The organism is Methylobacterium sp. 142-1Y, from assembly GCF_057747795.1.
Map to the genome: position 1 here is coordinate 6,315,881 of NZ_CM173224.1, position 56,655 is coordinate 6,372,535.

The window sequence follows — 56,655 nt, forward strand, 5'->3', positions numbered from 1 at the left end:
CGAGGGCCGGTTCCTGCTGCGCCGCTGCGCCGCCTGCGGCAAGGCGCATTGGTATCCGCGCGCGCTCTGCCCGTTCTGCTTCGGTGAGACCGCCTGGGAGGAGGCCTCGGGCGAGGGCACGATCTACAGCTACACCGTGCTCGCCCGCGAGGACCCGCCCCGCACGGTCGCCTACGTCACCCTGGCGGAAGGCCCGACGATGCTGACGAGCCTGGTCGATTGCGATCCGCAAGCCCTGGCGATCGGCCTGCCGGTGCAGCTGGTCTTCGCGTCGTCGCGCGACGGGACGCCGGTGCCGTGCTTCCGGCCGGCCGGGGCGGGCGATCCGCCGGAGCCGGCCCCGGCGGCGTGACGCGCGCGGGTCTTCGACGTCCGGTGACGGGCCCGGCACCGGACCCTCCATGCGCGCGGCCCGACATGAACGCAGCCTGGGTGCACGCTGCGGCATCTTTCTACCACAGGGTCAGTTTGTAACTGATCATTAATGGCGCCGATCCATAGTGAGTAAACAACGTCTTACTGGATTCTCGGCATGTTGCGCAGGTTGACCGTCCGCACCCGCCTCTACGTCGGCTTCGGGTCGTTGGTGATGATCGCTGCCGGCCTGGGCGGCTTCTCGATCTACCAGCAGGCCGGTCTCGTCGAGCAATACGAGAAGCGGGCGCTGCTCGACGATCTGTCCCGCTCCGCGCTGTCCGTGATCGTGTCGACGAAGTCGATGTCGGGCCAGGCGGAGCAGTACCGGATCCTGCCGCGGCCCGAGCTGATCGCCGGGATCGAGGAGGAGCGCCGGTCGATCGAGGAATCGGGCGACATGATGGCCAAGCGGTCGATCGCCGAGGACCGCCGCAAGCTCTACGCGGAGATCCGCGACCAGGCCCGCGATCTGAAGCCCGACCTTCAGCGCCTGGCGGCGGCGGGACGCGGCATGGCGGAGGCCAAGGACAAGCTGTTCAAGGGCGGCGACGAGCTGACCCGCGCGACCAACGCCCTCGTGGCCGAGATGCGGGCCCGCGCCAGCGACGCGCAGGTGCTCCAGGCCGCCGCGACCGAGAGCGCCATGCTGCTGGTCCGGGTCGCCAACTGGCGCTTCCTGGCGACGCAGGACCCGAACGGCCCGGCGACCTTCGCGACCAATGCCGGCAAGGCGGACGCCGCCCTCAAGCTCCTGCGCGGGCTCGATTCCGCCGGCTCCTTCGCCCAGCCGATGCGCGCGACCGAGCAGGCGCTCGCCGCCTACGTCGCCGCCTTCCAGGCCTACGGCACGGCGTCGGGCGAGAGCCGGCAGATCTACGATACCGGCATCAGGCCGCACCTCACCGCCATCGACGAGGCCACCAAGACCGTTCGGGCTAAGGTGGAGACCGTGGTCCGCGAGATCGCCGCCGCAACGGAAGCGATGACGGCGCGGACGAAGGTGATCCAGTTCGCCCTGATCGCCTTCGCCCTCTCCCTCGGCGCCGGCCTCGCCGTCCTGATCGCCCGCAGCATCGTCGGGCCGATCGGCGGGATGACCGCGGCGATGAAGCGGCTGGCGCAAGGAGAGACCGACCTCGCCGTGCCCTCCCGCGACTCCCGCGACGAGATGGGCGAGATGGCGCAAGCCGTCGAGGTCTTCCGCCAGAACGCCCTCGCCCGGATCGAACTGGAGGCGCAGCAGCGCGACGAGCAATCCGCCCGCCAGCGCCGCGCCGACCGGGTCGACCAGCTGGTGCGGGGCTTCCAGCACCGGGTCGCGGGCTCGCTCGAGATCGTCACCTCGGCCGCGACCGAGCTCGACGCCACGGCCCGCACCATGACGAGCGTCGCCGACACCACCAGCGCCCAGGCGCAGGCCTCGAGCGGCACCGCCGAGCAGACCTCCGCCAGCGTCCAGATGGTCGCGGCGGCGGCCGAGGAGATGGTGTCCTCGCTCCAGGAGATCGAGCGGCAGGTGCTGCGCTCGAACGAGGTCGCCGGCAACGCCACCCGCGAGGCCGCGGCGACCGACGCCGCCATGACGAGCCTCAGCGCCGCCGCCACGCAGATCGGCGCCGCCGTCGCGACGATCACCGCCATCGCCGACCAGACCAACCTGCTCGCGCTCAACGCCACGATCGAGGCGGCGCGGGCCGGCGCGGCGGGCCGCGGCTTCGCGGTGGTCGCGGCGGAGGTGAAGGAGCTCGCCGCCCAGACCTCCCGGGCGACCGTGGAGATCGGCGGTCAGATCACGGCGATCCAGGCCGCCACCGGCCAGGCGGCCGGCGCCATCGGGCAGATCGGCCAGACCATCGCGACCATCAACGAGATCAGCGGCATGATCGCCGCGACGGTGACGGAGCAGACCGCCGCGACGACCGAGATCTCGCGCAACGCCTCGCAGGCCGCCCGGGGCACACAGGACGTCACCGCCGCGATGGCCGGCGTCCTCGGCTCGGCCGGTGAGACCGGCAGCGCCGCCTCCCAGGTGCTGATGGCGGCGGCCGAACTCGCCACCCAGTCGCTCACCGTCAAGCAGGAGGTCGACGGCTTCCTGCGCGACATCCAGGCGGCCTGACGCGCGACCCTCCCGGCGGGATCGTCTCGGGTTCCGCCGGTCCTTCGACGAACAAAGGCCCCGGCGCGGCTCACGCGGCGGGGCCTTTGGTTTTCTCCCCTCGGTCCCCGGGACGACCGACCGGTGCCGGGGCTCCTCCTCACGCCGCCCGGATTTCGCCCAGGAACGCCCCGACCGCCGCGTTCATCGCCTCCGCCTGCCGGCCGAGGTCGCGGGTGGTGTCGGTGACGTGGGCGGCGGCCTCGGCGGTGCCGCCGGCATCCTCGCGCACGCGGTCGATCAGGCGGGCGACCTCGTCGGTGCCGGCGCTGACGTCGCGGGTGCTGCGGGCGATCTCGGCGGTGGCGGCGCTCTGCTCCTCGACCGCGGCGCTGATCATCGCGCTGCTTTCGCTGACCTGGCCGATCGTCCGGCGGATGCGGGCGATGGCCTCGACCGAGCCGTCCGCCGCCGCCCGCACGGTGTCGATCTGCCCGGTGATCGTCCCGGTGGCGCGGGCGGTCTGCTGGGCCAGGGCCTTCACCTCCGCGGCGACCACCGCGAAGCCGCGGCCGGCCGCACCGGCGCGGGACGCCTCGATGGTGGCGTTGAGCGCCAGCAGGTTGGTCTGGTCGGCGATGCCGGTGATCAGCGTCACCACCTCGCCGATCTGCGCCACCGCCCCGGCGAGCGACGCGACCTGCGCCGCCACCGCGTCGGATTGCGCCACCGCATCCGCCGCCATATTGTGGGAGCGGCCGACCTCGCCGGCGATCTCCGCGATCGCCGCGCGCAGCTGCTCGGCGGAGCGCGCCACCTGCTCGGTCCCGGCCGAGGCCTGGGTCACCGCCGCCGCGACGGAGGTCGCCGCCTGCGACGAGCGCGAGGCGTTGCGCGACAGCGCCCCGACGGTACCGTCGAGGGCCCGGGCCCGGTCGGCGACCGCGCCGATCGCCGCGAGCACGCGCTCCTCGAAGGCCTGGGCCAGGGCGGCGGTGGTGCGGCGCCGGGTCGCCTGCTCGGCTTGCGCATAGGTCTCGAGCAGCACTTCGAGGTCGAGCCAGGCCGCCCGGGTGAGCGCACCCTGGAGCGCCGCCTCGGCCTTGCCTCCGAGCAGGCGCCGCGGCCCGGCGAGGCCGAGCGCCTCGGTGAGCCCCGCCGTCACCGTGGCGTGGCAGATCGCGACCGCGTAGGCCGGCACCCGCCGGGCGTAGAAGACCGAGGCCAGGCGCTCGGCCGAGGCGGTGAAGTCCGGGCCGAAATCGCCGCTCACCACCCGCACCCAATGGGCGACCCGGGCCGCGTGCACCTCCGGATCGCGCAAGGTCTCCTGGATCTCCGGCCAGTCCGCGAAGCGGGCGTTCCAGTCGGCCAGCAGCCCCGGCAGGCGCTCCCGCGCGAAGCCTTCGAGGCCGCGCAGGCGGACGAGATCGTCGTCCGTCAGGCCGAAGGTGGCGAAGCGCCGGGCTTGCGCGGCGGAGACGACGGTCTGATCCATGGCTCGGTTGCACCTATTCAGGTCTACAACTGATGCGAGCGACCGCGATAATTTTCGGTTACCGGCGATCCATTCGACGACTAGGGACCTGGAACCGGGCCGTCCCCGAGGCTGCGGGCGCAATCGGCGATCTGCCGGCGCAGCCAAGCATGGTCGGGATGGCGCTCGACCCGCCGGGCCCAGACCAGGGCCGAGCGGGTGACCGGCAGGTCCGGATCCACCGGCAGCGGCTCGCAGGCGACCGGATGTACCGTCGCCAGGGTACGGGCGATCCGCTCAGCCATCACCGCCACCAAGTCGGAGCGGGCGAGGATCGGCGCCGCCGACAGGAACGGGGCCGCCATCGCGACCCGGCGCGGCGGCAGGCCCCGTCTCGCCAGGATGCCGTCGAGGAAGCCGACATCGTCGCCGGTGGAGGAGACGACGAGGTGCGAGAGGTCGGCGAGGCGCTCGTAGGTGAGGGGCGCGGCGAGGCCTGGATGCCCGCGCCGGGCGACGACCGCGAACCCGTCCCGGATCAGCGTGGCGGTGCCGAAGCGCTCGCCCTCGACCCGCCCGGTCCCGACGATCGCAAGATCCACATCGCCGCGATCCAAGAGGTCGTCGACCCGCACGGTGCCGCTCGGGCTCATGTGCAGGCTCAAACGAGGGGCCCGGCTCGCGATCCATTCGGCGATCGGCGCGGCCAGCACCACGGCGGCGGTATTGTTGAGCACCAGGCGAAACCGCGCGGTCGAGGTGGCCGGGTCGAACCGGTCCTGGTGCAGGGCGCCCTCGATCTCGGCCAGCGCCCGGCGCACCGGCTCGGCCAGGTCGAGGGCCCGGGGCGTCGGGCTCATGCCCTCGGGCCCGCGCACGAACAATTCGTCGCCGAGCGCCCGGCGCAGCCGCTGCAGCGCGTGGCTCACCGCCGACTGGCTCAGGCCCAGCCGCTCGCCCGCGCGCGTCACGTGGCGCTCGCGCATGATCGCGTCGAACACGATGAGGAGCTTGAAGTCGAACGCGTCCCAGTTCACGGGCGCGGGTTGTAGCGGAGCGGCGCGGCGGGGGATAGGCGGTGGGGGGAGGCTGTGCATCGCGAACCCTCCCCCCCTTCTGCGGCGGGCTGTCCGGGGAAACGAGGGTCGCGGGTTTCCCCTCTCCCCGCGGGCGGGGAGAGGGCTGTGCTTCCGTTCAGGAAGCGCAGCGAGCCCACAGGGCGAGGGTGAGGGGTGATGCCGGAGGAGGCACATCCTGAAACACCCCCTCACCCTCGCTTCGGCTTTCGCCTCCGCTTGCCGCGTCCCCTGGACGGGGACACGGCCCTCTCCCCGCCCGCGGGGAGAGGAGAGTAACCCGCGCCATGTCTTTCCCCGGACGGCCTTGCGCAGAGGGGGAGATTTCGCGCGCGTCGCGATGGGCTTCGCCTTACCCCTGCTTCATCTTCGTCAGCGTCTCGCCCGGCACCCCCGAAAAGTTGTTCGACAGGAGGTAGCGCGGGCTCGACTTGATCCAGGTGTCGAGGTCGATCTCCTCGAACTTGCCGTTGTCCCAGGTCTGGACGATCTCCAGGTCCTCGTCGCCGGTGTTCTTGATCGCGTGGCCGAAGCCCATCGGGATGTAGGCGACGTCGCCGGGCTTGAACTCGGCCACCTTGCCGCGCCCGCCCGAGCCGAACAGGGCCACCTGGCCCTTGCCCTTCAGGTAATAGTGCCACTCGTTGGCGTTGACGTTCCAGTGCAGCTTGCGCATCTGCCCCGGCCGGATCGTCATCACGCCGCCCGACATCGTCTTCTGGATCGGCCACTCGTCGACCGTGGCGAGGCGGAAGGTGCCGCCCTCGAACTCGCGGACCGCCCGCGGGTCCTTGAGCAGGCGGAACTTGTGGGTCGATTCCTTCGGCCAGGGCGCGTCGAGGGCGTCCGACACCGGGACCACCGGGCCGGCCTGGATATAGGCCTCGCCCTTCGGGAAGGCGTCGAAGGCGTTCGCCGGCAGACCGAAATCGAGGGCCAGCATGTCCTTCGGGGTCACGTCGATCCAGTCGGTGATCGAGAAGGTGCCGTGCTCCGAGAAGGCGCCGTTGTCGAAGGACAGGATGAAGTGGCAGGGCTTGTCGCCGATGGTCTGGATCGAGTGGCCGTGGCCCTTCGGGAAGTACCAGAGGTCGCCGGGCTCGTAGTTGTTGATCTCGCTGGCGCCGCTCGGATCGAGCACCACGGTCTGGCAGCGGCCGTCGATGACGTAGGCCCATTCGGCCGCGATGGCGTGCCAGTGCAATTCGCGCGAGGCGCCGGGCTCGAGGAACATGTGCACGCCCGCGATCCCCTTGCTGATGGGGAACTGGTGGACGGTCGCTTCCTTGGCCCAGCCGCCGGAGGTCACCTTCGGGCGGTTGCCGTCGAGCGAGAAGCGGAACTCGGGCATCGCCCCGACATCCTGCGGATCGTGGTAGGCGACCTTGGCGCCCGGCGGCAGCGACACCGACTGCCGGCCGTAGCCGCCGTCGCCCGGGTTGCCGTGGTCGTGCTCGAGGGCCTTCGCGCCCGTCGCCACCATGCCGGCGCCGAGCGCCGCGCTCCCCAGAAACAGCCGCCGCGTCTGGTCCATGATGCGTTCCCCCATGCGTGCCGGCCTCGGGCCGTCGGGCTCCGTCGGGCCTTGGCGCGGCAAGCTGGAGCAGGGCGGTGCGCCAGTGAAACGCATTGTCGGCATCCGCGCATGCCGGCCATTCATGATGCCGCCCGAGATGGGCAAAAGCGGGAAAGAGGGGTCGCGGGATGTCCTGGCAGATCTGGGCGCTGGTCTCGGCCGTGTTCACCGCCATCACGGCCGTGCTGGCCCGGGCCGGCAGCGCCGGGGCGGAGTCGGACGCCGCCGCCTTCATGCGATCCGTGGTGATCCTGGCGGCGCTCGGGGCACTCTGCCTCGCCACCGGCCAGTGGCAGGCCCTGCGGGCGCTCACCGGGCGCAATCTCGGCCTACTTAGCCTGTCGGGGCTCGCCACCGCCGGCTCCTGGGCCTGCTACTTCCGCGCCCTCAAGGTCGGCGGGGCGGCGCAGGTCGCGACCCTCAACAAGCTGTCGATCGTGCTGGTGGCCGTGTTGGGCGCGACGCTGCTCGGCGAGCGGTTGTCGGGGGTGAACTGGCTCGGGGTCGGGCTGGTGGTGGTTGGCGCCTACCTGCTCACCTGGCGGGGGTGAGCCGTCGCGCCCGTCATCGGCCCGAGGCTCGCCACGCTCTCCTGACGATCCCGTCGAAGAAGCCGATCACGGCGCCTGCAGGCTCGTGGCGATCCCGAGGGTCAGGGCGGTGCTGCCCGACGGGCGGTAGAGGCTGTCGAACGCGGCCTTGTCGACCAGCGTCGCGGCGCCGGGCTGGCCCATCTCGCCGTAGAACCGGCGCATGTTGTCGGTGCCGCGCTGGTTGAGCGTGTTCGCCTCGACCCGGTTGCCCGGACGGTGCGCCGTGTGGAAGCCGAGGCCGGAGCGGCCCGACATCCCCTCGTACACGTCCTCGCCGTGGATGTAGTGGCGCCGCACGCCCCCGGCGAAGATCAGCGTGCAGGCGCTGTCGCACCGCGCCGCCTGCGCATCCACCGCCGTGACGAGGCCGGCGCGGCGGATCGCCCGGCCGATGGCGATGCCCTCCAGCACCTTGCCGCCGCCGCTGTTGAGGTAGACGACCCGCAGCGGACGGGCGTGCGGCCCGGCGAGGAAGCGGGCGAAGGCCTCGCCGTCGCCGGGCACGATCGCACCGGCGAGGGTGGCCTGATCGCCGCTCTCCGAGAGGCTCATCGCCCGGGACGGGCCGACGCCCGCGATCGAGACGGCCGCCACGCATGCCAGGATCCGCCACCGCATCGCCGTTCCTCCGAGCGCTTCCCCGCCGGCATCATGACGCAGCGTGAGGCGGAGGGCCAGTGGTCTCGTAGTCTGTTCGACTTGCCCATATCTCGTCAGATCTTGTCGACGTGTTGACTGTGTCTTTATTTCTCTCTCTCGTCTCTTGTCCGTATCCGCTCACGGCCAGACCTTGATCGAGACCGGCCGCCGCACGAGGTCGCGCTCCGAGGTGACCTCGCAGCCCTTGGTCTTGAGCGTGACGTAGAACAGCGTCGCCGTGTCACCCACCGTGTCGAAGTTGCGGCCGGGGGCGGCGGGATCGATCAGCGAGGGGTAGCTGACGAGCTCGCCGCCGGACGTGCACGGATCGTCGTAGAGGGTGGATCCGGCGATCAGCAGGCGCGGCGCGTCCCAGGCGAGGAGATCGCGCGACGTGCTCCAGTAGATCCCGGAGCGGGGGAAGACGCCGCCGGCGGCGGCCTGGAACACGGCGATCCAGGCGCCGGTGCCGCGGTGGCGGCTCACCGAGCCGACCGGGGCCGGGAACGGCGCCACCGGGGCGCAGGGGCCCGTCGCCTTGGCGCCCTTCAGGTACGGGTTGGGGAAGCGGGCGGTGAACGCCTTGCCGTCGAAGGCACGCCAGCGGGCGGGATCGGCCACGTCGTCGCTGCGGAACAGGCAGACGCCGAAGGGCTGGCCGGTCCAGCCGGTGGTGGACGCATAGAAGTAGCGGAAGCGGCCGTCGGAAAAGATGTTCGACGGGTTGAAGAAGCCGCGGTGGCGGCCCTGCTCGACCTCCTGGCGGAAGGGGGCCGCCGCCACCACCGTCGGCGGCGTGGTGCGGCTGAAGCTGTGCCCGCCATCGCTCGAGCGGGCGGCGAGCACCGCGTTGTACCAGCAGGCCAAGGTCCCCGTGGTGCGGCAGCGTTTGTGCTCGTCGGCGTGGTACTCCTCGTGCAGCAGCGCCTCGACCCGCCTGCCGTCCTCGGTCCAGGTGGCGGTGATCCAGGTGCGGTCGTCGAAGGCCTCGGGCTCCGGCTTGAAGGCGGAATCGAGCACCACCGTGCAGTCCAGCTTCAAGGCGTCGAAGTCGCGGCCGCGCAAGGCGCGATTGCGATAATGCATCCCGAACAGCACGATCCCGCCCTCGGCCTCGCGGAACGCCCGGGCGGGGGCGTCCGGCACGTCGTGCCCGTCGCAGGCGTCGCGCTTGGGCGTGAAGACGAGGCGGGGCGCGCCGACAAGGGTCAGGGCCGAGAGGGGAGGCTCGGCGGCGGCAGGCTTCAGCGTGACCGCGACGCAGAGACACGCGAGGAGGAGGCGGAGGAGCATGCGGCGACCCTGGACTTCGCTTTCGAGCCTGCCCAAGAGTGCTTGAGGCTTGCTTTCGGTCTTCGCCGAGTCCGGCCGTTCTCGTGAGGGTTTTCCCCCGATGCTCCTCCTGATCGCCGGCCTCGTGCTGTTCCTCGGCACCCACGCCTTCACGATGGCGCGCAGCCCCCGCGCCGCCCTGATCGCCCGGGTGGGGGAGGGCCCCTACAAGATCGGCTACTCGGTCCTGGCGCTCGCCGGCCTCGTGCTGCTGGGCTACGGCTACGGCCAGTACCGGGCGCACGGCATGATCGAGGTGTGGTCGCCCCCGGTCTGGACCCGGCACCTCGCCCTGCTGCTGGTGCTCTTCGCCTTCATCAGCTTCGTCGCCGCCTACCTGCCGGGGCGGATCAAGACGAAGGCGAAGCACCCGATGCTGCTCGGCGTGAAGATCTGGGCCACCGCGCATCTTCTCGCCAACGGCGATCTCGGCTCGATGATCCTGTTCGGGACGATCCTGGCCTGGGCGGTGATGGCGCGGATCAGTGCCAAGCGTCGCGACAAGATTGAGCGCCGGGACGAGGTGAAGCCGCATGGCGGTCCCGTCGTCGCGCAGGCGGGCTGGCGCAACGACGCGCTCGCAGTGGTGATCGGCATTGCCGCCTGGTTCGTCTTCGCGCGGGTGCTGCACCCCTGGCTCATCGGCGTCGCGGTGTGGCCGGGCCAGGCCTGAGCAATTCCCGACCGGGCCTGACTTCCCGCCGGGACTGTGCTACGCGACCGGCCCTGTCGCACGGTCGCGGCGAAGAGCCCACCGGTTCCTCAGGTGGCGGCGAGCCATAGAAGATCATGAGCGAGAACGAGTTCATCCGCGAGGTCAACGACGAGTACCGGCGCGACCGCCTGACCCAGATCTGGTCGCGCTACAGCGGCGTGTTCATCGGTCTCGCGGTGCTGGTGGTGCTGGGCGTCGGCGGCTGGCGCTACTGGCAGCACGCGCAAGGACAGCAGGCGGAGGCCGCGAGCCAGCGCTTCGAGGAGGCGCTTCGCCGCGCCAAGGACGGCACGCCGGAGGATGCCGAGAAGGCCTTCGCGGGCGTCGCCGCCGAGGCGCCGTTCGGCTACCGCCTGCTGGCGCGCCTGCGCGCCGCGGCCGAGGCCGGCAAGGCCGATCCGGCGGCCGGCGCCAAGGCCTATGCGGCGATCGCCGACGACACCTCGGTCGGCCAGTCCCTGCGCGACCTCGCCCGCCTGCGCGGGGCGCTGCTCCTCGTCGACAAGGACGATGCGACCGCGCTCAACACGCTCCAGAGCCTCGCCGCGCCGGCGAACGCCTTCCGCCACACCGCCCGCGAGATGCTGGGCCTCGTGGCGCTCAAGAAGGGCGACTTCGAGGGGGCCGGCCGCTGGTTCGACCAGATCGCCGCCGACCGCGAGACCCCGGCGGGCCTGCGCCAGCGGCTCGAGATCTATGTCGGCCTGGTGGCCGGCGGTCCCGTGCAGGTGACCGCAGCGGCAGCCCCGGCCCCGGCGGCGCCCCCGCCGCCGGTCGTCACCGACGCGCCCGCTCCCGCCCAAGAGGCACCCGCCCAAGAGGCACCCGCCCAAGAGGCACCTGCCCAAGAGGCCCCCGCCCAAGAGGCCCCTGCACCCGCGGCGACGCGCTAAAAACCCCATAGCGCGGGGCGTTTGCGTCCCGCATCATCATCTCGACAGGGCGGCGCGCCTCGCGGCGTGCCCGCCCGCTGCTATTTTTTAGGAAGACCTCCATGTCGATGCCCATCGTCGCGATCGTCGGGCGTCCCAACGTCGGCAAGTCGACGCTGTTCAACCGTCTGGTGGGCCGCAAGCTCGCCCTCGTCGACGACCGGCCGGGCGTGACCCGCGACCGGCGCGAGGGCGAGGTGCGCCTCGGCCACCTGCGCTTCCGCATCCTCGACACCGCGGGGCTCGAGGAGGCCGAGGCCGATTCGCTCGCCGGCCGGATGCGCGCCCAGACCGAGGCCGCCATCGCCGAGGCCGACGCGGTCCTGTTCGTGATCGATGCCCGCGCGGGTCTCCTGCCCGCCGACCAGCCCTTCGCCGAACTGGTCCGCCGGGCCGACAAGCCCGTCATCCTGCTCGCCAACAAGGCCGAGGGCGGGGCCGGCATGGCCGGCGCCTACGAGGCCTTCGCGCTCGGCCTCGGTGATCCCGTCCCGCTCTCGGCCGAGCACGGCGAGGGCATGGGCGACCTCCTCGACGCGCTGGAAGCCGTGCTGCCGGAGCAGGACGACGACGATGACGAGGAAGGGGGCGAGGGCAAGCCGCTTAAGGTCGCGATCGTCGGCCGCCCGAATGCCGGCAAGTCGACGCTGATCAACCGGATGCTCGGCGAGGACCGGCTGCTCGTCGGCCCCGAGGCCGGCATCACCCGCGATTCGATCTCGCTCGACTGGGAGTGGCGCGGCCGGCGGATCAAGCTGCACGACACCGCCGGCATGCGCCGCCGCGCCCGGATCGACGACAAGCTGGAGAAGCTCGCGGTCTCGGACGGGTTGCGCGCCGTGCGCTTCGCCGAGGTCGTGGTGGTGCTCCTCGACGCCACGATCCCGTTCGAGAAGCAGGACCTGACCATCGTCGATCTCGTCGAGTCGGAGGGGCGCGCCCTCGTGATGGGTCTCAACAAGTGGGACCTCGTCGCCGACCAGCCGGGCCTCCTGAAGGACCTCAAGGAGAAGGCGACCCGCCTGCTGCCGCAGGTGCGCGGTGCCCCGGTGGTGCCGCTCTCGGGGCTGGCCGGCGAGGGCATCGACCGGCTGATGCACGCGGTCACCTCCACCGCCGAGGTGTGGAACCGCCGGATCTCGACCGCCAAGATCAACCAGTGGCTGAGCGAGGCGACGCAGGCCAATCCGCCCCCGGCCGTGTCCGGCCGGCGGGTCAAGATCCGCTACGCCACCCAGGTGAAGTCGCGCCCGCCGCACTTCGCCTTGTTCGGCAACCAGCTCGACGCGCTGCCGAAATCCTACACCCGCTACCTCGTCAACAGCCTGCGCGAGGCCTTCGAGCTGCCGGGCGTGCCGATCCGCCTGTCGCTCCGGACCTCGAAGAACCCGTTCGACAAGAGCGAGTAGGGCGCGCGGGTCAGCGCGGTCTCTGGTCGGCGGGGAGGTTGCGGGCGTAGGCCTCGCGCTCCTCCTTCTCGCGGATCAGCTTCTCGTAGGCCGCCTTGGCCTCCGGCGACACCGTGAGGGTGCGCGCCTGCGCGGCCTTGCGCTTGGGCGCGCGCTTGAACCGGTCGGTGGAATCGCTCATCGCCTGAAGACCCCCGTCTTGACTGGTTGCCGACGGATCTACCGCGTTCCGTCCGCCTTGGCGACCGCCAATGACCGGGCGGCAGGCCGATTTTCGCAGGCACGGGAGAGCTTTGCCGGCTGGGGCTTGGGATGGGGCGCTCTCTCCTCTCCCCGCCCGCACGGGGCTGTCCGGTCTTCCCCGGATTGCCGGGCCGCCCGCGGATGAGAGGATGGCACCCGCGCCTCTTCTTTGTCTCGAGCGGATATCCGCGGCCCATCGGTCGCGAGAGCGCCTCCGCTCGCGGAGGCCCCGCCCGGCGGACCGGTATCCTGCCGCCTGCACCATTTTTCCTAAAGTAGAATTATCGTACACGAGTCGTATGATCTGACGAATAATCGGGAAATTATTGCACGACGGATTGCGATGATCAGCGTCAAGGCGATATGACATAGCAATATTATGTTAAACCGACGACGACTACCTGGCGTCATCATTGTCCGATGGGACGGTGCGGCCGTGCGGGCCCGGGCCTCCCCATGCCGGAGATCGCCCATGCGCGCCTTCAACGATCTCAAGCTCATCGCCAAGCTGGCCCTGCCGGCGGGGCTGGTCCTCATCGTGGCCCTCGGGCTGGTCGGGCTCGCCCGGGACGGGCTCGACGCCATGGGGCGGACCACGCGCGAGATCGTCGACATCCGCACCAGCCGGGCGGTGGCGGCCCTGCGGGTGGCGAATGCCGTCGAGGAAGCGGCGATCGCCCAGAAGAGCGTCATCATCGAGGGCGACGACGCGGTGCGCCAGGCCCTCGCCAAGCAGCACGGGGCGGCGGAGGCGCTGGCCGGCGCGGAGGCCGAGCGGCTCGTCGCCCTCGCCGAGGGGGACGACGAGCGCCGGCAGGACGAGGCGGCCCGCGCCGGCATCGCCGACTACCTCGCCTTCTCGGCCAAGGTGGTGGCGAACGCCCAGCAGGGCATGACCGACGTCGCCTTCGCGCTCTCGACCCAGGAGGATGCCGGGCGGCGCGCCAAGGCGACCGCCGCCATCGATGCGCGGGTGCAGCGCACGCTCGCCGCGCTGGCGGCGGCCCGGGACGCGGCGGAGGCTGCCGCCGCCGCGACCAAGACGCGCCTGACGCTGCTGGCCGGGCTCGGCCTCGTCCTCGCCTTCTCGGCCCTCGCGGCCATCGCGGTCCTGGGCATCGCCCGGCCGCTCGCCCGGATGGCGCGGGCGATGAACGCGCTGGCGGCGGGCGACCTCGCGGTCGCGGTGGAGGGCACGGGGCGGCGGGACGAGATCGGCGCGCTCGCCCGGGCGCTTCAGGTCTTCAAGGATTCCGCCGGCGAGATGCGGCGCCTGACCGAGCGGGAGAGCGAGCGCAACGCGGCGGCCGCCCGGCGCGCCGCCCTGGTCGACGGCCTCGCGCAGGATTTCGAGGCCAAGGTCGGGGACCTCTCCCGCGACCTCGCCGGGGCCGCCGACACCATGGAGGCCGCCGCCCGGGCGATGGCGGCGGGAGCCGAGGCCGGGGCCGGGCGCACCGACGCGGCGGCCGGCGTGGCGCAGCGGACCTCCGGCCACGTCCAGGCCGTCGCGGCGGCGAGCGGGCAGATGACGGCCGCGATCCAGGAGATCGTGCAGCAGGTCGCCCGGACCTCGCGCATGGCCGGGCAGGCGGTGGAGGATGCCCGCCGCACCGACGCCACGGTGGGTGCGCTGGCGCAGGCCGCCGAGCGCATCGACCGGGTGGTCGCGGTCATCGCCGGCATCGCCGGCCAGACGAACCTCCTGGCGCTCAACGCCACCATCGAGGCGATCCAGGCCGCGACCCGGGCGGCCGTCGCCGACATCCAGCGCATCGGCCGGGTGATCGGCGAGATGTCGGCCTCCGCGGCGTCCGTCGCCGTCGCGATGGAGGAGCAGGGCGCGGCCACCCGGGAGATCGCCCGCAGCGTCGGCGAGGCGGCCGAAGGGACCGGCCACGTCACCGAGACCCTGGGCGCGCTGCGCCGGGAGGCCGGCGAAACCGGCGAGACCGCTGGCCAGGTCCTCGACGCCGCGCTCGTCCTCGCGCGCCACTCCGACGGCCTGACCCGCGAGGTCGGCGGGTTCCTGGCGGCGGTGAAGGCGGCGTGAGCCGGCGTTACCGGAGGATCGAAACCGAAACAGCTTGGCTGTGCGGGGGGCTGCTTTCGACCCGTTGCGGCCCCCGGGAAGGTCCGCTTCCAGGCCGTTGACGCGGCAGGGGTCAACGACTGCGTTGGGTGGTTTCCTGCCTGTCGGCTTTCGGCTCACTCTATGTGCGAGCCGACGTTCAGCAGTTGCAGGGCGACGCTGCATCAAGCACGATGCCTCGTCTGAAACAGGTTAGGTCGGTGCGGTTGGCCCGGCCCCCGCGCAAGCGGGTCCTTCCGTCGCTCCGTCGACGGCCCAAGACCTTAAATGCTCTGAGCGCTATTGCTCAAGCAAACGAGAGGGCTTGGCTATGCAGCAGCAGATTTCGGTGATCACGCTCGGCGTGTCGTCACTCAACCGATCCCGCGATTTCTATGTCGGAGGTTTCGGTTGGGCGCCGATCTTCGAGAACGAGGAGATCATCTTTTACCAGATGAACGGGTTCGTGCTCGGAACGTGGCTAAATCCCGGGCTGGATGGCGACATGCGGCGGGTGAGCGGACCAACCCCGAGCGCCTTCGCCCTTGCTCATAACGTCGAGAACCAAAGCGAAGTTGAGCCCACTATTCAACGGCTCATTGCGGCGGGTGGAAAGCTGCTGCGAGAAGCTGATGAGCCGCCACATAGTGGGTTCCGCGGATATCTGAGCGATCCTGATGGCCATGCCTGGGAGATAGCTTGGAACCCAGCATGGGTGATCGATGAGCGCGGACTAGTGACCTTTGGCGTCTGAGTAGCCGCTTTCGAGCAGCGCCGAGTGCGGCCCGAGCGTCCGACTTGGGTCGGACGCGAAACGTCCGCTCTTGGGCAGATGGGTAGGGTCCACTCCCCACCCTCAGTGGTCTTTCGCACGATCGAGCTGACTGGATTTTCGGCCCAAAGCCCCGATCGAAGGAGAGGTGCCTCCCGCTTCATCCGGCATCGTCGGCGGCTATGGATCCGGGGCTCCGTCGCGGCTCCGGGATGACCATGAATGGTGTGAAGCCCGCCGGACACCGCCGGCGGACTTCACAAGTGTCTCAGCCCTTCTTCTTCAGCTGGGCGCGCGCCGCCTCCAGCACCTTCTCCGGCGTGAAGCCAAACTTGGTCTGCAGATCCTTGATCGGCGCCGAGGAGCCGAAGGTGTGCATGCCCAGGATCGTGCCGGCGCTGCCGGTGTAGCGGTCCCAGCCGATCACCGAGCCCTGCTCGACCGCGACGCGGGCCGTCACCTCGGGCGGCAGCACGCTGTTGCGGTAGGCCTCGTCCTGCTGCTCGAACAGATCCCAGGACGGCATCGACACCACCCGGGCCTTCACGCCCTCGGCCTTGAGGGTCTCGTAGGCACCGAGGCAGAGCTGCACCTCGGAGCCGGTGCCGATCAGGATCACGTCGGGCTTCGCCTCGTCGGCCCCGGCGAGCACGTAGGCGCCCTTGGCGGTGCCCGAGGCCGGCGCATACTTCTCGCGGTCGACGGTCGGCAGCGGCTGGCGGCTGAGCGCCAGCACCGCCGGCTGGTGCTTGAGCTGCATGATGACGCGGTAGGCCTCCGCCACCTCGTTGGCGTCGGCCGGGCGGAAGGTGACGAGGCCGGGAATCGCGCGGAGCGCCAGCAGGTGCTCGACCGGCTGGTGGGTCGGCCCGTCCTCGCCCACCCCGATCGAATCGTGGGTGAAGACGTGGAAGACCGGCAGCTCCATCAGGGCGGCGAGCCGGATCGGCGGGCGCATGTAGTCGGAGAAGACCAGGAAGGTCGCCCCGTAGGCGCGCAGGCCGACCAGCCCTAAGCCGTTGACGATCGAGCCCATCGCGTGCTCGCGCACGCCGAAATGGATGTTGCGGCCGCCGGGCGTGAAGGGTCCGAGGGTGCCGGCCTCCGGGCTCTCGAGCTTGGTCTTATTCGACGGCGCGAGGTCGGCCGAGCCGCCGAGCAGCCACGGCACCCGGTTGGCGATGGCGTTGAGCACCTTGCCCGACGATTCGCGGGTGGCAAGGCCCTTGGCATCCGCCGGGAAGACCGGGATGTCGGCGTCCCAGTCCTCCGGCAGGCCGCCGGCGAGATAGGTGGCGAGGTCCTTGGCGAGGCCCGCATCCCCGGCCTTCACCTCCTCGACCAGCGCCAGCCACTCCTCGCGCAGGGCCTTGCCGCGGGCGCCTAGCCCCTTGCGGAAATTGTCGTAGACGCCGTCCGGCACCAGGAACTGCTCGTCCTCCGGCCAGCCATAGGCGCGCTTGGCGCCCTTGACCTCGTCGGGGCCGAGCGCGTCCGAATGGGCCTTCGGCGTGCCCTGCTTCGTCGGCGCGCCGTAGCCGATCACCGAGTTGACGATGATGAGCGTCGGACGGTCGCCCGATTGCAGGAAGGTCTCAATGGCGTGCGACACCGCCACGGTGTCGTTGGCGTCGGCGACGCGCAGCACCTGCCAGCCATAGGCCAGGAAGCGGGCGGCGACCTCCTCGCTGAAGGCGAGGTCGGTATGGCCCTCGATGGTGATGGTGTTGTTGTCGTAGATCCAGCACAGGTTCGACAGGCGCAGGTGCCCGGCGATCGAGGCGGCCTCGGCCGAGACGCCCTCCATCAGGTCGCCGTCGCTGCACATCGCGTAGACGTTGTAGTCGAAGAGCGGCCGGTCGCCGTAGGCCAGGCGCTCGCCGAGGAAGCGGCCGCCCATCGCCATGCCGACCGAGTTCGCCACGCCCTGGCCGAGCGGCCCGGTGGTGACCTCGACGCCGGTGGTGAAGTGGTATTCCGGATGGCCCGGGGTGCGGCTGTCGAGCTGGCGGAACTTCTTGAGGTCCTCAAGGCTCACGGCCGGGGCGTTGGCCCCGTCCTTCTCCGCCACCTCGGCGAGGTGGAGGAGGCTGTAGAGCAGCATCGAGGCGTGGCCGACCGAGAGCACGAAGCGGTCGCGGTTCGGCCAGTGCGGGTTCGCCGGGTCGTAGCGGAGATAGTGGTTCCACAGGGTGAAGGCGACGGGAGCCAGGCCCATCGGCGCGCCGGCATGGCCCGAATTGGCCTTCTGCACGGCATCGATCGTCAGCGTGCGGATCGTGTCGATGCTGCGCTGGTCGATCTCGCTGGTGCCGGCCTTCGGCTTGGTGTCGGCTGCGCTCATGTCAGGGCCTCGTCGGTCGAGAAAAGGGGCGGTGCTCCGCGATGGTTCTACGTCGCAGGGCTTTCGGCCGCCTGCGGGTGCATCACGGGCCGCTCGCCCGGATGGCCCGCCGCGTCCGGGTCTCCGCCGCGCTCCTTAGCGGGTCCGGTCGCCCGACTGAAGTTCAGAAGCGTGTTGACGAGCGCGACATGGCTGAACGCCTGCGGAAAATTGCCGACCTGGCGCTTGCGCACCGGGTCGTACTCCTCGGCGAGCAGCCCGACATCGTTGCAGAGCGCGAGCAGGCGCTCGATCAGGGCGCGAGCCTCGTCGCAGCGGCCGAGCCCGATCAGGTTGTCGGCGTACCAGAAGCTGCACGGCAGGAACGCGCCCTCGCCGGCGGGCAAGCCGTCGGTAGAACCGCCGTCGGTGGTCTGGCCGCTGGTGTCGTAGCGCAGGATGAAGCCCTCGTGCATCAGGTCGCGGCCGATCGCCTCGACGGTGCCGACGACGCGCGGGTCGTCCTGGGGCAGGAAGCCCATATGGGCGATGAGCAACAGGCTCGCGTCGAGGTCCTTCGCGCCGTAATACTGCACGAAGCTGTTGAGGTCCCGGTCGAAGCCCTTCTCGCAGACCTCGCGGTGGATCTCGTCGCGCACGCCGCGCCAGCGCGCGACCGCCTCGGCGTCGCCCGCCGTCGGCTCGTCGTCGGGGCGGGCCTGGGAGACCTGGTCCTCGTAGAACCGGATCGCCCGGTCGAAGGCGACCCAGGCCATCACCTTCGAGTGGACGAAGTGCTTGCGCCCGCCGCGCACCTCCCAGATGCCCTCGTCGGGCTCGCGCCAGACCCGCTCCAGGTGATCGAGGAGCGCACGGCCGACCCGGACGCCGGATTCGTCGGCCAGCATGCCGCGCTGATGGGCCTGGAACAGGGCGTCGAACAACTCGCCGTAGACGTCGAGCTGGAATTGCTGGGCCGCCGCGTTGCCGACCCGCACCGGCCGCGACCCCTCGTAGCCGGGCAGCCAGTCGAGCTCGATCTCGGGCAGCAGGCGCTCGCCGGCGATGCCGTAGAGGATGTGGGCCTGGGCCGGGCTGCCGGCCACCGCCCTGGTGAGCCAGTCGCGCCAGGCCCGGGCCTCGTCGATATAGCCCGCATCCATCAGGGCCAGCAGCGTGAAGGTGGAATCGCGCAGCCAGCAGAACCGGTAATCCCAGTTGCGCACGCCGCCGATCTGCTCGGGGAGCGAGGTGGTGGGGGCGGCCACGATGCCGCCGGTCGGCCGGTAGATCAGCGCCTTGAGCGTCAGGAGCGAGCGGGTCAGCACCGCGTCCCAGGGCGTGCCGCCGCGGCAGCGCTGGCACCAGGAGCGCCACCAGGCGGTGGTGCCGGCGAGCATCCGGCGCGGCTCGATCGGCGGCGGATCCTCCTCGTGCGAGAGGCCGTAGCTCAGCACGAAGGCCACGCTCTGCCCGGCCTCGACGGTGAAGTCCGACACCGTGGTCTGGCCGACGCCCTTGAGGGGGGCACGGGTGCGCAGCACCAGCTTGTTCGGCCCGGCGATGGCCCGCAGGTCGTCGTTCTCGCTGCGCGACACCCAGGGGACGGCGGAGCCGTAATCGAAGCGCACCACCAGGTCCATGCGCATCGCCACCCGGCCGCGCACGCCCTCGACGAGGCGCACGAGATGGGTGCCGTCCTCGACCGGCATGAAATCGACCACCCGCACCGCGCCCTCGGCAGTCTCGTGGGTGGTCTCGAGCACCAGCGTGTTCTCGCGGTAGCAGCGGGTGGTCGTCGCCTCGGCGGCGGGCGCGATGCGCCAGTGGCCGTGATCCGCGCGGGTGCCGAGCAGGGCCGCGAAACAGGCCGACGCGTCGAAGCGCGGCCAGCACAGCCAGTCGACGCTGCCGTCGCGCCCGATCAGCGCCGCGCTGCGCCCGTCGCCGACGAGCGCGTAATCCTCGATGAGCAACGCCATGATGCGTCCCGAACGAAAGCCGTGACGCCGTTAGCTAGAGCGGCCTTCCCTTCGGCCAACCCGGCCTTGCTCGACCGGAGCCCTCGCCGATCCGGGCTCAGCGTCGGCTGTCGATGAGGTCGATCATCGCGGCGCCCGCGTTGGTCACGCCGTCGCCGAGCGCCACCATGGTCTGCGTCACCATCCGGCCGGTCGGCGCGAAGGGCAGCCAAGGCGCCGAGCGCTCCGGCTCCGCCCCGCTGCTCGCCGTGCGGGTCGCCGGCTCCGGACTTGCCGCATTGGCCTTGCGGGGCTTGAGGTCGTCGGGCCGGGGCGGCGGGCGCAAGTCTGCGAGCGCCGGCACCGCCAACGCCGGCATCACCTTGGAGCGATGCGCGGCCGTGCGGCGCGGGGCCTTGCCGTCGGGCTTGGTCTCGGGGGTCGGCAGCACCGGCGCGGCGACCTCGGCCGGCAGGCCGGCGATCAGCGGGAATTGCTGCTCGAACTCGAGCGGGTAGGGCGCGCGCGCGCGTCCGTCCCCCTCCGTGCCGATGCGGAAGAGGTCGCTTCCCGGCGGCAGCGGCTGCATCGCGGCGACGTGGCCCTCGGGCGCCCGCGGCGGCGCCTCGCGCCAGTACAGCGAGCCGGCCGCGAGGCAGATCGCGATGCAGGCGGTGGGCAGGAGCGGCAGGTAGCCCCGCGATGCGCCGGGCAGGCTTCCGATCGCGCTCGCCTCCGCCGGCTTGCGCATCCGCCCGTTCTGCCGCATCCGAACCTCCCCGCCGATCGATGCCGGAGTGAAGCGCGGCTTTCGGGCCGAAGCGGGGCCGTTTCTTTGCGGTTTCGTGTCGAGGGGCGGAATGCCGGGCGGGGGCGTGGCGCCGATACTCCCCACAATCGGGCCCTCCCGCCTGCGCTCTCCCTGGGGTAAGGGCAACCGGGCCGGGCGGCACCGCCGCCCGCGAAGGCCCAACATTTGCGTGATCCGACGCCGCCATGCCCGACCGCGCAACACCGTCTCCGGCCTCCTCCGCCCCCTCCCCGGGCGAGAGCCTCACCATCGCCGTCGTCGACCCGAGCCGCGCCCGGGCCGCGATCCTGGAAGAGGGCCTGCGCGCCGTCGAGGGCGCCCGGGTCGTGGTCATCCCCGACACCGCCGACCTCCTCGACCGGCTCTCCGCCGTCTCGCCGGACGTGGTGGTGATCCACCTCGAGAGCCCGAGCCGCGACGTATTGGAGCAGATGTTCGGGGTCTCGCGCCTGGTCGAGCGGCCGGTGGCGATGTTCGTCGACCGCACCGACACGCCGATGATGCAGGCGGCGGTCGATGCCGGCATCTCGGCCTATATCGTCGACGGTCTGCGGGCCGAGCGGATCAAGCCCATCATCGAGATCGCGATCCTGCGCTTCAACGCCTTCGCGCGGCTGCAGCGGGAGCTCAGCGAGGCGAAGGGCGAGCTGGCCGACCGCAAGCTGATCGAGCGCGCCAAGGGCATCCTGATGAGCGCCAAGGGGCTGACCGAGGACGAGGCCTACAAGCAGCTCCGGCGCAAGGCCATGAACGAGAAGCGCAAGATCGTCGACATCGCCCGCGCGATCGTCACCGCCGCGGACCTGCTCGGATGAGGCTGCAGCTCGGCTACGTTCCGCTCACCGACGCCGCGGTGCTGATCGCCGCGGTGGAGCGCGGCTTCACCGACGAGGAGGGGCTCGCCGTCGACCTGGTGGCGGAACCCTCCTGGGCGACCTTACGCGACCGCCTGGCGCTCGGCCTCCTCGACGGCGCCCACATGCTGGCGCCGCTGGCGCTCGCCTGCCATTTAGGCTTGAGCGGGCCGCAGGCGCGCCTGATCGCGCCGGCGGCGCTCGCCCGCAACGGCAACGCCGTGACCCTGTCGCTGCCGCTCTGGCAGGCACTCGCTGCCGCATCCGACGCCGTGGCGGATGTGGCGCGCGCGCTCGCCCGGGTGGCCGAGGCCCGCGCCGCCGGGGGGCGCCCGCTGACGCTCGCCACCGTCCATCCCTATTCCAGCCACACCTATCAGTGGCGGCGCCTGCTGGCGCTCGGCGGCAGCTCGCTCGCTTCGGTCCGCCTCGTCGTGGTCCCGCCGCCCCGCACCGTCGCGGCGTTGCAAGGCGGCGCGATCGACGGCTTCTGCGTCGGCGCCCCCTGGAGCAGCGTCGCCGTCGAGGCCGGGGTCGGCCGCATCGCGGCCCTGGGCAGCGCGATCGCGCCGGGCTGCCCGGAGAAGGTCCTGGCGCTTCCCGCCGAGATGGAGGACCGTGCCGCCCCGCTCCTGCGCGCCCTGAAGCGCAGCGCCCGCTGGTGCGGCGATCCGGACAACCGCGAGGCTTTGGCCGGCCTGCTCGGCGCCCCGCGCCATCTCGGGATCGATCCGGCGCTGATCGTGCGGGGCCTGGCCGGGGCGTTGCGCCTCGCGCCGGGCGGGCCGATGGTCGAGGCCTCGGACTATCTCGTGCTCGGCGAGCCGGAACTCACCCCCGATCCTCGCGCCCTCGGCTGGATGATCGACGAGATGGCGGCGGCGGGGCAGATCGAGGGCGGGGCGGTGCCGGCGGAGGCGGTGGGTCTGTACAGGCCGGACCTGCTGGCGCCGGCGTGAGAACCGTGTTTGGTGCAATCCAACGGAATTGACACCCTCCTGGTCATTCCGGGGCCGCGCTGCGGAACCCGGAACCCGGAACCGCTGAGTTGTAAGAACGAAGCGCGACGCCGTCCGCATTGTCCGGAAACTCCGGCGTATCTGGATTCCAGGCTCCGTTGCGCGGCCCCGGAACGACGCAGTGAGCTTGAAGACTGTCGCGCGGATCAAACAGGCTCCCAGGACCACATCCATGGGCCCGCCGGCCATGGAGCCGGCTGCGATCTTCTGGCCGAAGGAGTCACGGGGCAGGCTCGCGCGTATCACAGGCCGCATGAGCGGACAGGAGCGCTTCCATCGTTCGTTCGCGGAAGCGTCGCATCGGAGCCGTGTTTCCCTCCGCGCGCATCCGCACGGCGGCGCCCTCGTAAGCGTCGATGATGGCGTCGGCGAGCGCGACGGTATCGGTCGCGGGCGCCAACTCGCCGGCGGCCTTCGCCGTGTCGAGGAGGTCCGCCAGATGGGACCGCCAGTTCGCGAAGGCCGCCTTGAGCCGTGAGCGAAGCGCCTCGCTGTGCGGCGCGCTAGTCTGCGCCAGCACGCCGTAGAGGCATCCTGCCGTCTCGCCGGCCCCCTCCATCTCGGCCTCCAGAGCCTCGAAGTAGCCCCGCATCCGCTGCAGCGGTGAGCCGTCCGCCGCGAAGCAGGCGAGCCGGAAAGCCTCGTATCGTGCCGCATAGGCGTCGACGATCTCCAGCGCGTAGGCCTCCTTGCTCGGGAAGAAGTTGTAGAAGGACCCTTTCGGAACGCCCGCGCCGGACAGGATGGGCTGGATGCCGATCCCCTCGTAGCCGCGGGCCAGGAAGGCCTTGAGGCCTTCCGCGATGAGGATCTCGCGCGTGTCTCGTCGTGCCATGGCGCAAAAATTAGACTGGTCGTCTCAAAGCGTCAACGTTATGAGTAGACCGGTCGTCTCAAGCGATGGCGCGCCAGGGGAGATGCGGGCATGGATGATCGACGCCGAGACGGGCTCGTCCTCGTGACGGCCGCTGCATTCCTCTGGAGCCTCGCCGGGCTGTTCGTGCGCCTGATCGATCTGCCGGTCTGGGACCTGATCCTGTGGCGCTCCGCGTTCGCCGGCCTCGCCCTCCTGGCGATCGCGATCCTCCGTCCCGCCCGGGGCATGAGGTTCGGGTGGACCGGTCTCGGCGCGTCGGTGCTGGCCGCCGTCACGATGGCCGCCTACGCTGCGTCGCTCACCCTGACGAGCGTGGCCAACGTCCTGGTCGTCTACGCGACGCTCCCCTTCGCCGCCGCAGGGCTGGCTTGGTGGCTGCTGGGCGAACGCGCATCGCGGCGGATGCTGATCGCGAGTGCGGCGTCCCTGATCGGGGTCCTGATGGTCGCCGGTCGGTCGGCGCGTCTCGACGACGCGGCAGGGAACGGGTTCGCCGTCCTGATGACCGTCGCCTTTGCCGGGCTGCTGATCGTGGCGCGCCGCTTCGAGCGGGTCGACCTCGTCCGGGTCAATGCCGTCGCCGCGCTTCTGTGCGTGCTCGTGGCCCTGCCCCTGTCCTCGGGTGCCGTGCCGGGCACGACCGCCCTGGCCCTTCTCGCCGCCCTGGGCATCCTGACGACGGCCTTGTCCTTCCTCCTGTTCCTGATGGGCAGCCGTCATATCCCCTCCACGGAAGCGGCGCTGATCGGACTTCTCGACGTCGTGCTCGGCCCGCTCTGGGTCTGGATCGTCGTATCCGAAGATCCCGGCCCCGGCGCGCTGCTGGGAGGCGCGATCGTTCTGGCCGCCGTGGTCTGGTACCTGACGCCGCAGCTCGGACGGGGCGCGACGGGAGGGCCACCCGGACAGGCGAAGCCGCGTTCGGGCGACGCGGTCGCGTCGGCGCGGCCTTCTCGGGAGCCAGGTTCTCGGGAGCCAGGTTCTCGGGAGCCAAGTCCTCACGAGCCAAGTCCTCACGAGCCATGTCGAGAGGCGGCATCCCGATCGTGAAGGAACCATCGGTGGCTGCAAGGAACGCAGGGCAACCCTCGCCCAGGCCGACCGATCGGAGATCGATCAAGGGGGAGCAACGTTTCCGGTCACGGCACGGCTGCCCATTTCCCCGCCCGTCCAGCCTATCATTTGTGCATCGCACTCGCCGGCCGAGCTGATGCCGCCGCCTGCCCGGCCAAGCTGCGAACGATACCAGTTTCAAGCACTTGATTGGCCCGCGAGGCAGTTGGCACGGAACCTGCTCATCCTGTCCCGTCCGTCAGCGCCGACGGGCACCGACCGTCAGCAGAGCCGCTGACCCGAGTTCCCCTGTGGGCCCGCAACCGCGCGGCCGGCGGAAGACCTTGGGCAGCGGTTTTTTGCGTTCGGGACCGGATCGCGCGCCCAACGCGGCGCAGGGCTTTGAGGGTGAGTGATCGATGAGCAGCGTTGAGCACACCACGCGTCGCGGCCTCCTCAAGGGGGCGGCCGGCGCCCTGTCGCTGGCGGCGGCCTCCCGCGTGGCCCTGCCCGGCGGCGCCTTCGCGCAGGGAGCCGGACCCGAGGTGAAGGGCGCCAAGCTCGGCTTCATCGCGCTCACCGACGCCGCCCCCCTCTTCGCCGCCAAGGAGAAGGGCATCTTCGCCAAGCATGGGATGCCGGACGTCGAGGTCCTGAAGCAGGTCTCCTGGGGCACCACCCGCGACAACCTGGTGCTGGGCTCCGAGGGCAACGGCATCGACGGCGCCCACATCCTGACCCCGATGCCCTACCTGATCAGTGCCGGCCGGGTGACGCAGAACAACGTTCCCGTCCCGATGTACATCCTGGCCCGGCTCAACCTCGCCGGCCAGTGCATCTCGGTCGCCAAGGAGCATATGGGCGACAAGGTCGCCCTCGATACCAAGCCCTTCAAGGCGGCGCTCGAGCGCAAGAAGGCGTCCGGCAAGTCGGTGAAGGCCGCGATGACCTTCCCGGGCGGCACCCACGACCTCTGGATCCGCTACTGGCTCGCCGCCGGCGGCATCGACCCCGACAAGGACATCGAGACCATCGTCGTGCCGCCGGCCCAGATGGTGGCGAACATGAAGGTCGGCACGATGGACTGCTTCTGCGTCTGCGAGCCGTGGAACGAGCAGCTGATCACGCAGGGCATCGGCTACACTGCGCTCACGACCGGCGAATTGTGGAAGGACCACCCGGAGAAGGCGCTCGGCATGCGCGCGTCCTGGGTCGACAAGCACCCGAATGCCGCGAAAGCCCTGCTCGCTGCCGTGATGGAGGCGCAACAATGGTGCGACAAGCCGGAGAACCGTGACGAGCTCGCCGGCATCGTCGCCAAGCGCCAGTGGATCAACGTCCCGGCGAGCGACGTGGTCAAGCGGATGAAGGGCGAGTTCGATTACGGCGACGGCCGCAAGGTGTCGAACAGCCCGCACATCATGAAGTACTGGGCCGACAACGCTTCGTACCCGTACAAGTCGCACGACCTCTGGTTCCTTACCGAGGACATCCGCTGGGGCAAGTTCGATCCCCAGACCGACACCAAGGCGCTGATCGACAAGGTCAACCGCGAGGACATCTGGCGCGAGGTGGCCAAGGGCATGGGCGTGACCGCCCCGGCCTCGACCTCGCGCGGCCAGGAGACCTTCTTCGACGGCAAGATCTTCGATCCGGCGGACCCGTCCGCCTACCTCAACAGCCTCGGCATCAAGAAGGTGGCGTGATGGCTCTCGGAACCACTCTCGGGCGCGTCGTCGCCGCCAGGCGGGAGGGAGCGCGGGCTCCCCTCGTCACCCGCGCCGCCCTCAAAGGCCTGGCGCTCCGGATCGTGCCGCCGCTCGTCGTGCTGGCGGTCTTCCTGCTCGTCTGGGAAGTCCTGTGCGGGCGCCCCGGCGCCGGCCTGCCGCCGCCCTCGCGCGTCGTGACCGATGCCTGGGACATCATCGTCCACCCGTTCTACGACAATGGCGGCACCGACAAGGGATTGTTCTGGCACATCACCGCCAGCCTCCAGCGCGTGGCCCTCGGCTTCACCCTGGCGGTGGTGGCCGGCGTGCTGCTGGGCACCCTCGTCGGCCAGTCCGAATGGGCGATGCGCGGGCTCGACCCGATCTTCCAGGTCTTGCGCACCATCCCGCCGCTCGCCTGGCTGCCGCTCTCCCTCGCCGCCTTCCGGGACGGCCAGCCCTCGGCGATCTTCGTGATCTTCATCACGTCGATCTGGCCGATCATCATCAATACCGCGGTCGGTATCCGCAACATCCCGCAGGATTACCGCAACGTCGCCGCAGTGCTCCGCCTCAACGCCTTCGAGTTCTTCGCCAAGGTGATGCTGCCCTCGGCGGCGCCGTATATCTTCACCGGTCTTCGCATCGGCGTCGGCCTGTCCTGGCTCGCCATCGTGGCCGCCGAGATGCTGATCGGCGGCGTCGGCATCGGCTTCTTCATCTGGGACGCCTGGAACTCCTCGCATATCAGCGAGATCATCGTGGCCCTGGTCTATGTCGGGATGATCGGCTTCGTGCTCGACCGCCTCGTCGCCGGCCTCGGCCACCTCGTCACCCGCGGCACCGCCACGGCCTGAGGGAGGCCCCCCATGACCACTCTCACTTCGACCCATCTCAGCCTCGAGCAGATCGGCATCAGCTTCACCCGGTCGGGGCGCACCACGGAAGTGCTGCGCGACGTGAACCTGAAGATCGACAAGGGCGAGTTCGTCTCGCTGATCGGCCATTCCGGTTGCGGCAAGTCGACCGTGCTCAACATCGTGGCGGGTCTTCTGAAGGCCTCCACCGGCGGCGTCCTCCTCGACGGCAAGGAGGTGAACAGTCCCGGCCCCGAGCGGGCGGTGGTGTTCCAGAACCACTCGCTCCTGCCCTGGCTCACGGTGCGCGAGAACGTGGCGCTCGCCGTCGACAAGGTGCTCAAGGCCAGGAAGAGCCGGGCCGAAAGACGCGACTGGATCGAGCACAACCTGGCGCTGGTCAACATGACCCACGCCGCCGAGAAGCGCCCGCACGAGATCTCCGGCGGCATGAAGCAGCGCGTCGGCATCGCCCGGGCGCTCGCCATGGAGCCGAAGGTGCTGCTGATGGACGAGCCCTTCGGTGCGCTCGACGCCCTGACCCGGGCGCATCTCCAGGACCAGCTGATGGAGATCCACCTGCGGCTGAAGAACACCGTCATCATGATCACCCACGACGTCGACGAGGCGGTGCTCCTCTCCGACCGGATCGTCATGATGACGAACGGACCCTCGGCGACGATCGGCGAGGTCCTGACGGTGCCGCTCGCCCGGCCGCGCAAGCGCCTGGAGCTCGTCGAGGACCCGACCTACACCCATGCCCGGGCCGAGGTGCTGGAATTCCTCTACGCCCGCCACGCCAAACCCGCGATCGCGGCCTGATCCCATGTCCGAGCGCCTCGTCGTCATCGGCAATGGCATGGCCTCGCTCCGCTTCCTGGAGCGCCTGCTCGATGCCGCCCCCGGCCGCTACGCCGTCACCTGCATCGGCGCCGAGCCGGTGGCGGCCTATAACCGGGTGCTCCTGTCGTCGCTGCTCGGCGGCGAGGTCGACGAGGCGGCCTGCACCTTCCGCGGGCTCGACTGGTACGCCGAGCACGGCATCACCCTCGTCACCGGCGCGCCGGCGACCGCGATCGACACCGCCGAGCGGGTGGTGCAGGTCGGCGAGGGGCTGGTGCTGCCCTACGACAAGCTGGTCCTGGCGGTCGGCTCGGTGCCGATCCGGCTGCCGAAGCCCGGGATGGATCTTCCGGGCGTCATCACCTTCCGGGACCTCGCCGACGTGGCGGCGATCCGCCGGGCGGCGGTGGCCGGCGCCCGGGCCATCGTGATCGGCGGCGGGCTGCTGGGGCTCGAGGCGGCGGTGGGGCTGGCGCGGCTCGGGGTCGACACCACGCTCCTCCACGTCATGGACCGGCTGATGGAGCGCCAGCTCGATCACGCCGCCGCCAGCCTGGTGCGCGAGGCGATGGAGGCCCGCGGCGTCCGGGTGCTGCTCAAGGCCGACACCGCGTGGGTCGAGGGCGACGGCCGGGTCGAGCGCCTGATCCTGTCCGACGGCACGGTGCTGCCGGCCGATCTCGTGGTGATGTCGGTCGGCGTGCGCCCCTCGACGGCGCTCGCCGCCAGCGCCGGCCTCGCGGTCGGCCGCGGCATCCGGGTCGACGATACGATGGCGACCTCGGTGCCGGGCATCTACGCCCTCGGCGAATGCGCCGAGCATAGGGGCCAGACCTACGGCCTCGTCGAGCCGGCCTACGAGCAGGCCGAGGTGCTGGCCCGCCATCTCTGCGGGATCGAGGCGGCTTACGCCGGCACCTCGCTCGCGACCAGCCTCAAGGTGTCGGGCCTGCCGGTCTTCTCCGCCGGTGCGGTCGACGTGCCCGAGGGCGCGCAAGCCGTGACCTGGAGCGATCCGGCCGCCGGCCTCTACCGCAAGCTCGTGATCGACGGCGACCAGCTGATCGGCGCGGTCTTCGTCGGCGACGTCGCCGAGCAGGGCTGGTGCAAGACCCTGATCCGCACCGGCGACACCATCACGTCCGACGACCGGGACGACCTGATGTTCGGGCGCCCCACTCCCCAACCCCTCGCAGCGTGAAGGAGCCCGCAATGGCCGACGACTTCGACGCCGAGCAGAAGCGCTACCTCGAAGGCTTCTCCCACGGCATCGCCGCCCTCCGCATGACCGGCGGCCTCGCCGGCGGCGGAACTGCGCCTGCGCCCGCCGCGGAGCCGACCGGGCCGGACGCGATCCACATCAAGGCGCAGGACCGCATCGTGAAGAACGGCGGCAAGCTCGCCGACCAGGAGAAGTGGAAGCGGGCCGAGAACCCCTTCGACGGCCACAACCGGCTGATCGCCGAGGCCGAGACCGGCAAGGCCCCGAAGCCCGAGGACAATTTTCGCTGGCGCTATCACGGGTTGTTCTGGGTCGCGCCGGCCCAGAACTCCTACATGTGCCGCCTGCGGATCCCGAACGGCATCCTGCATCACTGGCAATTCGCCGGCATCGCCGATCTCGCCGACGCCCATGGCGGCGGCTACAGCCACGTCACGACGCGGGCGAACCTCCAGGTGCGGGAGATCAGCCCCGAGCACGGCCAGCCCTTCCTCGACGGGCTGATCGATCTCGGCCTCACCGCCCGGGGCGCGGGCGCCGACAACATCCGCAACGTCACCGGCTCGCCGACGGCGGGCATCGACGCCCAGGAACTCCTCGACACGCGCCCCCTGGCGAAATCCTGGCACAACCACATCCTCAACGACCGCTCGCTCTTCGGCCTGCCGCGCAAGTTCAACGTCGCCTTCGACGGCGGCGGCGTGCTGCCGGTGCTGGAGGAGACCAACGATATCGGCTTCCAGGCGATCGAGGTTCTGGAGGGCGCCGCGGTCGAGCCGGGCATCTGGATGCGGCTCGTCCTCGGCGGCATCACCGGCCACCGCGACATCGCCCGCGACACCGGCGTAGTCCTGAGGCCCCGCGAGTGCAACGCCGTCGCCGATGCGATCCTGCGGGTCTTCATCGAGAACGGCGACCGCACCAACCGCAACAAGGCGCGGATGAAATACGTCCTCGACGCCTGGGGCTATGACAAGTACCTCGCCGCCGTCGAGGAGAAGCTTGGCCGCAAGCTGGAGCGGGTCGATCCCGCCCATGTGAAGCCCCGCGGCGGCTTCGACCGCTACGCCCATGTCGGCGTGCATGCCCAGGTTCAGCCGGGCCTCAACTGGATCGGCGTGGTGCTGCCCGTCGGCAAGATGACCACCGACCAGATGCGGGCGCTCGCCACGATCGCGCAGGAGTGCGGCGACGGCCAGATCCGCCTGACCGTGTGGCAGAATTTTCTCTTTTCCGGCGTGCCCGACGACAAGGTGGCGGAGGTCGAAGCCCGCGTGGCGGCCCTCGGGCTCTCCACCAAGGCGTCGAGCATCCGCGCCGGCCTCGTCGCCTGCACGGGCAACCGCGGCTGCAAGTTCGCCGCCGCCGACACCAAGGGCCACGCGCTCCTCATCGCCGACCACGTCGAGGCCGCGGTGCCGGGTCTCGACGTGCCGGTCAACGTCCACCTCACCGGCTGCCACCATTCCTGCGCCCAGCACTATATCGGCGATATCGGGCTCATCGGCGCCAAGGTGACGGTGAGCGAGGAGGGCGACACCGTCGAGGGCTACGACATCGTGGTCGGCGGCGGGTTCGGCGAGGCGGCCAAGATCGGCACCGAGATCTGGAAGGCCGTGAAGGCCGAGGACTGCCCCAGCCGGGTCGAGGCCCTGCTCACCGACTACCTCCGACACCGCACCGGCCCGCAGGAGAGCTTCCAGGCCTATACCGCCCGCCGCGGGCCGGAGGCGCTGAAGGGCCTCGCCGACGCCCGGCTGCTGGAGGCGGCCGAGTAAGGCACCCTTCTCCTCTCCCCGCGGGCGGGGAGAGGGCTGCGTCCCCGTTCAGGGGATGCAGCGAGCTGCGAACCGCAGGTTCGCCGCGAGGGTGAGGGGGACGTGCCGAATGTGGCTCCTCCGGAAGCACCCCCTCACCCTCGGCTGACGCCTCGCCGCGCCGACGACAAGGTCGTCGCGGCCCTCTCCCCGCCCGCGGGGAGAGGAGAAGCCAGCGCTTTACCGACCGATGTCGACTGCCACTCTTCTCCGGTAACCCCCGATGACCCAGCACGTCGCTCCCCCGCTCGTCCTGATCCCCGAATCCGCCCCCTTCAACGCCGACCAGCGCGCCTGGCTGTCGGGCTACTTCGCCGCCCTGCTCGGGCCGGCGGTCGAGGGCGCGACGGCGCTTCCGGCCGGCGCGGCGCCCGGCGGGCCGGCTTTGGCCGACAACGACGACGCCCCTTGGCACGACCCGGCGATGGGGCTCGACGACCGCATGGCGCTCGCCAAGGACCGCTCCGAGCCGCAGAAGCTGATGGCCGCCATGGCCCAGCAGGATTGCGGCCAGTGCGGCTACAACTGCGCCGACTATGCCAACGCCCTCTTCCTCAAGAAGGAGGAGCGCCTGAACCTGTGCCAGCCGGGCGGCAAGGACACGCTCCGGATGCTGAAGAAGCTGGAGGCGGAGTTCGGCACCGCGGCGCCGGCCGGTGCCGCCGCCGCGGCCTCCGACGACGCCCCGAAGGCAGACGCCCCGGTCGGCCCCTACGGCCTGTGCCGCGAGAACCCGGCCGAGGCGGTGTTCCTGTCACGCCGCCGCCTCAACGCGCCGGGCGGCGAGAAGGAGACCTGGCACGTCGAGATCGATTTGGCCGGCACCGGCATCGACTACGTCGTCGGCGATTCCCTCGGCCTCTTCCCCGCCAATGCCCCGGCCCTGGCGGATGCGGTCATCGCCGAGCTCGGCGCCCGGCCGGAGCGGATCATCGCCACCAAGCTCGGCGAGAAGACCCTGCGCGACCACCTGCTCACCAACTATTCCCTCGGCGGTGCCCCCGACGGCCTGTTCCAGCTCCTCTCGCTCCTCACCTCGGGCGCACAGCGCAGGAAGGCCCAGGCGCTGAGCGCCGGCGAGGATCCGGACGGCGACGCCGCCTATCTCGACGTGCTCGGGGCGCTGCACAAATTCCCGGGTGCCCGTCCCGACGCCGAGGTCTTCCTCGAAGCCCTCGACGAATTGCAGCCGCGGCTCTACTCGATCTCGTCCTCGCCCAAGGCCGATCCGGGCCGGGTCTCGCTCACCGTCGATGCGGTGCGCTACAGCCACCGCTCGCGCCTGCGCCTGGGCGTCGCCTCGACCCATCTCGGCGAGCGCCTGGCCGAGACCGCCAAGGTCAAGGTCTACCTCCAGAAGGCCCACGGCTTCGGCCTGCCTTCGACGCCCGAGACCCCGGTCATCATGGTCGGTCCGGGCACCGGCATCGCGCCGTTCCGCGCCTTCCTGCGCGAGCGCGCCGCCACCGCGGCGCCGGGCAAGAACTGGCTGTTCTACGGCCATCAGCGCCAGGCCTCGGACTTCTTCTACCGCGACGAGCTCAACGGCCTGAAGGACCAGGGCGTGCTGACCCGCCTGTCGCTCGCCTGGTCGCGCGACGGGGCCGAGAAGACCTACGTCCAGGACCGGATGCGCGAGAACGGCCGCGAATTGTGGCGCTGGCTGGAGGAGGGCGCCCACTTCTACGTCTGCGGCGATGCCAAGCGCATGGCCAAGGACGTCGAGCGAGCGATCATCGACGTTGCGGCGAGCCATGGCGGCAAGAACCCGGACGAGGCGGTGGCGTATCTCGCGGCGCTGAAGAAGGCGAACCGGTACCAGGCTGACGTGTATTGAGGGCGGCAGAGAGTCCGGCTCCCTCGACGTCTTTGCCACCCTCCGCGTCATCCCGGGGCCGCGAAGCGGAGCCCGGGATCCAGAGCCGCGGATCGTTCAGGACAGAGCGGAACGCGATCCGCCTTGCCGTCAAAGACCTAAGCGTCTGGATTCCGGGCTCCGCTTTCGCGGCCCCGGAATGACGCGGAGGGTGTCAGGTCCGTCGAGCACTGATGCCGTCGGCCCACCCCTTGCTTGCCCACAACCCACCGGCCCTCACCCCACGCCCGGCGAAAGGCTCCCGCGATGAACCTGCACGTGCCGGCCCTCACTCCCGAGGCCGCCCCCGTCCGGACCACCTGCCCGTATTGCGGCGTCGGCTGCGGCGTGCTCGCTCGGCCGGACGGGGAGGGGGGCGCGAGCGTCGCGGGCGATCCGCAGCATCCGGCGAATTTCGGCCGGCTGTGCTCGAAGGGCTCGGCGCTCGGCGAAACCCTCTCCCTCGACGATCGGGTGCTGCACCCGGAGATCGCCGGGCGACGGGCGACCTGGGACGAAGCGCTCGACGCGGTGGCCGAGGGGTTCAAGCGCACCATCGCGGCGCATGGACCGGATTCGGTGGCGTTCTACCTCTCGGGCCAGCTGCTCACCGAGGATTACTACGTCGCCAACAAGCTGGCGAAGGGCTTCATCGGCACGCCGCACGTCGACACCAATTCGCGGCTCTGCATGTCGTCCTCGGTGGCGGCGCACCGCCGCGCCTTCGGCTCCGACACGGTGCCCGGCTGCTACGAGGACCTGGACGAGGCCGACCTCCTGGTGCTCGTTGGCTCGAACACCGCCTGGTGCCACCCGATCCTCTTTCGGCGCATGCTCGATGCGCGGGAGAAGCGCGGGACGAAGATCGTCGTCATCGATCCGCGCCAGACCCAGACCGGCGAGGAGGCCGACCTCTTCCTCGGTATCCGGCCCGGCACCGACACCGCCCTGTTCTCCGGCCTCCTCGTACATCTCGCGGACATGCAGGCCCTCGATCCGCGCTACATCGCCGAGCACACCGCCGGCTTCGAGCCGGCGCTCGAGCGCGCCCGCCAGATCGCCCCGACGGTGGCCGCGACCGCCGCCGCCACCGGCCTGAGAGAGGCCGAGGTCGAGACCTTCTTCACGCTGTTTCGCACCACGCCGCGGGTCGTCACCGCGACCTCGCAGGGGGTGAACCAGTCGGCGCAAGGGACCGACAAGGCCAACGCGATCATCAACTGCCACCTCGCCACCGGCCGCATCGGCCGGCCCGGCATGGGGCCGTTCTCGCTCACGGGCCAGCCCAACGCGATGGGCGGGCGCGAGGTCGGCGGGCTCGCCAACATGCTGGCCGCCCACATGCATTTCACCCCCGAGGAGGTGGATCTGGTGCGCCGGTTCTGGAACGCGCCGAACATCATCACCGGCGAGGGGCTGAAGGCGGTGCAGCTCTTCGAGGCGATCGAGCGCGGCAAGATCAAGGCGCTCTGGGTGATGGGCACCAATCCGGCCGTCTCGATGCCCCGGGCCGACCGGGTGCGGGCGGCGCTCGCGAAGCTCGACACCTACGTGGTCTCGGAGGTGGTGGCGAACACCGACACGGTGCGGGCCCGCAACGCGATCCTGCTGCCGGCGCTGGCCTGGGGCGAGAAGGACGGCACGGTGACCAATTCCGAGCGCCGCATCTCGCGCCAGCGCGCCTTCCTGGCGGCGCCCGGCGAGGCGCGGGCCGATTGGTGGATCATGGCGCAGGTGGGCCAGCGCCTCGGCCACGCCAAGCCCTTCGCCTGGGGCAACGCGGCGGCGGTGTTCCGCGAGCATGCCGCCTTGTCCGAGTTCGAGAATCGCGGCACCCGCGACTTCGACCTCGGCGGCCTCGCCGACATCACCGACGCCGCCTATGACGCGGCAGCACCCGTGCAGTGGCCGCTCACCCGCAAGGCCAAGGCGCCGCAGACCCGCTTCTTCGCCAATGGCGGTTTCTTCACCCGCGACCGCAAGGCCCGTTTCGTCGCGGTGCAGAAGCCGGCGCTGGCGCAGGCCACCAGCGACGCGCTCCCCTTGCGCCTCAATACCGGCCGGGTGCGCGACCACTGGCACACCCTGACCCGCACGGGGAAGAGCCCGCGCCTCTCGGCCCACCGCGCCGTTCCCTTCGTCGAGATCCACCCCGACGATGCCGAGACTGCGGGCCTCACCGACGGCGACCTCGCCCGCGTCCGCACCGCCCATGGCGCGGCGGTGCTCGAAGTCATGGTGACGCCGGGCGCGCAAGCCGGAATGCTGTTCGCCCCGATGCACTGGAGCGAGGCCAACACCTCGGACGGCCGCGTCGGTGCGCTCGCGCAAGGCGCGGTCGATCCGGTCTCGGGCCAGCCGGAACTCAAGGCGACCCCGGCCTCGATCGCCCCCGAACCCTACCGCTCCCGCGGCTACCTCATCACCCGCGACACGGTGGCCGCGCCGTTCGGCTGGTGGTGGGCGCGGACGAGCCTGGAGGGCGGGACCGGCCTGATCTTCGCCGCCCAGGACGGTGCGCCCGAGGCCGCCGCGCTGATGCGCGAGACCTTTCCCGGGGCGGCCCTCAGCGAGTATGCCGACCCGGCCCGCGGCCGCTACCGCGCCGCCGCCTTCCGGGACGGGCGATTGCTCGGCGTGCTGGCCCTGGCCCCGGCCGCCGAGCGCCCGACTTGGGACGCGGCAAAAGCGTTCTTCCGCACCCAGGAACTGCTGGAGCCCTCGGCCCGCCGGGCCCTGATCTCGGGGAGAGCGGAGAGTGCCGGCACCGGCCCGTTGGTCTGCGCCTGCCACACGGTCGGGCTCGACACGATCCGGGGCGCGATCAAGGGCGGGGCGCACGGGGTCGAGGCGGTGGGGGCCGCGTGCAAGGCCGGCACCAATTGCGGCTCGTGCATCCCTGAGATCCGCAAGCTGCTGGCGGCGGAACTTGCGTCCGTTTCCGCATAGGCGCATCTGATGCCGCAGGATTTCCCGAGACTCGTGTCAGACACTCATCGTCCCATGCGTACGCCCCGTGCCCCCCGAGAGACCCGCTCCCCGGGCCTCGAGCCCCTGGCCGTTCTCCCGGTCTTCGTGACGCTCACGGGCAAGCGCGCGGTGCTGGCCGGGGCCAATGGGGGTGCGGCTTGGAAGGTGAAGCTGCTCGCCGCCGCCGGCGCCCATGTCGACGTGTTCGCCCCCGAACCGACCGAGGAGATGCGCGGCGCACCTGCCGAGGCCGTCGCCGGCACGGTGGTGCTGCATGAGCGCGACTGGTCGCCGGCCGATCTCGAAGGCGCCGCCTTCGCCATCGCGGCCTTCGAGGACGAGGGCGAATGCGCATGCTTCGTCGGCGCCGCCCGCGCAGCGGGCGCCATCGTCAACGCCATCGACCGGCCGCATCTCTGCGACGTGTCGTTCGGCGCCATCGTCAACCGCTCGCCCCTCGTCGTCGGCATCTCCACGGAGGGCGCAGTCCCGGTCTTCGGCCAGACCGTGCGGGCCCGGATCGAGGCGATGCTGCCTTCGGGCTTCAAGGCCTGGGTGGCCGCCGCCCGCGACTGGCGCGCCGAGGTGAGCGCCCGCTACCATGTGTTCGGCGAGCGCCGGGCGTTCTGGGAGCGCTTCACCGACCTCGCCTTCGCCCATCCGGACCGGGCGCCGGTCCGGGCCGATCTCGACGGGCTCATCGCCGAGAACGATGCCGCCCCGACCGGCGGCAGCGTGGTCCTGGTCGGGGCCGGCCCGGGGGACGCCGAACTCCTCACCCTCAAAGCCCTGCGGGCGCTACGCAGCGCCGACGTGATCCTGTACGACGACCTCGTCGCGCCGGAGATCCTGGATTACGCCCGGCGCGAGGCCCGCACGATGCTGGTCGGCAAGACCGGCCACGGCCCCTCCTGCCGCCAGGACGACATCAACGCCCTGATGGTGTCGCTGGCGGGAAGCGGCAAGCGCGTGGTGCGGCTCAAGTCCGGCGACCCCCTGGTCTTCGGCCGGGCCGGCGAGGAGATCGATGCCTGCCGTGAGGCCGGCATCCCGGTGACCGTGGTGCCCGGCGTCACGGCGGCGCAGGGCGCGGCGGCGTCGCTCGGCATCTCGCTCACCCACCGCGACGCGGCACGCCGCCTGCAATACGTCACCGGCCACGACCGCCGCGGCGCCCTGCCCGACGACCTCAACTGGGCCGCCCTCGCCGATCCCACCGTCACGACGGTGATCTACATGCCCAAGCGCACGATGCGCACCCTGCTGGCGAAGGCGGTCGCCGAGGGCCTGCCGCCCGCGACCCCGGCTCTGGTGGTGTTCAACGCCACCCGGCCCGACCAGGCGGTGGTGCAGGGGCAGGCCCACGACCTCGCCGACCGGGTCGAGGCGGCTGGGCTGGAGGGGCCGGCGATCGTGATGGTCGGGAATGCGCTCGGACGGGGAGCCCAGGCGGAGCACGTCTCCGCGATCCCGGCGGCGGTGTTGCAGGCGGCGGAGCGGGCCAGTCTCTGAGGCGGAAAGTCTCGATCGCCTGTTTGACTTGCGGGTAGGGCATCGCGGCGAGTTTTTTATCCAACCCACGACCTCATCCTGAGGTGTCAGTCGATCGAAGATCGACTGACCTCGAAGGAGGGCTCCAGGGATCGCAGAGGCATATGGAGGCTTCCTTCGAGGCTTAGCGATCTTCGATCGCCAGCACCTCAGAGCCTGTTTGAGCCGGCCGAATTGAAACCCTCGATGTCACCCTGGGGCCGCGTAGCGGAACCCGGGATCCATATCCGCTGAGATTCCAGAAGAAGTCGGACCTCGCTCCGCCTGGTCCTGCATCGTCAGCGGGTATGGATTGCGCTACGCGCCCCTTCGGGTCCGGGTTCTCATCTTCGACGAGCCCCAGGATGACGTGGAGAGTTTGGATCGGAGCGGCCCACTCAAACAGGCTTTCAGGATGAGTGATACGCAATCCGGAAGATCGCTTCCGGATTGCGTATCATCAGCCCGCGCGGTGAAGCCGTAGGCTTCACACGCCTGAGCGAAGCCGCTTTCCGCATCGCGAAGCGATCAATCGGAAATCGTATGAGATGGTAGAATAATGAAACTTGTATCAATATTTTAGCGGAAAAAACTGTTCAAAAAGCTCTGAGGTGCGGGGCGAAGGTGGCCGGGCCTCGAAGGAGGGCTCCAGGAACCATATTGATCACTGGAGCCCTCCTTCGAGGTCAGTCGATCTTCGATCGACTAACACCTCAGGATGAGGTCGCGGGTGGGATCGAGCGGTTGGATCGATCAAGCAGGCTTTGAGCGCGACGCCGGCAGCGGACAACGGCACCGGGACAAAAAAGGGCGCTGCCCGATCGCCTCAGCGATCACGCACCGCCCCGATCCACATGAGGGCACCGGCCGTCCCGTCTCGCGGAACGGCCGCTCCCCCGATCTCAATACTCGTCGTCGTCCTCGTCCTCGCCGCCCTTCCGCATCGGCTTGAGGCGGGCGAAGACCGAATCCGCATCGAGGCGCTCGTCGCCGCGGCCGGGCCGGCGATCGGCGTCGTGATCCTCGGGCTCGGGCAGGACCGAGAGTTCGGGCGGCATCAGGGTGGCGCCGCCCTCGGCGGATTCCACCAGCGGACGATCCTTGGCAGCGCGCTGGACCTCGAAATCGAGGTCGATCTGCGAGCACAGGCCGAGGGTCACCGGGTCCATCGGCTGCAGCGAGCCGGAATTCCAGTGGGTACGCTCACGGATCTGCTGGATCGTCGACTTGGTGGTGCCGACGAGGCGCATCACCTGCGCGTCCTTCAGCTCCGGGTGGTTGCGCAGCAGCCACAGGATGGCGTTCGGCCGGTCCTGGCGGCGGGAGAGGGGGGTGTAGCGCGGGCCCTTGGTGCGCTTCACCTCGGGCAGCTTCACCTTCGAGACCGCCACCTTCATGCGGTGGTTCGGGTTGACCTGCGCCCGCTCGATCTCCTCGCGGGTGAGCTGGCCGGTCGAGACCGGGTCGAGGCCCTTGATGCCGGCCGCCACCTCGCCGTCGGCGATACCCTTCACCTCGAGGGGGTGGAGCTTGCAGAAATCGGCGATCTGATCGAAGGACAGCGACGTGTTCTCGACGAGCCAGACGGCCGTCGCCTTCGGCATCAACGGTCCCTGGGACATACCACACCTCCTCGGGGCGCTCCCTCGGGAGCGCGACGGCCGCCCGTCCGGGAAGCGGCCATAATACAAACACGGGCCCCTCGCCGGCGACAGGGCGCCCGGGGCGGAGCCGGGAGGCCCCGCCGGCGTCCCGGGATGGTCAGGACGGCCTGTCTCACGCTGTGAGGGAATCGCCCGATATATAGGCACGTCTCAGGCCCGGCGCAAACCGCTTTCGCAGGCTAAAGGGCCGCCGAGTGGGCGACCAAGCGGTCGGTCGAAAGACTCTGCGGGTCGGGTGTCGTCCCTTCGAAAGGGGCGGCCCGCCGCCGGCCGGGCGGCGGGCGAGGGGCTTGTCATACGCTTTCCGATTGATCGCTTCGCGATGCGGAAAGCGGCTCCGCTCAGGCGCCGCGCGGGCTGATGATACGAAATCCGGAAGTGATCTTCCGGATTTCGTATCAGTTCGTCACCGGCTTCGCGGTCCCTTGCGGATGAAACATATGGCAGAGTGGACTTGCCGTCGGCGGAGAGATCGGTTCGTCTTTGGTGTGCCAGACCCCGCGTATCAGTTGGATCCGGGCTCCTCTTCAGTCCCCTCGCTTGCGTCACGGGCCGGTCCTCGGGCCAGCCCCGGAGCGCGTCATTTAGATTTGATCTCACGGGAGCCTGCGCCGGCGGCCTGACGGCAAGGAGATCGTGATGAAGGTCCTCTACCCCCGCTGCGCCGCCCTCGATGTTCACAAGGACACCGTCGTCGCAGCCATCCGTCTGGCCGAGAGCAGCGAGGTTCAGCGTGAGGTGCGTACGTTTGCCACCACCACGCCCGCTCTGCTCGACCTCTCCGCCTGGCTCGACGAGCACGCCTGCACCCATGTCGCCATGGAGGCGACCGGCATCTACTGGCGCCCGGTCTGGCAGGTCCTCGACGCCGACAGCCGCACCCTGATCCTGGCCAATGCCGCCCATGTCAAGAACGTGCCCGGCCGCAAGACCGACGTCGCCGACGCGGTCTGGCTCTCCGACCTGCTCGCCCACGGCCTGATCCGCGCCAGCTTCGTGCCCGAGGCTCAGACCCAGGCGATGCGCGACCTGCTGCGCACCCGCAAGCAACTGGTCCGCGAGCAGGCCAGCCACGTCCAGCGCATCCAGAAGACCCTCGAGGAGGCCAACCTCAAGCTCGCCTCGGTGCTCACCGACATCATGGGCCAGTCCGGTCGCGCCGTGCTCGACGCGCTGGTCAAGGGCGAGCGCGATCCGGCTGGGCTGCAGGCGCTGGTCAGCCCGCGGGTGAAGGCGGCGCCCGAGGCGATCCGGGCCGCGCTCACGGGCCGGATCGGGGATCACCACCGTTTCCTGCTCGGTGTGCATCTACGCCAGTACGACGGGTTGGGGCGAGCGATCGCGGAGATCGACGCGCAGGTGGAGCGCGACCTCGGCCCTTTCCGGGAAGCGGTGAAGCTGCTGGTGACGATCCCGGGCATCAGTGACCTCACCGCGCAGGTGATCCTCTCCGAGATCGGCCCCGACATGAGCCGCTTCCCGACCGCCGGCCATCTGATCTCCTGGGCCGGGCTGTGCCCGAGGAACGACGAGAGCGCGGGCAAGCGGCGCTCGACGCGGCTGCGCAAGGGCGCGCCCTGGCTCAAGACGGCCTTGGTGCAGGCCGCCTGGGCCGGAGTGCGCAAGAAGGCGAGCTACATCAGGGCGCAGTTCCAGCGCTTGCGCGGCCGGCGCGGCCCCAAGAAGGCGATCTGCGCGGTCGCCGCTTCGATGTTGACCGCGATCTATCACATGCTCAAGGCCGGCACGGCTTACGTCGATCCCGGGCCTGATCACGGCCGCAAGGCGGCCCCGACCATCCGCGCCAAGGCGCTCGTGCGGCAGATCGAGCGCCTTGGATTTGCGTGCGAAATCAAACCCGTAGAGCCAGTTTCTATTTAGTTCGTCACCGGCTTCGCGGTCCCTTGCGGATGAAACATATGGCAGAGTGGACTTGCCGTCGGCGGAGAGATCGGTTCGTCTTTGGTGTGCCAGACCCCGCGTATCAGTTGGATCCGGGCTCCTCTTCAGTCCCCTCGCTTGCGTCACGGGCCGGTCCTCGGGCCAGCCCCGGAGCGCGTCATTTAGATTTGATCTCACGGGAGCCTGCGCCGGCGGCCTGACGGCAAGGAGATCGTGATGAAGGTCCTCTACCCCCGCTGCGCCGCCCTCGATGTTCACAAGGACACCGTCGTCGCAGCCATCCGTCTGGCCGAGAGCAGCGAGGTTCAGCGTGAGGTGCGTACGTTTGCCACCACCACGCCCGCTCTGCTCGACCTCTCCGCCTGGCTCGACGAGCACGCCTGCACCCATGTCGCCATGGAGGCGACCGGCATCTACTGGCGCCCGGTCTGGCAGGTCCTCGACGCCGACAGCCGCACCCTGATCCTGGCCAATGCCGCCCATGTCAAGAACGTGCCCGGCCGCAAGACCGACGTCGCCGACGCGGTCTGGCTCTCCGACCTGCTCGCCCACGGCCTGATCCGCGCCAGCTTCGTGCCCGAGGCTCAGACCCAGGCGATGCGCGACCTGCTGCGCACCCGCAAGCAACTGGTCCGCGAGCAGGCCAGCCACGTCCAGCGCATCCAGAAGACCCTCGAGGAGGCCAACCTCAAGCTCGCCTCGGTGCTCACCGACATCATGGGCCAGTCCGGTCGCGCCGTGCTCGACGCGCTGGTCAAGGGCGAGCGCGATCCGGCTGGGCTGCAGGCGCTGGTCAGCCCGCGGGTGAAGGCGGCGCCCGAGGCGATCCGGGCCGCGCTCACGGGCCGGATCGGGGATCACCACCGTTTCCTGCTCGGTGTGCATCTACGCCAGTACGACGGGTTGGGGCGAGCGATCGCGGAGATCGACGCGCAGGTGGAGCGCGACCTCGGCCCTTTCCGGGAAGCGGTGAAGCTGCTGGTGACGATCCCGGGCATCAGTGACCTCACCGCGCAGGTGATCCTCTCCGAGATCGGCCCCGACATGAGCCGCTTCCCGACCGCCGGCCATCTGATCTCCTGGGCCGGGCTGTGCCCGAGGAACGACGAGAGCGCGGGCAAGCGGCGCTCGACGCGGCTGCGCAAGGGCGCGCCCTGGCTCAAGACGGCCTTGGTGCAGGCCGCCTGGGCCGGAGTGCGCAAGAAGGCGAGCTACATCAGGGCGCAGTTCCAGCGCTTGCGCGGCCGGCGCGGCCCCAAGAAGGCGATCTGCGCGGTCGCCGCTTCGATGTTGACCGCGATCTATCACATGCTCAAGGCCGGCACGGCTTACGTCGATCCCGGGCCTGATCACGGCCGCAAGGCGGCCCCGACCATCCGCGCCAAGGCGCTCGTGCGGCAGATCGAGCGCCTTGGATTTGCGTGCGAAATCAAACCCGTAGAGCCAGTTTCTATTTAGACGAACAGGCTCGAGACGCTCGACTCTTCGGCGGTGCGCCCGATCGCCTCGCCGAGCAGCGGCGCGATGGTGACGACCCGGATGTTGCGGGCGAGCTTGACCGCGGCGGTCGGCTGGATCGAATCGGTGATCACCAGCTCCTTGAGTTTCGAGGAGGCGATGCGCGACACCGCGCCCCCCGAGAGCACGCCGTGGGTGATGTAGGCCGAGACGTCCTTGGCGCCCTTGGCGAGCAGGGCCTCGGCGGCGTTGACGAGCGTGCCGCCGGAATCGACGATGTCGTCGACGAGGATGCAGGAGCGGCCCTCGACCTCGCCGATGATGTTCATCACCTCCGATTCGCCGGGCCGGTCGCGGCGCTTGTCGACGATGGCGAGCGGCGCGTCGATGCGCTTGGCGAGCGCGCGGGCGCGGACCACGCCGCCGACATCGGGCGACACCACCATCATGTCGGCCGGGTCCATCCGCTCCTTGATGTCGCGCACCATCACGGGGGCGGCGAACAGGTTGTCGGTCGGGATGTCGAAGAAGCCCTGGATCTGGCCGGCATGCAGGTCGAGGGTCATCACCCTGTCGGCGCCGGCCTCGGTGATGAGGTTGGCCACGAGCTTGGCCGAGATCGGGGTGCGGCCCGAGGTGCGCCGGTCCTGGCGGGCATAGCCGAAATAGGGCAGCACGGCGGTGATCCGCCGCGCCGAGGAGCGCCGCGCGGCGTCGATCATGATGAGCAGTTCCATCAGGTGATCGTTGGCCGGGAACGACGTCGACTGGACGATGTACACGTCCTCGCCGCGCACGTTCTCCTGGAGCTCGACGAAGATCTCCATGTCGGCGAACCGGCGCACCGAGCAGACCGCCAGCGGCTTCTCGAGATAGGCCGCGATCGCCTCGGCCAGCGGGCGGCTCGCATTGCCGGCGACGATCTTGATCGAGGATTTCATCGTGCTTCCATCGTGGCCCGCGCCAAGAGCCCCGGCGCTGCCGCACGATGCTCTCGTCGAGACCGCGCGCGCCGGGGCGAGGGGAGGATCGCATCGAGATTCGCGCGAATGCGGGCCCCTCGCGCGACGATGCTCTCGTGTGTGACGGGCGAGGCTCTTATCAGTGCCGGGATACCGTCACAATGCTTTCATGTGCGCCGGAATGCGCAAGTCACCGGCTTTCGGATGCGCGGTGACTGCATGCCTCTCCGCGAGGATGCGCCTCAGGGCTGCAGGAGCTTGTGGAGATGCACGATGAAGTAGCGGGTCTGGGCGCTGTCGACGGTCTGCTGCGCCTTCGCCTTCCAGGCCATGGCGGCGCTGGCATAGTCGGGGAAGATGCCGACCACGTCGAGCTTCGAGAGGTCGCGGAAGGTCACGCTGTCGAGGTCGGTCAGCTCGCCCCCGAACACCAGGTGGAGGAGCTGCTTCGGCTCCTGGGAGGTCGCAGGGGTGTTGCCCGGGTTGCTCATGCGCGTCGTCTCCGCGTGCCGCCATGATGCCGCCCGTCCGGTCCGACGGACGGCGCCCGCCCGCCGGGCAGGCGCGAGCGGGGTCGCAAACGCCGGGCCGCGCGTCAAGCCGGATCATGGTGCATCGCAAGAGGGGCGCCCGGCTTCCCGCTGCGCGAAGTCCCAGTGGATAGAGACGCGCCACAGTGCTGCGGGTTCCGCGGGACGGGGCTCGTTGCGTGAAATCGTGCTAGGGTCGTCCGTTGAGGCAACCTCCGGAAGGTTCCCATGCAGGTCATGCCGAACAAGACCGTGATCGAAGGCCGGGCGCAGCGCGTCGACCCCGCACCGGACGGCTGGGGCGGCACCGTCGAGTTCGCGGTCGAGACAAGCAAGCCGGCCGACGGCTACTCGGATTTCGTCCGCGCCGCGGCAGGAAGCACCGTGACGATGTTCACGGCGGATCTGGGAGCGGTCAAGCCGGGCCAGTCCTATACGGTGACCGCGTCCGTCCTCGGCGGTCCGGGAGGCGAGCGCGTCGTGCTCCAGGATGCCAAGGTCCTTCAGGATGTTAAGGCCCGGCGCCCTTGACGTCCGCCGGGCCCCCGCGTCAAGCGGTGGCGACCGGAGCGATCGTGAGGGTCGCCACGATCAGGCCGTCCCGTTCCGTGATGTCGGAGAGGGCGAGGCCGCTGGCGGTCCCGTCGTTCCAGCGCAGATGCGGGTGAGCGGCACCGCGATCGTCGACCGCGCGGACCCCGCCCGTGCCCGGGAACAGGTCGGCCGGATCGGCTGGTTTGCGACCGGCCTGGAGATCGCGCAGACCGTCGGCCTGGATCAGCGCGACCCGGTAGATCCGCGGATTGGCGTTGTCGGCCTGACTGTCGTCGATATGCCAGATCGCGAGGCCCGAACCGAACAGCGCGTCGTCACGGCCGACCCGCTGGCGGTTCTCGAGCAGGAAGTATTCGAGGGAGCCGGGAGGACCGTCGATGCGGATGCTCGCCGTCGCATCGCGTTCCAGCGTCGTGAGCGAGACGCGCGACGAGACGGTGACCGTCACGGGCGTGACCCATCCCAGTTCCACCAGGCACCACGCCGACATGCGGGCCGGGCGATGGCCGCCGCCGGCCCAGGAGCCGCCGCTCATCAGGCACAGGTCGCCGATGCCGGCGCCGCGATAGCTCGTGTCGTAGAGGTCCGGCAGCCCGAGGAAGTGCCCGAACTCGTGGGCGAACACCCCGAGCCGGCCATCCTCCGGGGCGGTGAAGTAGGCGTAGGCGCTCACCTTGCCGTGGGTGACGGGATGGGGCAGCGTCCACTTGTGCGACCAGATGCGCGCCTTGCGCAACGCGGGATCCGGTTCCGCCTCGGCGCCGCCGCCGGCATGGATGAGGACCAGCCCGTCGAGAAAGCCGTCCCCGTTGCGATCGAACGGCTCCAGGCTGTTGGCCGTGCAGTAGCGCTGCAAGGTTTCGTCGAGGAGACCCGGCGTGTTCCGCGGGAAGCCGGTGCCGGTTCCACTCTGGCCGTCGGCGTAATAGCCGGAGGGATGGGCCGCGCGCTGCCAGTCGATCACCTCCCCGGTGATGTGCAGTCGCCCGTACGACATCTCCCGATAAAAGTTGTGTAGAGAACCGGGATTGCCCGGATCGAACAGAAGCCGCTCGTACTCGGCCTTCGACCTTTTCCCCGGAAGGTCGGAAAAGTCGACGAGCAGAACCAGGCAATGGAGGTGGGTGATCCCGTCGCGCTTGATCAGGCGGGGGAGACGCTCGGCGGACCGATCGTCGAACGCGGCCGGCGCCGCCTGTTCGGCGGGCGGCGGGTAGACGACGCCGTCGTTGAAGCCGCTGAGGGCGGCCGCCCTGTTGCCGAGCCACCCGGCCCGGGTCGCCAGCCTGGCATCCCCCGTCGAGAGAACCCGACCGGCCGCGACCTGAGCCCTGATGCTGTCGAGCACGTCCGGCCGCGCGCTGCACGACGTCGGCCCCGCCTCGTAGCACGATCCTGCCTCAGAGGGCCTGCAACCGCAGGACAGACGCATCATGTCGAGCTCCGCGCATCCTCGTTCCGGCGGAACGGGCGCGGAGCTTAGCCGTGACGGTAACCAAATGTAAATATTTTGTTCTGGAGCGATTCGAACTATTTCATGATCTAACAAAAGAGTTGGAACGACGTCCTCTTCCGTCACTTACGTTGTAGGCAAATCGATCGCGATCGAGTTATGGCCCCCTCGTGCGGAGAGGGTCGCCCGGACGGCGGTCCGGGCGACCCGTTTGCGTGATTGCTCTGCGACAATTCGGACTATCGGGCACCCTGTTCGAGCGCCGGATAGTCGATGTAGCCCTCCGGACCCTGGCTGTACCAGGTCTTGTAATTGTCCTTGTTGAGGGCTGCGCCCTTGGCGATCCGCTCCGGCAGGTCCGGATTGGCGATGAAGGTGCGGCCGAAGGCGATCGCGTCGGCGCGGCCCTCGTCGAGGGCGGCCTGGCCCTTCGGGCCGTCGTAGTCGGAGTTCAGCACCAGGGGACCGCGGAAGGCGGCCTTGATGGCGGGCGCCACGGCCGGGCGGGCGGCCTTGCCGAAGGTGCCGTTCGGGCCGGGCTCGCGCAGTTCCAGGAAGGCGACGCCGATCTGCGAGAGCGCGGCGGCGGCGGCCGGGAACAGGGTCTCGGGCTCGGGATCGTCGACGCCCTGGATCGGCTCGTTCGGCGACAGGCGCACGCCGGTGCGGTCGGCTCCGATCGTGTCGGCGACGGTGCGGGCGACCTCGGCGAGGAGCCGGATGCGGTTCTCGACCGAGCCGCCGTAGCGGTCCTGGCGCAGGTTGGTGCCCGAGCGCAGGAACTGGTCGATCAGGTAGCCGTTCGCGGCGTGGATCTGCACCCCGTCGAAGCCGGCCTCGACCGCGTTGCGGGCGGCCTTGGCGTAATCCGCCAAGAGCCGCGGGATCTCGTCCTCGCGCAAGGGCCGTGCCTCGGCATAGGGCTTCTTGCCCTCGTAGGTGTGGGCCTGGTCGGGCGCCGTGGTGGCGGAGGCCGAGACCGGGGCCTGCCCGCCGAGGAAGTCCGGGTGCACCACCCGGCCCATGTGCCAGAGCTGCGCGACGATGCGGCCGCCGGCCTCGTGCACCGCGGCGACCACCGGCTTCCAGGCCTCGACCTGCTCAGGCGCCCACAGGCCCGGGGCGAAGGGCCAGCCGGTGCCTTCCTGCGAGATGCCGGTCGCCTCGCTGATGATCAGGCCGGCCCCGGCGCGCTGGCGGTAATACTCCGCCATGATCGGGGTCGGCACGTGGGTCCGCGAGGCGCGGCCGCGGGTCAGCGGGGCCATCAGGATGCGGTTCGGAGCCTGGATGGCGCCGAGCTGGATCGGGTCGAACAGGGAAGGCACTGTCGGAAATCTCCGGATCGAGCCCGGCTTCAAGGGCCGGGCGATGCGGGTGAGATGTGGGCGCTGCAGTGCAACAGACCAGGGGCGGGGCCGGCGGCCCGGCCCGCGATGTGCGCTGCCTCACCTCGCGGTCGGGATTAAACCCGACCCGGGATCACGACTTGTCCATCTGCTCCTTGGCGTCGGACACCGCCTTCATGCAGCCGGCCTCGTCGCCCTTCTTGTCGAGCTCGCGGGCGCGGTTGAGGCTGGCGCGGGCCTCCATCACGCCGGTGCCGCCGCCGCTCGCCTTGGCGACGTCGGCGGTGGCCTGCGTCTCGGCCGAGCCGGGGGCCGGGCCCTTGGGGAGAGCGGAGGGGCTGGTGCCCTTCTCGGTCGCCGCCTCGGCCTGGGCCTCGCGGCGCGACGCCACCTCCTTGCCGCCGCTCGACGCCGCAATGGTCTCGCGGCCCTTCGCGTCGAGGCGCGGTTCGAGGGCGTCGATCTCGGTGCCGCAGGCGCCGGCCAGCGCCGGACCGGCGAGACCGGCGATGAGGCCGGCGGCGAGGATGAGCTTCATGGCGTCTCTCCCTGTCGTTGAATCGCGCCAATCATTGAACCTTGGCGCGAAGGGCTCCGCTCCGCGAACACCGGCCCGTGGGCGGGGGTTCCGGCGAGAGTGAGAGACGGACCGGAAAAAGCAGGCGCGACTCCCCTCTCCCGGGTGGGAGAGGGGTTGGGGGTGAGGGTGACACGCTTCAAGATCAAGCACTGAGCGTCGCGCGGGCAGCGTGACATCCGGAGCGTTACTCGGAAGCGTGTCACCCTCACCCCTACCCCTCTCCCACTCGGGCTAGCGGATTCACGCTTCTCCTTCGAGAGCTAACCCTCTGTAAATATGCGCGCTTTCCCCTCCCCCGGCGATCCCGGGCTTGCCCGGTATCGCTGCAAGTTGTGGGGAGGGGCTAGGGGTGGGGGTGGTGCAGAAGGCACCGCTGAGCCTTATCTGGCACCACCCCCACCTCCGGCTCCTCCCCACAAGGGGGAGGAGAGGCGCGCTACCTTTGAGGGGAAAGCGCTCAAACCGAGATTAGATTGCTTCGTACGTCTTGCGTCAGACCAAGACCCCGCGGGGCGCGCTGCCCCGCGGGGTCTTCGCTCACGCGCTCAGCTTGTCGCGCATCGGCAGCTGGCGGATGCGCCGGCCGGTCGCCGCGAAGATCGCGTTGGCGATGGCCGGCGCCACCGGCGGCACGCCGGGCTCGCCGACGCCGCCGAGCGGCTTGTCCCAGGACCCGCCCTGCACGAGGTGCACGTTGATGATCTTGGGCGCCTCGTTGATCCGGGTCAGCTCGTAGGTGTCGTAGTTGTCCTGGACGGCGCGGCCGTTCTTGAAGGTGATCTGGGCGGTGAGCGCGAGGCCCATGCCCATCACCACCGCGCCCTCGAGCTGCGAGCGCACCCGCTCCGGGTTGACCTGCTGGCCGCTGTCGATGGCGATGTCGACCCGCTGGACGGTGACCTCGCCCTTCGGCGACACCTCGACCTCGGCGACGGCGGCGGTGTAGGTCACGAAGCTGTAATGCGCCGCGATGCCGAGGCCACGGCCCTTGTCCACCTTGCGGCCCCAGCCGGCGCCCTTGGCCACCGCCTCGATCACGTTGCGCAGGCGCCCGGTATCGAAGGGATAGCGCGAGGGATCCTCGCCGTAGTTCCAGGCATCGCCGATCTTGACCGGATCGATGATCCGGGCCGGGCCGATCACGTCGAGGAGGTAGTCCTTCGGGTCGCGGCCGGCCATCTGGGCCAGTTCGTCGATGAAGGACTGCACCGCGAAGGCGCGCGGGATGTTCGACACCGAGCGGAACCAGCCGATCCGGACATGGGCATCCGCCGGCGGGTTCTCCATCCGCATGTTGGGGATGGCGAACGGCACGTTGACGAGGCCCATCCCGAGCTCGATCGGGATCTGCTCGTTGGCGCCGGCGACGAAGGTCGAGCCGATGGTCGGGGCCGCGCTGCGGTGCAGCCAGGCGATCGGCATGCCCTTGTCGTCGAGGCCGGCCTCCAGGCGCTCCACCGAGACGGTGTGGTAGTAGCCGTTGTGGAGGTCGTCCTCGCGGGTCCAGGTCATCTTGACCGGGGCGCCGTCCATCGCCTTCGAGCAGAGCGCCGCCTCGACGAAGTAGTCGGGCTTCGACTTGCGGCCGAAGCCGCCGCCGAGCAGCGTCACGTTGACGGTGATCGTCTTCGGGTCGACGCCGAGGCGCTTGGCAATGCGGTCGCGGGCGGCCTGGGGCGACTGCACGCAGCCCCACGCCTCGATCGTGCCGTCCTTGGCGATCCGGACGGTCGCGGCCGGCGGCTCCATCGGGGCCTGGACGAGGTGGGGGATGTAGTACTCGGCCTCCAGGCGCTTCACCGCCTTCTTCATCGCCGCGTCGACGTCGCCCTCCTGGCGCACCACCTTGCCGGGCTTGCGCACGGCCTGTTCCAGGGTGGCCCGATAGGCGTCCGAATCGTAACTCGCGTTCGGGCCGTCCTCGAAGGTGGGTTTGAGGGCCTCGCGGCCCTTGATCGCCGCCCAGGTGTTGCGGGCGATGACCGCCACGCCGCCGGTCGGCATGAACTCGTAGGGAGGGGCCGGCGGATCGATGGTCACGACCTTGACGACGCCCGGCACCTTCAGGGCGGCGGCTTCGTCGAAGCTCTTGACCTTGCCACCGAAGACCGGCGGGCGGGCGACGACGGCGTAGAGCATCCCGTCGAGGCGGGTGTCGAGGCCGTACTGCGCCTTGCCGGTGGTGATGCCGACATTGTCGATGAGGCCGACGCGGCCCTTGCCGATGTAGCGGAAGGCCGACGGGTCCTTGAGCGTCACCGTCGCGCGGTCGGGCACCGGCATGCCGGCTGCCGCCTGGGCGACCTCGCCGAAGCCGATCCGGCGGCCGGACTTGGCGTGGACGAGGGCGTGGTTCTCCGTCGTGACCTCGGAGGCCGGCACGTTCCACTGCTTGGCGGCGGCCGCGACCAGCATGGCGCGGGCGGCGGCGCCGGCGCGGCGCAGCGGCATGAAGAAGTGCCGGAGCGAGCGCGAGCCGTCGGTGTCCTGATTGCCGAAGCGCTCCTCGTCGCCGTGCGCCTGGGCGACCTTGACCTTGGCCCAGTCGGCGTCGAGCTCGTCGGCGACCACGAAGGCGACCGAGGTGCGCACGCCCTGGCCCATCTCCGAGCGGGTGCAGGTCACCGTCACGGTGCCGTCCGGCGCGATCGCCACGAACAGGGTCGGATCGTCGCGCCAGCCATGCGGCATGCCGTCGGCGCCGAATTTCGGCGGGTCGGCGGCGAGCGCGCCCTGGGGTTTGAGCGACAGGGCGAGCACCAGGGCGCCGGCCCCGGCGATGAGGCCGCGGCGGCTGAGCTGGCCGGGCGAGACCCTGGCGACGATGGATTCCGGCTCGTCGGCCGGGGCGGCCTTGAGGAGGGAGGAGAGGTCGTGAATCACAGGCGATCTCCCTGGCCGGCCTTCGGGGTCAGCCCCGCCGCCTGCTTGATGGCGGCGCGGATGCGCGGATAGGTGCCGCAGCGGCACAGGTTGCCGCTCATCTGGTTGTCGATGTCGGCGTCGGTCGGCTTCGGGGTCTCCTTGAGGAGCGCCGCCGCCTGCATGATCTGACCGGTCTGGCAATAGCCGCACTGCGCCACGTTGAGGTCGCGCCAGGCGGCCTGGACCGGGTGGTTGCCGTCCGGCGACAGGCCCTCGATCGTCACGACCGGCTGGCCGTCGGCGGCCGAGACCGGGGTCTGGCAGGCCCGCATCGCGGTGCCGCCGACATGGATGGTGCAGGCGCCGCAGGCCGCGACGCCGCAGCCGAACTTGGTACCCGTCAGGCCGAGCTCGTCCCGCAGGTACCAGAGCAGCGGCATCTCGGGATCGCCGTCGAACCGGCGCTCCTCACCGTTCACGTTGAGATTGATCATCGTCGCCCTCCGGCTTCGGGAGGCTTCTCCGGCGTCCCGCGGACACGATTCCGGTCGCGACGCCGCCTCCCTCTCGTCGATTGCGGTCTCGGCGCCCCGGCCCCCGGACCGGACGGCGCCGCACTCCTCCCTCACGCCGTGCATGCGGCGTGCGTTCATGCATCTTGGACGCTCCGCCCCGGGACGCATCCCGCGGGCCGAAGCATCGAAAGCCCCGCACCACGCCCGAACATGAGAATGATTTAAGGCTAGGGATGGGTAACCCGGACCCGCGCGTGTCGGCAAGCCGCCAGTTCACCGTCAGGTTGCCGCGCCCCGCCCCGCAACGCCTTGCCGGGAGTTCGATTTTCGTGTATCGGCCGCAACTCCGGTCGTCCCATGCCGGGATGCCGCGTGCCGGGCCTCGCGCCCGTCCGCACCGCGCCCCGGCCGGGACCTTCGGAGTACACGTTTCTGCCCGTCGATCATGCGCCGGCCCGCGCCCCTTCACGTTTTGGGGAGCGGCGGTTTCGGGGATCTCCCCGGAACTCCGGCGGGCGGAAGCGGCCCGTTGATACGAGCCGCCGGCGCCGTCCCCCCGGATAGGGCGGGACGAAAAGGAGCATGGATGTCCGCAGGTTTGCAAGCCGCCTCGTCGAGCCGCGAAGATTTCGCCGCCCTTCTGGAAGAGTCGTTCCGCGAGCACGAGATCACGGAAGGCTCCGTGGTCAAGGGCCGCGTGGTGGCGATCGAGAAGGACGTCGCCGTCATCGATATCGGGGCGAAGACCGAGGGCCGCGTCGCCCTCAAGGAATTCACGGGCCCCGGCCGTGACCAGCCGATCGCCGTCGGCGACGAGGTCGAGGTCTATGTCGACCGCATCGAGAACGCGCTCGGTGAAGCCGTCATCTCGCGCGACAAGGCCCGCCGCGAGGAGAGCTGGGTCAAGCTCGAGAAGGCGTTCGAGAACAACGAGCGCGTCTCCGGCACGATCTTCAACCAGGTCAAGGGCGGCTACACCGTCGACCTCGACGGCGCCGTGGCGTTCCTGCCGCGCTCGCAGGTCGACATCCGTCCGGTCCGCGACGTCACCCCGCTGATGGGCACGCCGCAGCCGTTCCAGATCCTCAAGATGGATCGCCGCCGCGGCAACATCGTGGTGTCGCGCCGCACCGTGCTCGAGGAGAGCCGGGCCGAGCAGCGCTCCGAGCTGGTGGCCAACCTCGAAGAGGGTCAGGTCATCGACGGCGTGGTCAAGAACATCACCGAGTACGGTGCGTTCGTCGACCTCGGCGGCATCGACGGTCTGCTGCACGTCACCGACATGGCGTGGCGCCGCGTCAACCACCCGTCCGAGGTGGTCAACATCGGCCAGACCGTCAAGGTCAAGATCATCAAGATCAACCACGAGACGCACCGCATCTCGCTCGGCATCAAGCAGCTGCTCGCCGATCCGTGGGAGGGCATCGCCGCCCGCTACCCGGTCGACGCCAAGCTCAAGGGCCGCGTGACCAACATCACCGACTACGGCGCCTTCGTGGAGCTGGAGCCGGGGATCGAGGGCCTGATCCACGTCTCGGAGATGAGCTGGACCAAGAAGAACGTCCATCCGGGCAAGATCGTCTCCACCTCCCAGGAGGTCGAGGTCCAGATCCTCGAAGTCGATCCGGTCAAGCGCCGCATCTCGCTCGGTCTCAAGCAGACCCTGCAGAACCCGTGGGAGGCCTTCTCCGAGAAGCACCCGGCCGGCACCGAGGTCGAGGGCGAGGTCAAGAACAAGACCGAGTTCGGTCTGTTCATCGGCCTCGAGGGCGACGTCGACGGCATGGTCCACCTCTCGGACCTCGACTGGAACCGTCCGGGCGAGCAGGTCATCGACGAGTTCAAGAAGGGCGACGTGGTGCGCGCCCAGGTTCTCGACGTCGACGTCGAGAAGGAGCGCATCTCGCTCGGCATCAAGCAGCTCGCCGGCGACCCCTTCGCCGATGCCGGTGACGGCATCCGCAAGAACCAGGTCGTCACCTGCGAGGTGCTCGAGGTCAAGGATTCGGGCATCGAGGTCAAGATCGTCGATTCCGACCTCCAGGCCTTCATCCGCCGGGCCGATCTCGCCCGCGAGCGCAACGACCAGCGCCCCGAGCGCTTCGCCGCCGGCGAGAAGCTCGACGCCCGTGTGACGCAGTTCGACCGCAAGGCCCGCCGCGTCCAGCTCTCGATCAAGGCCCTCGAGATGGCCGAGGAGAAGGAGGCGATCGCCCAGTTCGGCTCCGCCGATTCGGGCGCCTCGCTCGGCGACATCCTCGGCGCGGCCCTCAAGGCCCGTCAGGCCGACAAGAAGTAAGGGATCCGTCCGGGCCGCGAGGCCCGGACACCCCGAACGAGACCGGACGCCCGCGCGGGGACACCCCCTGCGCGGGCGTCCGCATGTCCGGCTTACCGCGATCGGGGAGGGGCATGCCCGCAAAACCGGTCTTGCCGCTGCGCGACGGCCGGGGGTAGAACAGCCCGGGAGCGAGGCACGCCAATGACTTGCAGGGAACACCCTGCGGGCGGGGCGGCCTTCCAGGGTCAGACCAGGATACGGGCGCCGCATGGCCATCGATGCCGAACTTCTCCTCGACCGGCGGTCCTTACGCCGGAAGCTGTCGGTGTGGCGGGCGATCGGGGTCGGGGCACTGATCGTCGCCGCCGGCGCCGTCGGCTGGCGGGCGGCCGGGGGCAGGGGGCTCTCCGCCGTCACGCCGCAGATCGCCCGCATCAGCATCGACGGCTTCATCGCCGGCAGCGAGAAGACCCGCGAGCTGATGAAGCGCGTCGGTGATTCGAGCGCGGTCTCGGGTGTCGTCGTCTCGATCAACTCGCCGGGCGGTACCACCACCGGCTCGGAAGAACTCTTTCGCAATCTTCGCGCGCTGGCCGAGAAGAAGCCGATCGTCGCCTTCGTCGACGGCACCGCGGCGTCGGGCGCCTACATCACGGCGATCGCCGCCGACCACATCGTCGCCCGCGAGACCAGCCTCGTCGGCTCGATCGGCGTGCTGTTCCAGTACCCGGAGGTGTCGGGCCTCCTCGACAAGGTCGGGGTCAAGGTCGACGAGGTGAAGTCCTCGCCGCTCAAGGCCGAGCCGAGCGGCTTCCACCCGACCCCGCCAGAGGCCCGCGCGGCGCTCCAGGCGATCGTCGGCGACACCTATGGCTGGTTCAAGGACTTGGTGGCCGAGCGCCGCAAGATGAATCCCGACCAGATCAAGGTGGTGGCCGACGGGCGCGTGTTCAGCGGCCGCCAGAGCGTGCCCCTCGGGTTGATCGACGAGACCGGCAGCGAGCGCCAGGCCGTCGCCTGGCTCGAGCGCGAGAAGGGCGTGGCGAAGAACCTGCCGGTGCGGGACTGGAAGCCGCGCTCCGACAGCCGCTTCGGCCTGTTCTCGGCCGCGGCCGCCGGCGCGGGCCTTCTCGGCTACGACGACCTCGCCGCCCGGCTGCGGCAGGCCGGCGACGAGACGGCCAGCCTGACGCAGGGCGGCCTGCTCGCGGTCTGGCGCCCTTAAAAAGACCCCTCCCGCGCCATCGTCCCGCCGGCCCCGCCTTTCTCGAGACCATACCGCCCATGATCAAGTCCGAGCTGGTGCTCAAGATCGCCGAGCAGAACCCGCACCTGTATCAGCGCGACGTCGAGAACATCGTCAACGCCATCCTGGACACGATCGCGGACGCGCTCGCCCGGGGCGACCGGGTCGAGCTGCGCGGCTTCGGCGCCTTTTCGGTCAAGCGCCGGGAGGCGCGGCGCGGCCGCAACCCGCGCACGGGTGCCGCCGTGGCGGTGGCCGAGAAGGCGATCCCGGTCTTCAAGACCGGCAAGGAGATGCGCCTGCGCCTGAACGCCGCCGGGATCGGCGCCGACGAGCCGAGCCGGGCCGAGGCCGCCGCGAGCTGACGCAAGGTCGGCCCCGTGCGAGGTCGGCACTGGCCTCCCGGCTGCCGCGCGTTACACTTTCTTCTCCGGGGCTCCGTCCGGCGGTCCCGCTCCCTTCCCGCATCACCGACGAAAGACCGGGTTTCCCGATGATCCGCTTCCTCAAAGGCCTGATCCTGCTGCCCATTGCGATCGTGGTCGTGCTGCTGGCGGTGGCCAACCGCCAGCCGGTGATGCTGTCCTTCGATCCGTTCACCGACGGCACGCCGGCCTTCAGCCTGCCGATGCCGCTCTACGCGCTGATCTTCGCCGCGGTCGCCCTGGGCATCGTGGTCGGCGGCGTCGGCTCCTGGCTCGGCCAGGGCGATACCCGCCGCGACCGCCGCGCCAAGGGCCGCGAGCTCGCCCGCCTGCGCCACGAGGCCGAGCGCCTGCGCCAGGCCTCTCCGAGCAGCGCCACGGTCGGCCGTACCGCCCTGCCGGCCCCGATCAGCCGCGCCTGAGATGCGGCTGATCGGCGAGGCCGAGATCGACGCGGCGCTGACCCCGCTGCGGATGATCGACGCCCTCAGCGTCGCCTTCCGGGCCGGCGCGACGGCGCCGACGCGCCACCACCACGCGATCGAGACCGCGCCCGACGGGGCCTCGCTGCTGCTGATGCCGGCCTGGACGGCCGATTATGTCGGGGTCAAGATCCTGACCCTGTTCCCGGGCAACCCGGCCCGGGGGCTCGACACGATCCAGGGCGGGGTCCTGCTCTGCGACGGACGCGACGGCCGGCCGCTTGCCCTCCTCGACGGCGCCCGCCTGACGCTCTGGCGCACCGCCGCCGCCTCGGCGCTCGCCGCCCGCCACCTCGCGCGGCCCGACGCCGCCCGGATGGTGATGGTGGGGGCCGGTGCGCTCGCCCCCGCGCTCGTGCGGGCGCATGCCGCCATCCGGCCAATCCGCGATGTCGCGATCTGGAACCGCCGGCCGGAAGGCGCCCAGCGCCTCGCCGCGATCCTGGCCGCCGAGGGCATCCCGGCCTATCCGGTCACCGACCTCGCGGCGGCGGTGGGGCAGGCGGATCTGGTGTCCTGCGCCACCCTCTCGACCGAGCCGCTGGTGCGCGGCGCCTGGCTGCGGCCCGGCACCCATCTCGACCTCGTCGGCGCCTTCACGCCGGCGATGCGCGAGGCCGACGACGCGGCCCTCCTGCGCGGGCCGGTCTACGTCGACACGCAAGACGCCTTGAAGAAGGGCGGCGACGTGGCGGTGGCGATCCAGTCCGGCGCGCTCGCGCCGGATGCCGTGACGGGCGACCTCGCGGCCCTGTGCCGCGGCGAGGCGCCGGGGCGGCAAAGCCCCGAGGCCATCACGGTGTTCAAGTCGGTCGGCGCCGCGATCGAGGACCTCGCCGCCGCCGCATGCGTGTGGGAGAGCCTGACGCGGCCGTCCTGAACGCCCGTTTCACGTGCGGGCGGAAGCGGATCGGCGTATAGGGAGCGGATGTCGACCGCTCCCATCCTCGTCAAGATCTGCGGCCTCAGCACCCCTGAGACCCTGGACGCGTCGCTCGCCGCCGGCGCCGACCAGATCGGCCTCGTCCATTTCCAAAAGAGCCCGCGCCACGTCGATCTCACCCTCGGCGCCGCCCTGTCGCGGCAGGCGCGGGGGCGGGCCTTGCGCGTCGCGCTGCTGGTCGATCCCGACGACGCCCTGATCGAGGCGGTGATCGCGGCCCTCGATCCGGACTGGCTGCAGCTCCACGGCGCCGAGAGCCCGGAGCGGGTCGCCCAGGTGAAGGCCCGCACCGGCCGCCCGGTGATGAAGGCCCTCGGCATCGCCACCGCCGAGGATCTTGCCCGCGCCGCCCGCTACGCGGCGATCGCCGACCGGCTGCTCTTCGACGCCAAGC

Annotated in this window: 45 protein-coding genes and 1 pseudogene (2 of these 46 only partly in view); 28 read left to right on the plus strand and 18 right to left on the minus strand. The window is 70.4% G+C overall.

The window, feature by feature from the left end; translation table 11 throughout:
• A protein-coding gene (locus tag AC3AOF_RS28955) for a Zn-ribbon domain-containing OB-fold protein (RefSeq protein ID WP_488347203.1) crosses the window boundary here: on the plus strand, window positions 1-352 show its 3' portion. Its footprint begins 98 nt before the window's first position; 352 of the gene's 450 nt are visible here — the last part of the coding sequence; its start codon lies off the left edge, out of view; its stop codon occupies window positions 350-352.
• A gap of 180 nt (window positions 353-532) precedes the next feature.
• The gene (locus tag AC3AOF_RS28960; protein ID WP_236987607.1) at window positions 533-2,536 is read left to right on the plus strand and encodes a methyl-accepting chemotaxis protein; all 2,004 of its coding nucleotides are present in this window, start codon (window positions 533-535) and stop codon (window positions 2,534-2,536) included.
• Between the two features lie 139 nt (window positions 2,537-2,675).
• Here AC3AOF_RS28960 and AC3AOF_RS28965 read toward each other — a convergent pair whose 3' ends face one another.
• From AC3AOF_RS28965 to AC3AOF_RS28975, 3 genes are all read right to left on the minus strand, one after another.
• Complete coding sequence (locus tag AC3AOF_RS28965; protein ID WP_488347204.1) at window positions 2,676-4,013, minus strand: methyl-accepting chemotaxis protein; 1,338 nt, start codon at window positions 4,011-4,013, stop codon at window positions 2,676-2,678.
• An 80-nt stretch (window positions 4,014-4,093) separates the two neighbouring features.
• A complete protein-coding gene (locus AC3AOF_RS28970) occupies window positions 4,094-5,029 on the minus strand; it encodes a LysR family transcriptional regulator (RefSeq protein WP_488347205.1) in 936 nt (311 codons plus the stop codon).
• Window positions 5,030-5,420: 391 nt separating this feature from the next.
• Window positions 5,421-6,602: a cupin domain-containing protein gene (locus AC3AOF_RS28975; protein ID WP_236987605.1), complete on the minus strand. Its 1,182-nt coding sequence runs from the start codon at window positions 6,600-6,602 to the stop codon at window positions 5,421-5,423.
• 170 nt (window positions 6,603-6,772) lie between these two features.
• On the opposite strand from AC3AOF_RS28975, the gene AC3AOF_RS28980 reads away from it, so the two are divergent.
• A complete protein-coding gene (locus AC3AOF_RS28980; RefSeq protein WP_488347206.1) occupies window positions 6,773-7,195 on the plus strand; it encodes an EamA family transporter in 423 nt (140 codons plus the stop codon).
• A 66-nt stretch (window positions 7,196-7,261) separates the two neighbouring features.
• Here the strand turns inward: AC3AOF_RS28980 and AC3AOF_RS28985 are convergent, their stop codons facing one another.
• Both AC3AOF_RS28985 and AC3AOF_RS28990 read right to left on the minus strand, forming a co-directional pair.
• Window positions 7,262-7,855, minus strand: coding sequence for a COG3904 family protein (locus AC3AOF_RS28985; protein WP_488347207.1), 594 nt, complete (start codon window positions 7,853-7,855; stop codon window positions 7,262-7,264).
• Window positions 7,856-8,014: 159 nt separating this feature from the next.
• Entirely contained in the window at window positions 8,015-9,169 is a 1,155-nt protein-coding gene (locus AC3AOF_RS28990; protein WP_488347208.1) for a hypothetical protein, read from the minus strand.
• Window positions 9,170-9,269: 100 nt separating this feature from the next.
• Between AC3AOF_RS28990 and AC3AOF_RS28995 the strand changes: the two genes are divergently transcribed.
• The 3 genes and pseudogenes from AC3AOF_RS28995 (at window position 9,270) to der (ending at window position 12,264) form a co-directional block, all read left to right on the plus strand.
• Window positions 9,270-9,881, plus strand: coding sequence for an NnrU family protein (locus AC3AOF_RS28995; protein WP_488347209.1), 612 nt, complete (start codon window positions 9,270-9,272; stop codon window positions 9,879-9,881).
• Window positions 9,882-9,994: 113 nt separating this feature from the next.
• Window positions 9,995-10,705: pseudogene (locus tag AC3AOF_RS29000) on the plus strand (tetratricopeptide repeat protein); the annotation flags it as partial.
• A gap of 212 nt (window positions 10,706-10,917) precedes the next feature.
• On the plus strand, window positions 10,918-12,264 hold the full coding sequence (gene der / locus AC3AOF_RS29005; protein ID WP_236987600.1) for a ribosome biogenesis GTPase Der: 1,347 nt from the start codon (window positions 10,918-10,920) through the stop codon (window positions 12,262-12,264).
• 10 nt (window positions 12,265-12,274) lie between these two features.
• On the opposite strand, the gene AC3AOF_RS29010 is transcribed toward der, so the two are convergent.
• Window positions 12,275-12,445, minus strand: a complete 171-nt coding sequence (locus AC3AOF_RS29010; protein ID WP_488347210.1) for a hypothetical protein — start codon at window positions 12,443-12,445, stop codon at window positions 12,275-12,277.
• A 534-nt stretch (window positions 12,446-12,979) separates the two neighbouring features.
• Here AC3AOF_RS29010 and AC3AOF_RS29015 point away from each other — a divergent pair.
• Both AC3AOF_RS29015 and AC3AOF_RS29020 read left to right on the plus strand, forming a co-directional pair.
• A complete protein-coding gene (locus AC3AOF_RS29015) occupies window positions 12,980-14,560 on the plus strand; it encodes a methyl-accepting chemotaxis protein (RefSeq protein ID WP_236987599.1) in 1,581 nt (526 codons plus the stop codon).
• A 349-nt stretch (window positions 14,561-14,909) separates the two neighbouring features.
• Window positions 14,910-15,332 (plus strand): VOC family protein, encoded by a 423-nt coding sequence (locus AC3AOF_RS29020; RefSeq protein ID WP_236987598.1) that lies wholly within the window; start codon window positions 14,910-14,912, stop codon window positions 15,330-15,332.
• Window positions 15,333-15,618: 286 nt separating this feature from the next.
• Here AC3AOF_RS29020 and tkt read toward each other — a convergent pair whose 3' ends face one another.
• The 3 genes from tkt to AC3AOF_RS29035 form a co-directional block, all read right to left on the minus strand.
• A complete protein-coding gene (tkt, locus tag AC3AOF_RS29025) occupies window positions 15,619-17,694 on the minus strand; it encodes a transketolase (RefSeq protein ID WP_488347211.1) in 2,076 nt (691 codons plus the stop codon).
• Window positions 17,695-17,741: 47 nt separating this feature from the next.
• Window positions 17,742-19,655: a glycoside hydrolase family 15 protein gene (locus AC3AOF_RS29030; RefSeq protein WP_488347212.1), complete on the minus strand. Its 1,914-nt coding sequence runs from the start codon at window positions 19,653-19,655 to the stop codon at window positions 17,742-17,744.
• Between the two features lie 97 nt (window positions 19,656-19,752).
• Window positions 19,753-20,403 carry a hypothetical protein gene (locus AC3AOF_RS29035; protein ID WP_488347213.1) on the minus strand — a complete coding sequence of 217 codons (651 nt, stop codon included), beginning with the start codon at window positions 20,401-20,403 and terminating at the stop codon, window positions 19,753-19,755.
• 227 nt (window positions 20,404-20,630) lie between these two features.
• Between AC3AOF_RS29035 and AC3AOF_RS29040 the strand changes: the two genes are divergently transcribed.
• Complete coding sequence (locus tag AC3AOF_RS29040; RefSeq protein ID WP_488347214.1) at window positions 20,631-21,260, plus strand: ANTAR domain-containing response regulator; 630 nt, start codon at window positions 20,631-20,633, stop codon at window positions 21,258-21,260.
• Window positions 21,257-22,258 (plus strand): CmpA/NrtA family ABC transporter substrate-binding protein, encoded by a 1,002-nt coding sequence (locus AC3AOF_RS29045; protein ID WP_488347215.1) that lies wholly within the window; start codon window positions 21,257-21,259, stop codon window positions 22,256-22,258. Before AC3AOF_RS29040 ends, AC3AOF_RS29045 begins: the two co-directional genes overlap by 4 nt.
• Window positions 22,259-22,538: 280 nt before the next feature.
• On the opposite strand, the gene AC3AOF_RS29050 is transcribed toward AC3AOF_RS29045, so the two are convergent.
• A complete protein-coding gene (locus AC3AOF_RS29050; RefSeq protein WP_236987592.1) occupies window positions 22,539-23,153 on the minus strand; it encodes a TetR family transcriptional regulator C-terminal domain-containing protein in 615 nt (204 codons plus the stop codon).
• 90 nt (window positions 23,154-23,243) lie between these two features.
• Between AC3AOF_RS29050 and AC3AOF_RS29055 the strand changes: the two genes are divergently transcribed.
• The 9 genes from AC3AOF_RS29055 to cysG all read left to right on the plus strand — a co-directional run bounded on the left by AC3AOF_RS29055 (window position 23,244) and on the right by cysG (window position 37,033).
• On the plus strand, window positions 23,244-24,245 hold the full coding sequence (locus AC3AOF_RS29055) for a DMT family transporter (protein ID WP_488347216.1): 1,002 nt from the start codon (window positions 23,244-23,246) through the stop codon (window positions 24,243-24,245).
• 422 nt (window positions 24,246-24,667) lie between these two features.
• On the plus strand, window positions 24,668-25,954 hold the full coding sequence (locus tag AC3AOF_RS29060) for a CmpA/NrtA family ABC transporter substrate-binding protein (RefSeq protein ID WP_488347217.1): 1,287 nt from the start codon (window positions 24,668-24,670) through the stop codon (window positions 25,952-25,954).
• Window positions 25,954-26,814, plus strand: coding sequence for a nitrate ABC transporter permease (gene ntrB / locus AC3AOF_RS29065; protein WP_488347218.1), 861 nt, complete (start codon window positions 25,954-25,956; stop codon window positions 26,812-26,814). Before AC3AOF_RS29060 ends, ntrB begins: the two co-directional genes overlap by 1 nt.
• Before the next feature lie 12 nt (window positions 26,815-26,826).
• Window positions 26,827-27,636 (plus strand): ABC transporter ATP-binding protein, encoded by an 810-nt coding sequence (locus AC3AOF_RS29070; protein WP_488347219.1) that lies wholly within the window; start codon window positions 26,827-26,829, stop codon window positions 27,634-27,636.
• A 4-nt stretch (window positions 27,637-27,640) separates the two neighbouring features.
• The gene (locus AC3AOF_RS29075) at window positions 27,641-28,858 is read left to right on the plus strand and encodes an NAD(P)/FAD-dependent oxidoreductase (protein ID WP_488347220.1); all 1,218 of its coding nucleotides are present in this window, start codon (window positions 27,641-27,643) and stop codon (window positions 28,856-28,858) included.
• A gap of 11 nt (window positions 28,859-28,869) precedes the next feature.
• The gene (locus AC3AOF_RS29080) at window positions 28,870-30,657 is read left to right on the plus strand and encodes a NirA family protein (protein ID WP_488347221.1); all 1,788 of its coding nucleotides are present in this window, start codon (window positions 28,870-28,872) and stop codon (window positions 30,655-30,657) included.
• 262 nt (window positions 30,658-30,919) lie between these two features.
• Window positions 30,920-32,533 (plus strand): sulfite reductase subunit alpha, encoded by a 1,614-nt coding sequence (locus AC3AOF_RS29085; protein ID WP_488347222.1) that lies wholly within the window; start codon window positions 30,920-30,922, stop codon window positions 32,531-32,533.
• Window positions 32,534-32,818: 285 nt separating this feature from the next.
• On the plus strand, window positions 32,819-35,500 hold the full coding sequence (locus AC3AOF_RS29090) for a nitrate reductase (RefSeq protein ID WP_488347223.1): 2,682 nt from the start codon (window positions 32,819-32,821) through the stop codon (window positions 35,498-35,500).
• Window positions 35,501-35,554: 54 nt separating this feature from the next.
• A complete protein-coding gene (gene cysG / locus AC3AOF_RS29095; protein ID WP_236987583.1) occupies window positions 35,555-37,033 on the plus strand; it encodes a siroheme synthase CysG in 1,479 nt (492 codons plus the stop codon).
• A 920-nt stretch (window positions 37,034-37,953) separates the two neighbouring features.
• Here the strand turns inward: cysG and AC3AOF_RS29100 are convergent.
• Window positions 37,954-38,673, minus strand: coding sequence for a DUF1013 domain-containing protein (locus AC3AOF_RS29100; RefSeq protein WP_236987582.1), 720 nt, complete (start codon window positions 38,671-38,673; stop codon window positions 37,954-37,956).
• 681 nt (window positions 38,674-39,354) lie between these two features.
• Between AC3AOF_RS29100 and AC3AOF_RS29105 the strand changes: the two genes are divergently transcribed.
• A complete protein-coding gene (locus AC3AOF_RS29105; RefSeq protein ID WP_236987776.1) occupies window positions 39,355-40,596 on the plus strand; it encodes an IS110 family RNA-guided transposase in 1,242 nt (413 codons plus the stop codon).
• Between the two features lie 237 nt (window positions 40,597-40,833).
• The gene (locus AC3AOF_RS29110) at window positions 40,834-42,075 is read left to right on the plus strand and encodes an IS110 family RNA-guided transposase (protein ID WP_236987776.1); all 1,242 of its coding nucleotides are present in this window, start codon (window positions 40,834-40,836) and stop codon (window positions 42,073-42,075) included.
• Here the strand turns inward: AC3AOF_RS29110 and AC3AOF_RS29115 are convergent.
• On the minus strand, window positions 42,072-43,016 hold the full coding sequence (locus AC3AOF_RS29115; RefSeq protein WP_093568282.1) for a ribose-phosphate pyrophosphokinase: 945 nt from the start codon (window positions 43,014-43,016) through the stop codon (window positions 42,072-42,074). The genes AC3AOF_RS29110 and AC3AOF_RS29115 overlap by 4 nt on opposite strands.
• A 263-nt stretch (window positions 43,017-43,279) precedes the next feature.
• Complete coding sequence (locus AC3AOF_RS29120; protein ID WP_236987580.1) at window positions 43,280-43,528, minus strand: DUF4170 domain-containing protein; 249 nt, start codon at window positions 43,526-43,528, stop codon at window positions 43,280-43,282.
• A gap of 267 nt (window positions 43,529-43,795) precedes the next feature.
• Between AC3AOF_RS29120 and AC3AOF_RS29125 the strand changes: the two genes are divergently transcribed.
• The gene (locus tag AC3AOF_RS29125; RefSeq protein ID WP_236987579.1) at window positions 43,796-44,098 is read left to right on the plus strand and encodes a hypothetical protein; all 303 of its coding nucleotides are present in this window, start codon (window positions 43,796-43,798) and stop codon (window positions 44,096-44,098) included.
• A 19-nt stretch (window positions 44,099-44,117) separates the two neighbouring features.
• Here the strand turns inward: AC3AOF_RS29125 and AC3AOF_RS29130 are convergent, their stop codons facing one another.
• The 5 genes from AC3AOF_RS29130 to AC3AOF_RS29150 form a co-directional block, all read right to left on the minus strand.
• On the minus strand, window positions 44,118-45,470 hold the full coding sequence (locus AC3AOF_RS29130; protein ID WP_236987578.1) for a M6 family metalloprotease domain-containing protein: 1,353 nt from the start codon (window positions 45,468-45,470) through the stop codon (window positions 44,118-44,120).
• A 344-nt stretch (window positions 45,471-45,814) separates the two neighbouring features.
• Window positions 45,815-46,903, minus strand: a complete 1,089-nt coding sequence (locus AC3AOF_RS29135) for an alkene reductase (RefSeq protein WP_236987577.1) — start codon at window positions 46,901-46,903, stop codon at window positions 45,815-45,817.
• Between the two features lie 154 nt (window positions 46,904-47,057).
• Window positions 47,058-47,462: a hypothetical protein gene (locus tag AC3AOF_RS29140; RefSeq protein ID WP_236987576.1), complete on the minus strand. Its 405-nt coding sequence runs from the start codon at window positions 47,460-47,462 to the stop codon at window positions 47,058-47,060.
• A 579-nt stretch (window positions 47,463-48,041) separates the two neighbouring features.
• A complete protein-coding gene (locus AC3AOF_RS29145) occupies window positions 48,042-50,330 on the minus strand; it encodes a xanthine dehydrogenase family protein molybdopterin-binding subunit (RefSeq protein ID WP_488349070.1) in 2,289 nt (762 codons plus the stop codon).
• A 53-nt stretch (window positions 50,331-50,383) separates the two neighbouring features.
• A complete protein-coding gene (locus AC3AOF_RS29150) occupies window positions 50,384-50,863 on the minus strand; it encodes a (2Fe-2S)-binding protein (RefSeq protein WP_236987574.1) in 480 nt (159 codons plus the stop codon).
• 607 nt (window positions 50,864-51,470) lie between these two features.
• Between AC3AOF_RS29150 and rpsA the strand changes: the two genes are divergently transcribed.
• From rpsA to AC3AOF_RS29180, 6 genes are all read left to right on the plus strand, one after another.
• Complete coding sequence (gene rpsA, locus AC3AOF_RS29155) at window positions 51,471-53,183, plus strand: 30S ribosomal protein S1 (protein ID WP_236987573.1); 1,713 nt, start codon at window positions 51,471-51,473, stop codon at window positions 53,181-53,183.
• A gap of 250 nt (window positions 53,184-53,433) precedes the next feature.
• Window positions 53,434-54,390 (plus strand): signal peptide peptidase SppA, encoded by a 957-nt coding sequence (gene sppA, locus AC3AOF_RS29160; RefSeq protein WP_236987572.1) that lies wholly within the window; start codon window positions 53,434-53,436, stop codon window positions 54,388-54,390.
• A 59-nt stretch (window positions 54,391-54,449) separates the two neighbouring features.
• Window positions 54,450-54,776: an integration host factor subunit beta gene (gene ihfB / locus AC3AOF_RS29165; RefSeq protein WP_048433052.1), complete on the plus strand. Its 327-nt coding sequence runs from the start codon at window positions 54,450-54,452 to the stop codon at window positions 54,774-54,776.
• A gap of 128 nt (window positions 54,777-54,904) precedes the next feature.
• A complete protein-coding gene (locus AC3AOF_RS29170) occupies window positions 54,905-55,258 on the plus strand; it encodes a LapA family protein (protein WP_236987571.1) in 354 nt (117 codons plus the stop codon).
• Between the two features lies 1 nt (window position 55,259).
• Window positions 55,260-56,198: a bifunctional Delta(1)-pyrroline-2-carboxylate/Delta(1)-piperideine-2-carboxylate reductase gene (gene lhpI, locus AC3AOF_RS29175; RefSeq protein ID WP_236987570.1), complete on the plus strand. Its 939-nt coding sequence runs from the start codon at window positions 55,260-55,262 to the stop codon at window positions 56,196-56,198.
• Between the two features lie 48 nt (window positions 56,199-56,246).
• A protein-coding gene (locus tag AC3AOF_RS29180; protein WP_488347224.1) for a phosphoribosylanthranilate isomerase crosses the window boundary here: on the plus strand, window positions 56,247-56,655 show its 5' portion. Its footprint extends 320 nt past the window's final position; only the first 409 of its 729 coding nucleotides appear in the window; its start codon is at window positions 56,247-56,249; its stop codon lies beyond the right edge, outside the window.

Excerpts from the sequence above, each read along its gene's own strand:
- AC3AOF_RS29040 (WP_488347214.1), top strand. The coding sequence starts at position 20,631 with ATGCCCGACCGCGCAACACCGTCTCCGGCCTCCTCCGCCCCCTCCCCG.
- AC3AOF_RS29050 (WP_236987592.1), bottom strand. The coding sequence starts at position 23,153 with ATGGCACGACGAGACACGCGCGAGATCCTCATCGCGGAAGGCCTCAAG.
- AC3AOF_RS29010 (WP_488347210.1), bottom strand. The coding sequence starts at position 12,445 with ATGAGCGATTCCACCGACCGGTTCAAGCGCGCGCCCAAGCGCAAGGCC.
- AC3AOF_RS28995 (WP_488347209.1), top strand. The coding sequence starts at position 9,270 with ATGCTCCTCCTGATCGCCGGCCTCGTGCTGTTCCTCGGCACCCACGCC.
- AC3AOF_RS29125 (WP_236987579.1), top strand. The coding sequence starts at position 43,796 with ATGCAGGTCATGCCGAACAAGACCGTGATCGAAGGCCGGGCGCAGCGC.
- sppA (WP_236987572.1), top strand. The coding sequence starts at position 53,434 with ATGGCCATCGATGCCGAACTTCTCCTCGACCGGCGGTCCTTACGCCGG.
- AC3AOF_RS29100 (WP_236987582.1), bottom strand. The coding sequence starts at position 38,673 with ATGTCCCAGGGACCGTTGATGCCGAAGGCGACGGCCGTCTGGCTCGTC.
- der (WP_236987600.1), top strand. The coding sequence starts at position 10,918 with ATGTCGATGCCCATCGTCGCGATCGTCGGGCGTCCCAACGTCGGCAAG.
- AC3AOF_RS28960 (WP_236987607.1), top strand. The coding sequence starts at position 533 with ATGTTGCGCAGGTTGACCGTCCGCACCCGCCTCTACGTCGGCTTCGGG.
- AC3AOF_RS28975 (WP_236987605.1), bottom strand. The coding sequence starts at position 6,602 with ATGGACCAGACGCGGCGGCTGTTTCTGGGGAGCGCGGCGCTCGGCGCC.
- tkt (WP_488347211.1), bottom strand. The coding sequence starts at position 17,694 with ATGAGCGCAGCCGACACCAAGCCGAAGGCCGGCACCAGCGAGATCGAC.
- AC3AOF_RS29080 (WP_488347221.1), top strand. The coding sequence starts at position 28,870 with ATGGCCGACGACTTCGACGCCGAGCAGAAGCGCTACCTCGAAGGCTTC.
- AC3AOF_RS29020 (WP_236987598.1), top strand. The coding sequence starts at position 14,910 with ATGCAGCAGCAGATTTCGGTGATCACGCTCGGCGTGTCGTCACTCAAC.
- AC3AOF_RS28965 (WP_488347204.1), bottom strand. The coding sequence starts at position 4,013 with ATGGATCAGACCGTCGTCTCCGCCGCGCAAGCCCGGCGCTTCGCCACC.
- rpsA (WP_236987573.1), top strand. The coding sequence starts at position 51,471 with ATGTCCGCAGGTTTGCAAGCCGCCTCGTCGAGCCGCGAAGATTTCGCC.
- AC3AOF_RS29045 (WP_488347215.1), top strand. The coding sequence starts at position 21,257 with ATGAGGCTGCAGCTCGGCTACGTTCCGCTCACCGACGCCGCGGTGCTG.
- AC3AOF_RS29015 (WP_236987599.1), top strand. The coding sequence starts at position 12,980 with ATGCGCGCCTTCAACGATCTCAAGCTCATCGCCAAGCTGGCCCTGCCG.
- AC3AOF_RS28980 (WP_488347206.1), top strand. The coding sequence starts at position 6,773 with ATGTCCTGGCAGATCTGGGCGCTGGTCTCGGCCGTGTTCACCGCCATC.
- AC3AOF_RS29120 (WP_236987580.1), bottom strand. The coding sequence starts at position 43,528 with ATGAGCAACCCGGGCAACACCCCTGCGACCTCCCAGGAGCCGAAGCAG.
- AC3AOF_RS29070 (WP_488347219.1), top strand. The coding sequence starts at position 26,827 with ATGACCACTCTCACTTCGACCCATCTCAGCCTCGAGCAGATCGGCATC.
- AC3AOF_RS29115 (WP_093568282.1), bottom strand. The coding sequence starts at position 43,016 with ATGAAATCCTCGATCAAGATCGTCGCCGGCAATGCGAGCCGCCCGCTG.
- lhpI (WP_236987570.1), top strand. The coding sequence starts at position 55,260 with ATGCGGCTGATCGGCGAGGCCGAGATCGACGCGGCGCTGACCCCGCTG.
- AC3AOF_RS29110 (WP_236987776.1), top strand. The coding sequence starts at position 40,834 with ATGAAGGTCCTCTACCCCCGCTGCGCCGCCCTCGATGTTCACAAGGAC.
- AC3AOF_RS29105 (WP_236987776.1), top strand. The coding sequence starts at position 39,355 with ATGAAGGTCCTCTACCCCCGCTGCGCCGCCCTCGATGTTCACAAGGAC.
- AC3AOF_RS29170 (WP_236987571.1), top strand. The coding sequence starts at position 54,905 with ATGATCCGCTTCCTCAAAGGCCTGATCCTGCTGCCCATTGCGATCGTG.
- AC3AOF_RS29035 (WP_488347213.1), bottom strand. The coding sequence starts at position 20,403 with ATGCGGCAGAACGGGCGGATGCGCAAGCCGGCGGAGGCGAGCGCGATC.
- AC3AOF_RS29075 (WP_488347220.1), top strand. The coding sequence starts at position 27,641 with ATGTCCGAGCGCCTCGTCGTCATCGGCAATGGCATGGCCTCGCTCCGC.
- AC3AOF_RS28990 (WP_488347208.1), bottom strand. The coding sequence starts at position 9,169 with ATGCTCCTCCGCCTCCTCCTCGCGTGTCTCTGCGTCGCGGTCACGCTG.
- AC3AOF_RS29090 (WP_488347223.1), top strand. The coding sequence starts at position 32,819 with ATGAACCTGCACGTGCCGGCCCTCACTCCCGAGGCCGCCCCCGTCCGG.
- ntrB (WP_488347218.1), top strand. The coding sequence starts at position 25,954 with ATGGCTCTCGGAACCACTCTCGGGCGCGTCGTCGCCGCCAGGCGGGAG.
- AC3AOF_RS28985 (WP_488347207.1), bottom strand. The coding sequence starts at position 7,855 with ATGCGGTGGCGGATCCTGGCATGCGTGGCGGCCGTCTCGATCGCGGGC.
- AC3AOF_RS29140 (WP_236987576.1), bottom strand. The coding sequence starts at position 47,462 with ATGAAGCTCATCCTCGCCGCCGGCCTCATCGCCGGTCTCGCCGGTCCG.
- AC3AOF_RS29030 (WP_488347212.1), bottom strand. The coding sequence starts at position 19,655 with ATGGCGTTGCTCATCGAGGATTACGCGCTCGTCGGCGACGGGCGCAGC.
- AC3AOF_RS29055 (WP_488347216.1), top strand. The coding sequence starts at position 23,244 with ATGGATGATCGACGCCGAGACGGGCTCGTCCTCGTGACGGCCGCTGCA.
- ihfB (WP_048433052.1), top strand. The coding sequence starts at position 54,450 with ATGATCAAGTCCGAGCTGGTGCTCAAGATCGCCGAGCAGAACCCGCAC.
- AC3AOF_RS29150 (WP_236987574.1), bottom strand. The coding sequence starts at position 50,863 with ATGATCAATCTCAACGTGAACGGTGAGGAGCGCCGGTTCGACGGCGAT.
- AC3AOF_RS29085 (WP_488347222.1), top strand. The coding sequence starts at position 30,920 with ATGACCCAGCACGTCGCTCCCCCGCTCGTCCTGATCCCCGAATCCGCC.
- AC3AOF_RS29060 (WP_488347217.1), top strand. The coding sequence starts at position 24,668 with ATGAGCAGCGTTGAGCACACCACGCGTCGCGGCCTCCTCAAGGGGGCG.
- cysG (WP_236987583.1), top strand. The coding sequence starts at position 35,555 with ATGCGTACGCCCCGTGCCCCCCGAGAGACCCGCTCCCCGGGCCTCGAG.